This window comes from Enterococcus sp. DIV0712, from assembly GCF_050554855.1.
Taxonomy (GTDB): domain Bacteria; phylum Bacillota; class Bacilli; order Lactobacillales; family Enterococcaceae; genus Enterococcus; species Enterococcus faecalis.
Window position 1 is genome coordinate 1,577,230 of sequence record NZ_CP187333.1, and the last position, 57,671, is coordinate 1,634,900.

Here is a 57,671-nt window from a genome sequence, read left to right on the forward strand (position 1 = left end):
ACCCTAACTTCCGAAAATCAAAAGATAGTGAAACGCGAAGTTGCAGAAGGGCATTCAATAGGCTTTCATAGTTCAACTCATGATTATGCAACGTTATATCCAAACGGGATTGTCAACACTGAAGAAATACAAGCGGAAATAGCAACCATGGAGAACTCTCTAAAAAAAATACTGGGCGAAACATTTCAAACAACTCTCTGGCGATACCCAGGAGGTCATATGTCATGGGGAGGTACAGAAAAATCTGATGAATTATTCAAACAACTTGGCATCCATTGGATTGACTGGAATGCGATGGTTGGGGATGCGGAACCGTTAGACAGACAGCCTACTACAGTCGCAGAAATGCTCGCTTTCCATCAACATTCACTTGAGGTTTATCCAGATTATAATATTAGAGTAGTCTTAATGCATGATTCAGTAGATAAGGAATTAACAAAACAAGCATTGCCACAATTAATAGAGTTTTATCAAGCAAATGGTTATCAATTTGGTGTCTTATATTAGAGCAACTTGGAGCACTAAAGGAAGTATTTCTGGTCTTAGTCAATGTTGATTTTCTACTTAATTACACACAAAAACACCCTCTTGCTGAGCAAGAGGGTGTTCGTTTGTCGAATAGTAAAGATTAACGACGGATTTCTTTGTTCTAATGAAAAGTCACTTTTTTATTGGTATAAAGCCTTTTATTTTGTGTTGACTACACCGTGACGACAGTAAAACGGTGGTTTTTTCTAATTTTCCAACGCTTCAAATGCCTTTAATGGTTTCAATTTTTCATCCGACGTAAGATGGCGATAAATCTCCGAAGTTGACTTATCTGCGTGGCCCAGTCTTCCTTTCAAAACTTCCCAACTACAATGCTCGGCAACTAAACTCGCCATTGTATGTCTGGTAAGATGTGTATGAAAAGGTTTATTGATTCCACAACGTTCAACGCAACGTTTGATGTGATTATTTACGTAGTCTCTACGATATGGGATTCCTCTTTTAAACGGAGCTAGATAAACAAAAAGGTAGTTCTCTTTTGAGCGAAAAACAAACTGTGATCTCATACCATCAAGTGCTGTGATAAGCTGTTGAAGTTTCTCCATCACTAAATCGGTTACTACTACTCTTCTTACTGAACTGATTGATTTTGTCGTTTCAATTTTAAAATCCATTTGCTTCCCTCTTACAGATGTTTGCTTGTAAAAAAGAATTTCATTGTTTTCAAAATCGATGTCTTCGACTTGTAAAGCCAGTGCCTCACTTATCCGACATCCTGTATAAAACAGAACATGAAAAAGTGTCGATAGCGGTAACTCCTCATGGATAATAGAATAATTCAACAATGTCCTAAGCTCTTCAATCGTTAGATATTTCTGATCCAAAGTATTCAACGTCTCTTTCAATTCACTTACACTCTTTTGATACTTAGGCATGCGAATATTCGTCAATGGGTTAGCATTTAATATCTCTCGTTTCAAACAGTACTTGAAAATCATGTTCAATGTCTGTCTTAATGAATACAAAGAGTTTTTTGAATACCCTTGAGAAATACCATCAATTCCTTTTTCTTTCAAAGAAAACATCAACTCTTCTAAAAAATCAGGGGTTAATTCAACTAGTTTCTTTTCACCAATCCATCGTTTAAGAACAACAATCAAGTCCTGACGCTTGTCATATGTGCTGGCCTTTTGTTCTCTCAAAGATTTGTAGTACTTAAACCACTGATCTGCGACAACTGAAAACTTTTCATTTGAATTAACAAACTTCTTTTTATTTTGTCGATTTTTCTTTAGCTCAAGAAATGCTAATTGTGCCTCTCTTTTTGTTTTGAATCCTCTTCGTGTTGTTCTAAATGCTTGAAAGTACCAGGTAACAACACCAGTAGCACTAGTATGCTTTTTAAATCGATCTTTTGTTACCATTCTTACATTTCCTCCTCAATTTGAAGGAGGTTGGAAAGCCAAATCTGAATTACTATATTCTCTATACCTACCATTATAGTGCACTTCCTTTTAAATTTGAAGGTTATATTGAACGTAATAACTTCATTTTTTCTCTAAAGTTTTCATAGTCATTTTTTTTATACCAACTCATTATCTGATCTCTTGAATAATGACCTCGAATACCATACCAACAGCTCGGAAAATCGGTTAACTTGATTAATCGATTTAATGTACTATCACTAATTTGAAATTCTCTTTTCAAATCATCATTAGTTAAAACCAATGGTAACCTATTTATTTTTAATAGTGTTGTTGTGTAGCTCTCTAGAAAAGGAATTAATGTATTAATTAACTGTTTCTCGATAGATTCTAAATTAATTTCAATCCCTCCATGTCCATAAAAAAAACTTCATGACTTTTTGACATCGTATATTTTTCTACTAATTTACTAGTCAGTCAATCAGAAACACTTTAAATCTACTCACTTTTAAATCGCTCTAGGTAAAGCACATAGGAATTTCACCTCTCCTCAGTCTACGGGAGCCTTGCGGAAGTATCATTATATTCTGTTACCGTCATCACAACTTGATTACCTACATCAAGTTTGGTATTAACCATATATCGCTCACTAAGTGTCTTGGCGTGGTTATACTGTAGCTCTGGTCACAAGGAACGTAATTTAAAAGTACCTTATTAAATTTTCAAGGAACAAACGGCTTTTTTATGCCTTCACTAAATAAATAGTGAAAAACAGATACTTTGAAACCTAAAGTTTCAAAGTATCTGCTTATTATTTATTCATCTGTATATTTTTTAAGATCAAAAGAATTGACCGCAACAACAAATTGAACAGCTAATTCCTGATAACAATCTTCATCTACATACTTTGTATAACGACGTGCTTGTTTAATAATAAATGGTTCAAACATTAAAAATAATTCCAGCATGGCTGCTTCATCTCCATTTTGAGCTAGACGAATCAATGGAACTAGATTTTTTATCTCCATAATTATCTCCACCTTAAAAGTGATGTAGCTACTACTAATTAGCAGATGCTAAGATTAATAAGGAGGCGATCGTATACGTTTTTCTTTTATTGAAAAGAAAAAATCTTTCTTAATTTTGCATACGCTTTCCGCTTTTTTTTTGAGACCATTTGTCCACTAATGTGTAACGCTTTTCCAATATCAGCATCAGAACGCTGCTTTACATGTTTTTCCAGTAATATAAACCTTTCTATTTTAGTCAAAAGATGAAAGTTATCAAGTAATTCTTCTAATTGAAATTGAAAGTCTATTTTTTCAAAGGAATTAAAATTTTCAGTTGTTAAATCAATTTCTTCATCAATTAATTCTTTAGATTCGTAGGAATTTATTCTAAACTTTTTTTTATAAAATGCACTGGCTTGTCGTTGGAGAGTAACAGTGAGGTAGCTAATAAAGATATAGGTAATTTCTAATTCTGCCTTCAATTACGCTCCCCCTTATGAATTTTTCAAACGATATTGCCAATACCCACGATAAGCTCTTTCGATTGGAAGAGAATATTCGTTTAGCATTTTGGGTAGAATATTATTCGTCAAATTTGAGTATGTTACATGAAGCTCATACTCTGTATTAAGCCTTTTTAAAATCTGCTTATTACTTTGTGGTACAGAGCTTTGTTTTAAAATCGATAAAATATTTTTAGATATACGGTCAAATGGAATATGATTTGAAGACTTATTTTTTTTGTAGAATTCATCTTTGCTTCGTATTTTTTCTTTTTCTAAAAGTGTATTGTTTCTATTGAATTCTTTTTTTGAAGGCTCCACAGGAAGCTGATTAAGAGAATCTAAATACTGTTTCAATTCATAATACTGTTGGCTTAATGCTCTCCTTTCTACCATTAATTCTTTCATTAATTCATAAATAATCTTTTTCTCTTCTTGCTTATCTAACATAAAAAATCCCTCCTATAAGGTAAATAGGAAGGATTCAAAGTTTTGAAACCACTTTTCTTTAAAAATATGGTTAATTATTATTAAATATAAAACTGGTGCTACCAACTTTTTCCAAAGTGTATTTACCATCTTTATACTTGCTTGTAGTCCAAAAACAGATTATTTTACATCAAATATTCATTTCAATTTATACTTATAAGTTAATAAGCCACTCAAGCCTAAAATTAACACACCTAACATCATTAACGATGTATTGAATGTAGTATTTTCACCAGTTTGTGGTAATTTTACACTATCTTTAGCTGTTTCTTTAGAAGCGCTTGAAGGTGCTGTTGATGTTGTTGGTGTTGCCTTCTTCTCTTTTACATATACATACGTTACAGTTTGCTCTTCTTCTGTGAATATTCCTGAAGCATTAGTAGATGTTTGTTTTAACTTCCAACCTTTTATTGTAGCTGGTTGACTTTCATATTTTGTCCCATACTTTCCTTGAAGGATCACAGTTTTTGAAAGCTCATTTCCCTTTTCATCTACATATTTCACTGTTACGGATGCTCCATCTTTTTGTTCATACACATATGTTACAGTTTGTTCTTCTTCTGTGAATGTTCCCGAAGCATTAGTAGGTGTTTGTTTTAACTTCCAACCTTTTATTGTAGCTGGTTGACTTTCATACTCTGTCCCATACTTTCCTTGAAGGATCATAGCTTTTGAAAGCTCGTTTTCCTTTTCATCTACATATTTTACAGTTACTGCTGCACCATCTTCTCGTTCATATACATAAGTTACAACTTGCTCTTTCTCTGTCAACTGTCCTTTAGCATTATCAGGTATTTCTTTTAATTTCCAGTGTTCTATCTCAATAGGTTGGGTTTCATATGGATCTCCAACACTTCCAAGAGGATCATAAATTAATGGTTCGCTTATATCATTACCATCTTCATCAACATATCTTGTGATTATTGCTCCTGTTGACTTCATGTTAGACAATTCCCACTCATATGTTCCAGGTAATTTTCCATCATAATTTTCCTCAAATAACGCACTACTATTATATATGCTAAGTGGCTTTATTGGATTATTTTTAATCCATCTTCCCGTATAGTTCCCATTATTTTGATCTATTTCTGGTAAACTTGATACAGATTTAAATTTAAACTTTTCTCCTAATGTTATGTTTTTTAACTTGTAATCTTGATAAAAAATACTGTACATTTGTCCTGTATTTGATACATCAAAAGAACTTATATCTAAAACTTCAAGATTAGACATCATTTCAAACATACTAGTCATATTAAATACATTTGACGTATCAAATGTATTTAATATTAGGTTTGATATACCATAATCTCTCCTAAACATATAACTCATATCTCTCACTTTTGATGTATCGAAATTATCTAAATTTAAAGTCTGTAAGTTAGGAATAGTATCGAACATCATACTCATTTTTGTTACACTTGACGTGTCAAAGTTACTCACATCTAAATTACTTAGATTAGGCATATTTTGAAACATTGCAGTCATATCTGTTACATTAGATGTTTCAAAATCTTTCAAATTCAGCTCACTAACTCGCGATCCAGCAAACATATTGGACATATTAGTTACATTTGATGTATTAAAGTTATTTAACTCAATATTTGACAAAGTAGGATTAAAAAACATAGAATGCATATCATTTATGCCAGATGTATCTAGACTCCCCGTAATGCTTTCAAGTTTGATCCAATTATTTATTGCAGCAAATAGCACTCCACCAAAACCATGCGCTTGTACTCCATCTTCAAACACAACACTTTTTACATCACTCTTATTAATTTTTTGATCTTCGTCTACATAAGATGTGATATAGGTATAAGTTGAAATTATTCCTTTCTTTACAATAAGTCGTCCATCGGATTTATTAAATTCCACAGGAGAAGTCCCCCATGTAGAATTAATTATCCCCTCATTAACACCCGGAGAAACTGTATTTGCATTAGAGATAATTGTTTCTTGATTTGGCTCAGCAACAGTTCCATCTATTTCTTCAGCATTTACATTTGTACTACATATCAGTATCATTGAGAAGAATCCTAAAATAATACATATTTTTTTCATTTTTTGTAACCCCTATCTCTTACATTGTAAAAGTATTTGTCATATATTCACTTAATTTATCACCAAAATTTACCATTAGAATTACACGTTTTTACACTTTGAAAATTATTTAATATACAACCGATAGAGATTAACATAGTATCAGCATCTACTAACATAATTTGATAATGTACTTTAATGAGATTTCTCCATCACTTTGTTATGCGTCTATTTTCTTCGTTTTGAAAACCAAGTTATAGCAATAATGCCCATTATAATCACTCCCAAAATGACTAACCAAATACTATTTTTCTCACCAGTTTTAGGTAAACTTTTAAATGAATACGTATTTGGACTATATCCTGAGTTCGAAGAATCTCTCGAATTTTGATGATTTAAAAAATTACTTTCTTGAGCATTGAGCTTGGTTAGTTTAATTAGAGAAGAGTCCTTGTTAATTGTAAAGTTAATAGCTGCATTATCCAAAATATATCCTGTAGGAGCTTGCATTTCAATCAACTGATAATTTCCTACTTTTAATCCATCAATGGTTAATACTCCGTCTTCATTTGTAACTAAATCATCTTTAATGATTTTCCCTTCAAAATTTAGCAGTCTGAATCTTGCACCTGCTAACATTTCATTTGTACGTGAATCTCTTTTTTCAAGTCTCACTGAAGTGATTTTACCTTTATTTGTTTTAGTTACCTTTTTTTGTATAGATGTATTGCTTTTTATAGTAAATTCAACTGGTGTACCATCCAAAATATATCCATCTGGCGCTTTCGTTTCTACTAATTCATAAGTTCCTGGTTTCAAATCATTAATAGCGAGTTTTCCATTATTATCTGTTTTTAAATCTTCTAAAATTATATTTCCGTTGCTATCTCGTAATTCAAATACCGCTCCTGCTAATTTATCACCAGTTTCAGAATCAATTTTATTTAGTACTACAGAACCAACAGTAGGTTTGTTCGTCATTGATACTTGCACTGCTTCTGTTTGGCCTTTTTCAATAGCAAATTTCACTGGCGTTTGGTCTAAATCATAGCCTGTTGGTGCTTGGGTTTCTACAAATTGATAGTCTCCTGGCTCTAATCCTTCAACTGCTAGTTTTCCAGATATATCTGTTTTAAGTCCACTTTGTAACACTTTTCCATTCTTGTCTTTTAGTTCGAATACTGCCCCTTGTAATACTTCACCTGTTTTAGCGTCCGTTTTACTTAAAACCACACCTCCTGGTGTCAGCTTGTTTGTCATTGAAACCTGTACTGCTTCTGTTTGGCCTTTTTCAATTGCAAATTTCACTGGCGTTTGGTCTAAATCATAGCCTGTTGGTGCTTGGGTTTCTACAAATTGATAGTCTCCTGGCTCTAATCCTTCAACTGCTAGTTTTCCAGATATATCTGTTTTAAGTCCACTTTGTAACACTTTTCCATTCTTGTCTTTTAGTTCGAATACTGCCCCTTGTAATACTTCACCTGTTTTAGCGTCCGTTTTACTTAAAACCACACCTCCTGGTGTCAGCTTGTTTGTCATTGAAACCTGTACTGCTTCTGTTTGGCCTTTTTCAATTGCAAATTTCACTGGCGTTTGGTCTAAATCATAGCCTGTTGGTGCTTGGGTTTCTATAAATTGATAGTCCCCTGGTTCTAATTCTTCAACTGCTAGTTTTCCAGATGCATCCGTTTTAAGTCCACTTTGTAACACTTTTCCATTTTTGTCTTGCAGTTCGAATACTGCCCCTTGTAATGTTTCACCTGTTTTGGCATCCGATTTACTTAAAACCACACCTCCTGGTGTCAACTTGTTCGACATTGATACTTGTACTGCTTCTGTTTGATCTTTTTTAATCATAAATTTTATCGGAGTATTGTCTAGTACGTAACCTGTTGGTGCTTTAGTTTCTATAAAGGAGTATTCTCCTGCTTTTAATCCATCAACTACTATTTTTCCTTCTAAATTAGTTTGTAACGCTGAACGAACAATCTCACCGCTAGAATTTCTAATTTCAAAAACTGCTCCTTGAAGTCGCTCTTTGGTTTTTTCATCTGTTTTAATTAACTCTACACTTCCAGTTGTAGCAGTATTAGATTTTTCTAATTGAATTTTTTCATTTTCTGTTCCATGAACAATAAATGAAATTGGAGTATTATCTAATATATATCCTTCTGGGGCTTCAATCTCTGTAAGTGAGTAATTTCCAGGATTAAGATTATTAATTATTATAAGCCCGTCATTGTCACTACTGAAAGTTCCTATAATTTCATTAGTTGTTATATTAATCAGTTGAAATTTTGCTTTAGCTAAAGGTTCTCTTGTATCCTTATCCACTTTAAGTAAGTTAACTGTATTTAATGGTTCATAAACTGGTTTAACGGGTGGAACGGGTGGTACAGGTTCGTCAGGAACATTTGGTACTATTTCATACATTGGTGGTGTAGGTTCACTTGGGGGAGTTAAATTGGGTTCATAATTATCCTTGCTTTTTCCAAATGTATAATAACTGTTTGACCATGAACTAGCCGTCGCTACAACAATCACTTCTCCAGCCTGAGGTGTCAGTAAGTGAAAGTAACCATATGTTGCTTCACTAGCCATATTACTTAATAGTTTAAGATACCCATATTTATTAACCATATCAGAAACAGACAAATTTTTTAAATCATTATAGAAAGGAGCACTATTATTCTCATCTTCTAATGTAGCACCATTCATTCCCCCAATTAAATTCATTGCTTTTTTCTGAGTTTCAGTTGCTCCACTTATTTCATTCATGAAGTTATTGTAATCATCCGTCTCATAATTAGAACTATTATATTTCTTAAAAGCTTCAATGTATTGTTCGATTGCTGTCGAATATAAATTTAACCCTTGCGCTTTTGCCTCTTCTAATGCTGAAGACCATTTATCGACCATACTTTGGTCTACCATGAATGTATTTTTATCCATTGATTGATTCGCAGCATCAAATGCTGATCCACCAGTTTTGATGAATAAATCCGTCAAAGCCTGCTTAATATTATCTTCTGTTGGATGATCTAAAAAAACTGGAACATTATCTGATGTTTGCCCCGTATTACTAGTGAATGTATGATAAAACTCCACACCTTTGAATCCATCATAGTAAGCGCCATTAATTGCCCCAGGAAACACTCCACTAATATTCATAGATGGAGCATCTCCATAAATTGATTTTTCAAATTCTGCAAAAATATTCCATTGGTCAATTACTTTTTGAACATTTGATTCAACTTCAGAACTACCAGTGATTGGATCTGTCGCCATATTATTCTTAATTACAGAAATTAGAGTATCGCCACTTAAAGATAATCCTGAATTGGACATTTGTACCATAGCAGAATAGTTTACTAGATAAGATTGTAATTGAGAATATACTGAATAAATATTTGGTCCTATATACTGACCTTTCGAGCTATGATCATTGATTTCATCTTGTTTTTTCTTATATTCCTCTAAATCTTTTTGATACTGTTCTAATGCTTTTTCATATGCAGCTTTCTTTTCTGCATTTTCTTTTTCAATTCGATTGGCTTCCTCTTGTGCATCATCATGTTCTTGTTTTTTCTCATTGTATTCATCTAAATCTTTTTCATATTGGGCATACTCTTTATTGTACTCCTTTAATGCTTGTTGATAGTCTCCATAGTCATGGTAAATCCGATTTTCTTCTCTTGGTGAATTATCATTGCTAACGGTTTCAGCAAATACCTCTGCTATTCCTAATTGACCAATCACCATAATTAAACTTGTAAATATATAAAACAATTTAATCGCTCTTTTTTTCAATTAAATCTCTCCCTCTTTTTTTCTCAACCAGTAAACAGAAATGTTTTTGATAAATGTTTCATTTTTTGCCCTAACTGAGTTGAACTTGGTGTGCCTTCATTTAGCTTAGGCTCATTTTCTAATATCATAAGATAATTCTCTAACTTATTTAAGTGCATGCTATCTGTTTTCTTTGTTGAATTATCTTTTTTCCTCTGATTAGCTTTCGTAATAACAACTTGATCATTTTGATATTCAACTGTAGCAGATAATTTTCTGAATTCTGCAGTTTTATCCTTATCATTTTGATCTATTCTTCCTAACATTCCTGTGAAGAGGCTTGGTTGAACAATTAGATATGCGCCTAAAATACCTAAGTAACGTTTCATTTCATCTCTCCCTCTCCTTTATTAAAAGAAATATCCTCATATAACAACTTCCTTTTAGCTCTGATTACAGCATTCCCAAAATATTCCCAATCACTTGGCATAGGTGGGTTTTTCCAAACTATTTGTGTACCATTAAAGTTCTCCCATACACAATTTGATATTAATATATTGGTATGTGATGTTAATCTGTATTCAATAATAAGATTAAGATCCTTAAAACCTTCAATTTGTTTAATAATAAAATTGGTATACTCGATTCCTTGAGAAAAATCAACACAAACATATATAGGTCGTTCAACTTTAGCAGGAGGAATTACATCAATTAAAATAAACAAATAATCATAAAAGTATCTGCTCAAATCATCTTTTGATACATCAATGTATTCTTCTTCAATCACCTGCCAGACAATTTCAGAATAAATTGGATATAACTCCCTTACGGACTGTACTTGATTATTTGTAGCAAAACTAGAAGTTTCAAAACTAAAAATTGATTTTCTTCTATTTGCTTGTTTTAAACGTTGAGTATAAAATTTTTGAATTTCTATAGAAAATTTTGTATTGTAACTATCCTCAAGTTTATGGATAATTTTTTCACTTATTCTACCACTGTTATTATCTAATTCTTCAAAGTAACTGAGGTTAAATTTATCATTAAACTCTTTTTCCAATACGCCTTCAGTAAATAAGAACATTGAATTATAAGAAAACTCATTCATCAATGTGTTTTGATCCACAAAAATATAGTTTGAAATATGATAAATTTCGTTTTTTATATCACGAAAAAACTTATCTAAGTCAGTAATGAATGAGTTATTAATAGTATTGCCATTTTTACAACGTATTAAACTAATAGCTATTAATACTTCCATTTTTTTTACTTGCGTGGGTGTCAAACGAAGATTGTAAAAGTAAGTTAAAAGCTCTCTAATCTTCTTTACAAATATAGTTATTTCGTTCGAAAAGGGAGAATAATAGCCATTTAACGCTTCAAATATTAATGTGCCAAGTATATTCCGAATAGCAAATTCTTCTCCAACAAGTCGATTTTTTTTCACCTTTATTCCTAATGACTTTAAGAAATTTATTAACTGACGTCTTGTTGCATAAGCTTTTGATGTACTCAAAAAATTATCTGTTGCATATTTTTCAATGGTTCCTCCTTCTTCAAGCAGATAAATTAATAAAAGAAAAGTTTGACTTGTCTTAAAATAATCAATCTGCAAGAGCTTGATTATTGTCAAGTCTACGTTCTCTGTGATTATAAGGTCATCTTGTATAGCTATTTTACAATTCTCTTTAAACTTACGTATGTCATAATTTAATGCGTGAATAAAGTTAATAACTTTAAACTTAGACTGCCCAGTTATCTCCACTATCTTCGAAATTGTGATGTACTCGTCCTTCGTTACGTCTAAAAAACGAATTATAAATAATTGATAGCGTTGATCTTCATCAAGTAGCTTAAAAATATCCAATAACTTTCCTCCTATCTCATTAAATATTAAATTTTTCCAACGTAACCTGGACTATATAATAGCATATGACTAATAAGATACTTAAAGAATTGCTTTGATTAACAATAATTATAATAAAGTTAATTAGAAATAAAACTAGGAGTTCTGTCTAATTTTATTTGTTTTTCTTCAAATAGAAAAAAAACAAATAAAAATATCACGACTTAACTCTATTGAACCAGTATGGCTATTCAGTAGATTGTCTGCTAAACACCTTATCTGAAAAGACTTTAGAAACGCTCTGTAATGCTTCTAATTGCCTATCTAGATTTTGTTCTTTACTACTCACTCGTGCATAATCAATTTTACTCATAATATGTTTCTCAAAAGTATCCAATCTTCTCTTTCAAAAACGCTTTTCTCTCCTCCACCTCTAACAGTAAATTTAATATCCTTAAACCATTCTTTATCTTGATATTTTTCTTGTAGCTTTTTAACACCTATTTGTTCTGCTGAATTTAAGTTATTTGCTTTGATTCTAAATTGCCCCTTAAAAACTTTGATAGAAAATAAATTTGTTTGAGTAGTCCAATACAACTGGTAAACACCTCTAGTATTGAGATTGAGTTTTATTATAAAAAAAACTATTATAAAAACACTGATTCCCCCTATAACTGTACTACCAATAATTAAAAATACTTGTTCCAAATGCCACTCCTCCTATTTTTGCAAAGTTTAATGAGCCTTTTCAAATCCTATACTCTAAATTCTTTGTGCGTTACATAGTCCTCTAGGCCCCAGATTCCTTTTTTTCTTTGTTTTGCTTGCTCTTGTACTTCATTCAATTCGTTTAAATAGTCACTTTTGGTAAGATTTGTTTAAGCGACATGTGCTAGTCCTTCTTCTACTAATATTTTTTGCACTAATTGTCCGTCTGCAAAGATAAACGCCGCTTACATTTTTCAAAATGAAAAAGAATACCAAAGTTCTAAGTTTGAGGAGCTCTACATTTAGCTCTTCCTTCTCAATTAATAGGAAACAGGATACTTATATCGGCTATCTACTAAGTGCCCTGATTGATCTGATTCATAGATATGAGTGGAATCTGCAAAATCCCAATCTACTTTAAATAGTGTGCCAGGTGGGAAATTTTTGACGATTTCTTCAGGAAACGCTTCCTCTTTTAATTTGTTTTCCATTTGAGGCAAATTACCTATGACCGTGTCGTGAAGAACGGATACCGGCAAGTCTTCTGAACTAAATGATCTTCTCACATAAAAATAGCTATCATTATTTACTTGTTTTGTAAGCCACGCTAAACAATCAGCGTATGTCTGTTTGTTTAATTTATCATAATTTTTCAAAAAATTTTTCCAAAAGGATAGATCTGTCGAATAGAATGACACACTTGCCCCATTTGCCAGTCGATTTATCGTTCCAATATCCGTGGGATGCAATAAATCTTGTAATAGATCAGAAACAGGGCGGTTAAATTCTGAGAATGTGTTTGATTTTTCTAAAAGATGTGTTTCTTTTTTAGATAAACCGACAACATTCGCTTCTGGAGAGGTTGCCATGAATGAATAACTTTTCTTATCTTCTTGTGAGTTTATATACAGAGAAAACAGCTCATTTGTCTTTTGAGATTGTTTAAAATTTGCTGTAATATCAAAGTGTCCTGCTTCTGTCGTATACAAAAAAGAATGAGAAAATGTTACATCAATACCGAGTACCTTCTGATAATACTCTCTACCATCTTTTTCGTAGGGACCATAGATTTTATTAGGCACATGACAACTGGTAACGATAAGTCCTGTTAAAAATAGTATTACTGTTAAGCATCCAAAAGAACAGCTCGTCCCTACTGTCAACATAGCATTTTTTTTCATCTAAAATCCATCCTTACTGTGCAACTTGAGTCATTTCAAAATGAGAAAGCAGCCAACTATAATCTCCATTAGTCAATTCATCTAATTTTTTCATCTTTTCGCCGTTCAACTGATTGAAGTCATCTATTTTCGAAAAATCATCTAAGTAGACACTACTAATATTTGCAATCAGACCAACACCATCTGGGAATAACCAGTATTTCGTAAAGGAAAGATTTGTTTGTTTAATATTACCTAACTCATCTGACACCCCATGAGAAGGTGATGCATTAACAACTACACCAGTTTTCATCTCACCGATATCTTGTTGTTGAAAGAGCGACAAAAATGACCCTTTTTCTTTCATTTTTGAAAAATCTAAGCTATCCAATAAATTTCCTGATGCCTGCAAGGGAACAAAAGTCGAAATCTCGTACGGGTTATTTTTGTCGTAAAAATGAGTTTTCCCATCATTCGTGGTTTGATAACTTAGTCTTTCACCTTCACCTTGTAATAAAATGTTGACCGTATCATAGTTTTCAGCAGGCTTCACAGAATACTTATCAATATCATTTTCAATAGTGCTAAAACCATTTATTTCTAACTGGTAACCATTCCCAAAATTTAGTATATGACCATCAAATTTTAAGTTGTAAGGTTTCACTGTTTTATAATTTGGCGGATATTTTACAGTCATATTTTGTTTTAAAATTGGAACTTCTGTAAATTCATCTGATGCTTTGAGTTCATCTAATCGTTTTTGACTTTTGGCAATAATTCTCTCACTACTACGTATCACAATAATAGTTGACACATACGGAATAACTGCTGCTAAAGCAATCGAGATAATTCCTCCTAAAATAAGAATTTTTCTCTTTCGATCGTCTACCCCTTTTAACTTAGGTTTTTCAAATAATTGATCATATTTTTCATAAAACGTCACTTCTTTTTCTTCCATTACCATTCACCTCTATCCATTACTGCGTAATTTCATGTGCAATTTTGGTCTCTTCAAACTCTTCATTCATATATTGCCCATAATCTTCCAATATGTTCGCACTCAAATCAATTAAAAATCGAGTTACTTCTTCTTTATTCTGCTTGTACTCCATACTATTTAACTGCATCTCATTCATTTTGTTTGCTCGTTCCAAAGCACTCGTAAATGCTGGTAACGTCCGGTATAAAAAATCACCATACAAAATCAAATCTTTAGGTTTGACCATTAAATTACTAAAAATTTCTTTACTTGCCTGTAATGCTTGTGTCACTTCTTCCGGCATATCCTTTAATTGACTCGATGAATATTCTGCTTCGATGATTAACTTCTTTGCGTCACCCATCGTCTCTTTAAAAATTTGTAAATCACCGACACTCATTTCATTAGTTTCTTGAAATTGACGGATAGCAGTTGTTTGTGCTACTTTCAATTTGTAGCGTTTCATAATATCAAAGGCTGTTAATGCCAATGTAACAATAAGTAAAAATAACAAAATATAAAAATACATTAATATATCCTCCAACTTCTTTGCATAATGAACAAAAATCCATATGATTATTGTTATCCTATTTTTCACCTAACCAATGAAAAAAAGTTCATTGCTTTTTCATAACGTATTTGATTGTATTAGAAGTCAAAGCAAACATGGTTGCTAATATAATGACTAGTCCAAAAGTGAAAGTGCCAATTATAATATCCATAATATCATTTACCCACCATGCGGTTAACATAATACCCCATGCAAAAATAATTGACAAATGACGTATTCTTTTCAGCCAAGCTACACCGATATGTTTAACTAAAAAACTAAAAAAGTGATAAGAAATTGTCCAATAACCATACATGATTAGCACTCCTATAACAAATAAAATGGGGTGATTGTATTTAAACATAAATTTCTCCTATTCCGTATACTATTAATATAATGAAATTTCTCATACTTAATTCAACTGATCTAAATTTACTTTAGATTAAGAAACAGACACTTCTTTTTCTTTTGTTTCACTAAAAGTTGTTAACATTTTTTTGACTTGAGAAATTTGTTCTAAGAATTCTTGTTTATTTTCCCTTGATTGCATAACTTTATTTAACGGTACCATTACTTGCGCTACCAGAACAGATTCATTGAAACTCCCTTTAGCAGCTTCCATTTGATAAAATGTAGTTCTTATGGCATTGTTATCATCACCCATTTCTAGACCAATATGCCAATTTTCCCCTTCAATTTGAGTCATCCCAGTTTGGACAAATTTAGCACCATCATTTGCTAAAATATCATCCAAATCATCTTCTGACAATCTTTCACCACCCAAATTAGCAACATCTCCTGTATAGACTGGTAACATGTAGACTTCAACATAAGAATTCAAGTCATTCCTACCAATAATTTCCCAAACAGCATCTTTTTCTTTATCTTTAGTAAGAGAACTTTCCAACATCCAAGAATCTATTATTTTATATGTTTTATAACCCACTAACTCATTTTTGCCATCCAAACCTACTAATTTTTTTACACCATTATCGGAAGTTCTAAGTTCGTGCTCACTAGAATATTTATTCCACATTTTTTCGTCCTTATCAACAGCTACTTCTTTGATACTATTTAATAACTCTTTTTGATTTTTCACGGTGTTATATTTTACTTCTTTATTTTCTGTAGAAGAGCTTCTCTTATTTTCCATAGTGTTTATTGAATTTTTAGTACATCCTGAAAAAAAGATACTTACAATTAAAATACTTACAATTAAAAATTTTTTCATCGGTTACTCCATTCTTTGCCCGTTTTATAAAAATTGAAATAAACTATTCTGTTTTCCACATACCATAGACATAATGATATTTCTCATACTTAATTCAAAAGATCACTATTCAAATTAATATCTAACCTGTAGCATATAGTAGCTGTGAAAATACAAAGTTACTTCTTTGACCACTTTCGAGAAATCCAATATAAAAGTGCAATCTGCTTTTGCATGTAAAATCATCATGTTTCTTTTAATTTGACAGAATACATAAGTTATTTTTCATTTTCTAGAACTCTATTCAAAATTTTAAATTTAAATATTATTTCTTTAGAGCCTATCATAGAACCATGTTGAAATTAACAGATACTTAGTACAATAATTAAATTTCATTCTATTTATATCTCTAGTTCCTCAGCTAGTTTATTTATTATTTTTTTTGTAATAACACTTTTAATAATGCCATTCCATATAGTTGATAGTACTATCGAACATAAAAATGATAATAATATGAATTTCACGAAAAATTCAAAAAATGTTCCTTTCATATTATAAAGCCAAAACATTATCGGAATTACTACAACGCTTAAAAATAGAATAGACAAACCACTCACTAAATAGGGAGTTTTATATTTTCCAACCGCATCATTATTTTTCACCGAACGTTCATACAACTCTTCAAAATACGTATATTGATTATACTTTGCTGGAGCATCTATTACTTCCGAATACCTTCTTCTATAAAGCATAAGGTATTCAAGTATCAGAAACAATAAACCCCCTGTTAACAAAGGAGCAAACATTCCAAAACTCCCCAGCCTATCCAAAGGAGTTGCTTGCTTTTTTGTATAGTTTCCTAAGAAAACAGTGAAAGGTACAATGATAAATAGAGAAGTAAAAGGTAAAAAATAGAGAAGTTTTTTTACCTTATGATTTTGATTTTCCATATCCTGTTTAGAAAATTTTTTCCAGACAACTTTTTTTCCTAATATGTCATATTCTGCAAATATGTTAGTACCAGAGAGTTCTGATTTTCCCCAATAATCTGCTACAAACCACATTTTAGTTAAGGGTAGCACCATAATCATTTCCCTCCTTTCATTTTGGGTTTATCTGCCTCCTTTTCAATTATAACTAGCTGGTTTTTCAGCAAATATATCGACATAATAAAAAATAGGCTTCCCCCTATCAAAATCATAAGTGTAACGTAAATGGGAGTAAGCTGTTTCATCCCAGAATACGTATCTATGTTTGTTCTTAAAGGCAATGATAAAATTGTGGCCACTAATACCCCTAATATTGGTAAAGTTAGCACGAACCCTAATATCACTCCTTTTTTTGATATACTTTTTAGCAACATTACCATACCGACTATTGGTAATATCATTGGAACTAACGGAAGACCTAGACCAAATATACTAAAAAAAATGTACATCGGACCATTCCACAAGAATAGACCAATCATTGTTACTACGTAACTTAAAACATATATAAATTTCTGTTTATTTATTTCCAAGATAAGCCTACTTTCTTAATCATACTTTATTTTCTTTTTTTGATATTTTTCTACCGTATTTAACCAACGTACTGGATTATTTAACCATACTAGCAACACACTTAAAAACGGCATTACTCCAAGTAAACAGATGCCAATAATTTCAGAACCTACCTTAGTTCCAATAAAATCCCCTTGAATGTTTATCATATAAAGCATAGGAACAATGCTGATAGTTAAAAGACCTACCACAGTTGTTAAAACAAACATACTCAACTTTTTATATATCGTAACTTTTTTATTATTAAAGATATTCCATAAATCATTACTTTTAATAGCATAGCCAAATTCCTTGCTGTTAGTAGGTACTGCTTGTTCTACATTTTTGTATAAAACTTTATAAACAACTGCTGTAAGCGAGATAAATTCTAGTGTCCATAATAAACTTAAAAATAAAACTGTAGACATTGTATACCTCCCACTAAAGGAACTCCCAAACGGAGAAAGTATACTTAACTCTTTAATTAAGAATATGACGCTAACAATGACACAAATCTGTCTATAATTTTTTCTTGTCTTTTTAGTCTTTGAGCGTTTACTTTTGATAGCTTTCAGTGGTTTATTATTTTTTGTATCGTAATAAATAATTGCGTCTTTACATTCACCAATATAAATAATTTTTTTCATTAATAAATTTTTTGATCTCCTTTAAATAATTAAACATAGACCTTTTAACAAAGTTTTAATCATCTTACCTATCTAGTAAATAATCCATCAATCTATTTTCCTACAAAAACATTTGTTAGAACAACATTACTAAGATTAAGTATGTGAATCCCTAATATTTTAAGTGATTCTCCACCCATATCTCTTTTGAATTTAAGCGATAAAGAAAAAGGTAACTGGCTTAAATATCCTAATTTCACTTATTCCTTTAAAAAATATTCTATAAATGTTGTACTACCTGCTAATTATCATTTTTTGTAATTATAAAATCGTAATCTTTATAAGCAGGGGCTGCAATTGGACTCATTTTGGTTGAAACATATAGAATGAAAACTATAGCAGATACCACCATCAATAATATGCTTTCCCCTCCGTTATTTATTTTAAAATATAAATAAAGAGGTGTTCCTACCAGTACTATCATAAGTAGAAAGCCTAATCCATCTTTGAAAAAATTTCTTTTACAAATTTTATCTTTAGGCTTGTAAGTCCTCAAAGAAAAGTGGTTATTTGGTGTTACAATATGATTCGGTATTTTCTTTTTTAGTGGTTTCAAATAGATCTTACTAGACAGTAGAGTTATAAATATGGAAATAAACAACAACAGTGCTTTAATTGCTACGGAGTAACTAACCTCAAAGTTCTGAAATGTATACTTTCCTAAATTATATATTACCGCTACAAGCGACTGTGTTAAGAGTACTGCCGAAACGGAGCTCATTTTTTTATTATTTCCTGCTTCAAAATATGATACTGCTTGTTGGTCGAGCAAATAAGCATCAAAAACTACTTGTTCTGGCGACTTAGATAAGCTAAATAGAGACATATCAATAGTATTAACTAGATACACTTTCTCCTTGAAATAGAGAACCACATATCCTTGTACTGAAGAATGCTTTATGCCAAGCATATCTTATCACCAATCGAAATCGCTTTTAATCGAACCCCAATCAGACTCAATTGTATTTTCAATATCTTCAGATCTGTCTTCAATACAAAAAAATTTTCACTATATACTTCACTTCTCTCCAATTTTTTAAGTTTAATAATCAATAAAACTAATCAGATTTATCCAAATGTTCAACTAATTTTATAAAATCTAAATGATGATTTCGGTTTCCTACAATTCTGCTTGAAACTTTAAAGATAGCACTATTTCCTTTCAAATCTTTCATTGTAATAGTATATAGAAATAAATTTCTCTCAATACTTAAACTATCAAGATCCTTTTTGGAAATAACAGTAACTACTTCTTGTAATTTTCCTAGCTGATTAACAGGTAAAATCTTTACATCATTTTTGCTAACGGCTAACCATACACCTTCAACAATATAATTACGTAAATCAAGTTCATTCATTCGAGTATATAACGGCTGACTAGTTTTTAGCGTAGCATATATGATAAGCTCATCCTCATTATATATATCTAATTGCTTTAATACTGAAATGATTTCATCATGTTGTACGATTATTCCCATTTTACCACCTCTTTTACTACTTATTATTTATCACCATAGCTACTAAACAAATAACAATCATTACGAAAAACAAATGTTTATTTCTTATATTTGAAGACAGGCCGATTATTTTCTTTCCATGCGATTTCCAAGTTAAATACCCGTCTAAATAGAACTTGATAGCCTTTCCAAATACCAAAAACCGCCAATAAAATTAATACAAAAATTATCAATGATAAAAAATTATTAGCTGAGCTAAGTGTCGTAAACAAACCTAGTGAACCAATTAAAAAAATACTCAAAATTGCTGCACATGTCATTGAAAATATTAAACGAATTCTTTTTTCTTTTCTTGTAAGGTTTCTTCTTCGAATGAGATACTCTTGATCATTCTTTACAAAATCTGGAAACTGTAAACGACCTCCACGACCATTTGATATTGTTTTCCCTTCTGGTGTTGAATGATATCCTAATTTAAACGCAAGATAATATCCTGTCTCAGTTAAAATCTGCCAAATAACAAAAGTAAACAGGAAACATACTGTATATTTGCCAAAAAAATTCATATACAAAAACCACAGAATAAACTGAAAAGCACACCATAAAAATACTACAAATTTAAATTTCCATTGGCTCATTACATAAACCTCTGAGCTATCTTCCAATTAAGCTACCTCCAATAATTCATCTCTAAAATAACTTTACTTATTCTTTAGTTTCTACTTACACCCTCTGTTGGTTCAATCAAAATAACGGTATAAGTTAATAAATAATATACTTAGCATCCTTTGCCATCATCTCTTATATGAGTAACCCAACTTACTTATTTCTAAATTTGATTCTAAGCTAGTAAATAAACCCTTGCCCTTATTTTTCAGATGCTGCTTATAATAGATGCAGAGAATAACCTTTTCATTTTCAAAATCATGCTTTATTTTTATATTGCCTGTTGTCTTTGATAGACCATCAGAAAATCTAGAAGGTTTCTCTTTTCGAATAACTTCTTTAATTGAAAAAAATTTTTGATAGTTATCTATAGCATATTGATTTGTAACAGTTATACCAATTACATCATGATCTGAAAAACTTTTTGGCACAAGAATAAAATCATCAAAAATTGTCACTATTTCTGTCCAAGGAATAAAAATAGTTTTCCGTGAATAATTTCTTCTAACGCCTTCAGGAGATATTTCAATCACTGGTTTCCCCCTCATGAATAAATTTAATAAAAAATTACCATAATAGTTCTCATTTTGAATTTTAAAAATTTTCCTATTTTTCGCTTCTCCCATGACGCAAGTTCTCCTTTTCTAATGATATATATAATGCACTTTACTAAACTTTTTTCATAAATCCTAAAAAAAATAGTAATTCCATACATTCTATTTAAGATATTTTTTCAAACTATTTATTATCAACGGAACAATGAATGCTAAATGTACAGAAAGTGGGAACCAAAAGAGCAGTACACTAAATCTATTCATTTCAGATATCTCTATTGGAGATAAAATTTTAATTAGTAATAAATACATGGAAAAGTACAGAAAATAACGAATTATATTTACCCAGCGATTACGAATAGACAATAAATTAGATATACTCATTAGCAAAACAATGAATGTAATCCCCAAAAAGAATGGTAAACTATCCGTAAGTATCACTTCTAACTTCCAACCAATAAAAACTAACAGCATAGGAAAAAGTGCAGTAACAATCACAATTAAACTACTAAACCAACTTTTTTTGAATACAAAATATATACTCTTAAATAAAGATAGGATATATTTCTTCATTTTATTCAATACAGTAACTTCTGGAATTATTGGCGTTGATTTTTTAGTTACTTCATGCCGAATAAGTAGCGTTTGGAGGACTGTTAAGCAAAGATACAATCCTATACCTAAAATAACAGATAGTATTTTTAGGTATATATTCGCTTCTCGATATGAAACTCCTCCTTCATCTAAATAAATAATTGGCTCTGCCTTTAAAATCAAAATAGTCCATATGCTAAGAAATCCCACACCTATTTTTGATATAAATGTAGTAGGTTTCCAAAAAATAAGTAAACTTAAATAAGGACATAAAAAATAGAGAAGATAGAGTCCAAAGCTAAGTAAAGCCAACCAAAAGAACCCTCCATTTAAAAGATAAAACTGAACTGCTTGGCTAACCACGACTGTTATTAAACCAACTGTAATAAGAACACCTATATTTCGACGATTTGCATTTAACCATGAAACTTTTATTTCTTTTAAAACGTAAGATAACACTATTTCAATCCCTAGCTGAATAAGCCCAACTACAAATGGAATTAGAATAGGTAATATACGTAATAAAAGATGAATAACCAGAAATTTAACAAACATTTCTGGACTCCTTTCTCAATTCAAACGATACTATATCTATTAAATTTTCCTAACATAATCGCTACCTATACACTACCAATATTATTCACTGATTTATCAGATCATATAAGTTTGATTTACTATGAACTCTGTTTGATGTTAAATACTGTTCTTGTTCATTTTTAACTTTTTTTCCTATTTTATGCTAGGCTTCAACCAAATTGAAAGCCTTCTCTCCATAATCCACCTCTAACTGCTGGTTTCATTCTCAGCAGACATTACATTAAATCCGGGTTATCCAACTTGTCTTCTAAAAGAATATCTAGAGAATCCACTCTTTTTGTAAATAAAGGACTCCTCCAAATATTGCTTCGCTTGATTCTCAATAGTGAGAACAAATTCAATTTCTTTCCAATTTAAAACATCAATATTTCCTAACATATCGACTATATTTCTACATTTAGTATCGATTAGTAATAGCTTAGGAAATTGATAGTTAAATGTTTCTGTGGCTAAATCCTTCAATATCAATTTTGCAGAACCTTGTAAATATTGGAAGTATTCTGCAATGATTTTCCAATCATTCAAATTAATAGATTCGATGTTCCCTAGTGCTTTAGATAATATTTCTATAATATTTAATTCCCATAGTGGCCTTTTAGGAAATGAATTGTCAATTAAATATATGAATGATAATTTATCATTTTCATTTTGTAACTCTATTGTTTCTTCTAAAAATGTCTGTTTGTATTCACTTTGTATAAGTTCAAGAATCATCTCAGCATCACAAATAGAGCCAACATCTTCAAAGCAATAAAAGAAAAATAGTCGTAATTGTTCATCAATGACATTGAGTTTAGCTACTACTTCAGTAAGTGGCATCCTACAAACATCTTTAATAATTGATTCAGCTTCAGATTTTTTCCTGCTAAAATATTCTAAAAGATTTTTATTCATTGTTCTATTTTCAATATCTTGTAACTCAAAATCCCAGTAATACTTTGCGTTCATTAAATCCCTCCAAGTATATTTTTCATATTAACGATTGTACTCGTTCTGTTATCCTAAATGTTAATGAAATCACAAATTTTTTTTTAATATTTTTTAATGACGTAAAATAATCAATAATTTTTCCAGTTAATTCCTTATACGATTTTTCACCAACAATTAGAATTCGATATGTTAATTAATTCAGAAAAAAATCTAGACAACATAAAAATATTTACATAAACTTGACTCATAATCAGTGAAAAATGAATGATACTTTCACATGAATACAACATTTGGATTATGATATGCTTTTTTGATTCTTTTGTTGAACAATTTTTTTGCTACTGTTGATACTATTCGAGAAATATTATCTGCGATAAATACCGTGCGTGGAAAGTGTACATTTCATCTTTAGAATAATTGCCAAAAGAGGAGTGTTCCTCAATAAGGGTACACTCCTTAAATTTTTTCTATTTATGTGCGAGAAGATTATATACGAAATGATCAGCCGAATTCTATCCAAAACTGGTATATACTGACTCCTCGATATTTTGAAATGAAAAAAGTTAACAGGGTTACTGTTAAATAAGCTTTTGAGTCTTTAATCTATTACAAATAACCACCTATTCTAAGGACTTTTCAAAATCATATTTTGAATAAGTTTTCTCTTTAGTAACACTCCTTCCTTTTTTATTATTATTTATTTCTAATAATTTATTTCCACTTAGTGATTTTATTTTCCAAAATTTTAGTCTTCTTTAAGTGAGCAAATAGCGGATCCAAGCCAACAGAAAAGTTTACGATATTCAAATCATCAATAAACTGTATCCCCTTAATTTTATTTCTTTCATTCAACACTGGTTTTCCTTTAGACACATTAGCAAAATAAAAATGTGCTGTCCATTTTATGTCATCAAAAATTAAAACGTTACTATAAACTTCTTCAAGATTTGAAATTTCTAACGCTGTTTCTTCTTTCACCTCACGAATAGCACAATCTATTGGGCTTTCCCACGCCTCTTGCTTGCCTCCTGGTAGATTCCAGCCCCCTTTTCTATCTCTTAACACAAGTATGTCTCCTGAATCATCTTTAATAAATACTCTAGAAAAACATTTTTTCATTTAATCATTCCTTTCTCTTTTCTCTAACAGCTTTTCCTACTTATTGAGATAGCAATTTAAAAACATTCTTAGTAATACTTTGCGTTCATTAAATCCCTCCAAGTATATTTTTCATATTAACGATTGTACTTGTTCTGCTATCTTTAATGTTAATGAAATTACAATTTTTTTATTATTATTTTTTAATGACGTAAAATAATCAATAATTTTTCCAGTTAATTCCTTATACGATTTTTCACCAACAATTAGAATCCGATTTGTTAATTAATTTAGAAAAAAATTCTAGATAGCATAAAATTGACTCACGATCAGTGGAAAATGAATGATACTTTCACATAAATACAACTTAATACAACATATGGATTATGATACGCTTTTTTTGATTCTTTTGTTGAACAATTTTTTTCTACTGTTGATACTATTCGAGAAATGTTATCTGCGATAAATACCGTGCGCGGAAAGTGATCATTCCATCTTTAGAATAATTTCCAAAAAAAGAGTGTTACTCAATAAATTTTAAGTCATTTATTGCATCTTTTAAATAAGGATGGAGAACAACAACATCTGATAAAGCCCATTTAATATATACCCTACAGGCTGCGTCTAAAGACTCCTTAAGATTAACAGTTAACTCGTTTAGATATGGTGGAGTATAGCCTCTGTCCCACTTTATTTTATCCGCAAGGTATACTACTTTATCCAATTCAGATGCATTCTTCTTTAAAGTTGTATGGCACCCTATAGCACATAGAACATCACAATCTTTTACATAAAAAAACTCCTTTGCAATCCAAACAGACTGTTTTTGATGAAGCAACATAGGCAACTGCTTTTCTTCAGGATAAATTTGTTCTCCTAACTTCTTGTGTATTTCTATTCGTTCACCGTTAGGAATCACAGCACTTATATCATGCAACAAACCAGCGATATATGCTTTCTTTGTAGATACTTTATAAATTTCAGCTATTTTTTTTGCTTCATTGGCAACTTCAAAAGAATGAACAGCAATTTGTGGCATGTCATAATATTGAAAGAATTCTTGGACCTGAATATCTAAACTAGTAGATGAAAAGTCAATATTATATTCTTCAATTTGTTTCATTCTGCAACACTCCTGACTTCTAAAATGAATTAAAAATACACAAAAAATTTCAAGGCGCTATTCTTTATCTTTTTATTCTTCTTATAATTTATTTGTTATAACTAATTTTTTTAATTTTTAAAACACTATCATCTCTAATCATCCTAATATTAAGACTAAAGAATTTAAAACTATTTTATCATAAAAAAATTACAAATCTATTTTATGATAACGTTTAACTATAGTATTCCATATCCTAAAATATAGGGAGTATTCATTTCATAATTTCTTTTTGCAATAATATCTCCAGAATTTCCTTCAATGGTATGGACAGTGTTATTTTCAAACTTCTCCACAATCCCCACATGATCACTAACCCCATCACCATCCCAATCAAAGAAAACAATTGCCCCACTTTTTGGCTCAACACCTCTGTCTTGCCACTGATTATTCGCTTTAAAATTATTTATTCCAGTGGGACAATAAGCAAATCGCTCCATCTTTACATTCGCTTTTTCTGCTACATATGAAACAAACGTTGCACACCATTCTACACGACTATTAAAGCCATACCAACGCCAATATTTTTCGCCACCTTCATGTATACCTTCCGACAATTCGTTTAATGCTCCTTTGGCAAGCGCAGAATTTCCACCACTACTATTGTTGTCAGAGGTTGAAGAAATATACTGCTTCACAATTTGACTATAAAACATGTTGCCATACGCATAGCGATAATCATAGCCCAAGCTAATTGCTACTGGATTTTTGTAGGTAATGGTCTGTCCATTTGCCTGACTCTTGGAAAACTGAATAGCACTCTCTAGTGAGTAGCTTTTACCAGAATGACTCAAAAAGTCACCTCCAAAATTGTAAGCCTGTACAATGTTTAAAATCTCATACTCTCGATGCCCTTTCCACATATTCGCAAAGTATTTTACCCCGACTTCTATTGATTCATCGGGATCTGTTATGGAATTCGGTGGTCTTCCTTGGCTTTCACTACACTGCATAATATCGGGATATTTTTCAGAATTCCCACCTGACTCTACCATGATAATTCCTAATAGATAAGGCACCGCTTCGGATATCTCATTTTTAACCGCTTCTTTTGTTACTTTTTCTTTCCAACGAAGCACCACTTCTGGAAGATTTTGTTCCTCTTCCGTACCAGTAACATTAGTCGATGAACTTGCGCCCCCAATCAGTAAAATGAAGATAAAAAAGAACCCTAGTAAAGGCATACTCTTAAATAGCTTCATAGGCTGATTCCTCAATAGTTTCTATTTCCTCATAGGTTTCTTGTCTGAGTTCACCCATTTCTTTTGCTAATTCTTTGGCTTCTTCTAGTTCTACAGGTATTGGTTGATGCTGGGGTTCAGAAGTAAAACGAGGTGTTTCCATTTGATCGTCACTATTCTCTTCATTTTGGTATACCAGCTGCTGTTCATCTTGCTCAGAAACAGCTTGCTGTTGACGGAAACTATCATCCATTTCTTCTACTGTTAGGATTGTTTCTTGCTCTTCACTTGGCGATATTGACACCGTATCCAATTCGGATTCGCTGTAAGAAAGCACCTCATCTTCGCTATCAAGATTACTTGATTCTTCTGTCTTAACTGAGTCGTTCACTGATTCAGTTGTAGGTTTTGCTGCTTCTGTATCGAATGAAACTGATCCAGGAGAGGAAGCTTCATTTCCAGCTTGAACCAATAGATTATCCTTGAAATCATTCTGTTGATAGGCACGATCTAACTCTACCCCAGAACGAAGATAATCATTTTCTGCGGTTTGGGTCTTATAAGCTTGCTCAGCCAATCGATTCTGGTGATCTTCTCGTTGTTCTCTCTTTTGTTGTCGTTTACTAGTTGGACTTTTAGGAAAAGTAAAATCTCGTAACTCTGTTTTCCCTTTTGTCAGAGAACGAACAATCTGTCCTTTATTTTTCCAGATAAATAGACCCAATAAAACTTTGACAAATAGCCCCACTAACATAGTAACAATATTTGTGACGACAAAGAAAGAATCCAATAGATTGATAGTAGAAAAAAGTAACCCAAAGCCAAAGCCTATCCCAACTTTTGAGGCAAACAACGTCCCCAGCATCATAAAGCCATTTTTTATTAAATGGTGCATATTGGGAATTAGTGCTAAAAATAGTAGGGATGGAAAGAGAAAAACAATCCCGTAAATCAACAGCTGAATCAAAATGTTGGCAACACCTATTAGTAACACTGCAACCCCTATCACAAGTAACATCACAAAAGTATTCAGTAATACAGCGACTTTTTCTGTCATACGATCCGAAGTCAGGTAAGAATTTTTTTCGGAATCTTGCTTGATTTTTTTCTCAATTTCTTTCGTTTTTTCTTTGTCAAAAGAATCTCCTTTTTTGACTAAATATAGCTCAAATTGTTTCTTTGTAATATCTGTTTTTCCAAAATTGAGTAATGCATATGGCTTAATGATAAATTCATCAAAAATCAGGTTACGAATATTACTCGTGCCATCTAGCTGCTGCCCACCACCAACCAGTTTTTCTGTTGTGCTTTGATTACTGCTGTTTAGGCTACCGCTCGTTAAATCTACTAGTTGCCCTTGAACGTTCTGTGAAATCGTATTAACCTCTTGGACTTTGGCTGCACCATCTGAAAAAAACACCAAGCTCCCAGCATAAATCAATGTAAAGATACCAAAACGAATCAAAGCTTTTGTAATTCCTTTTTCAAAGAAGTCCTTCACTGATATGACAATCACAAAAGTAAAAAGTAAGATCCCTAACACGCTAAACAGCTGATTATAGATAGAACTAGCTGTAGAGAATAAATCTGGCAATACTCCCTCCAAAAGATTTAAACTAAATAATTGTTCAATGACATAATCAAGCGCAAGAACCACATACTTAATCAGTCCGAAGGCAAGGTTAATTAAGGCGTTTAGAACACCTTGCAAATTCTCATTAATACTAAACCAGCCTCCCTTTTCAAAGAAAGACTGGAAGGAATCAATATCGAAGACATCTTTTAACAATAGGCTCACTCCCTTCTATGCACTAAAGGCAGTTTCCACATCTGCACTTGAATTTTTCTTCACAGTTTGTAACATTTGATGTAATTCTTCATAGGGGCAATAGACCAACATTTTCCCAACACGTCCTCTTAAATCTAAATAAAGGCAATGATATTTAGGTAAATTCTTTAACCACTCGATGTTCTCTTCACTCACTTCTAACCCTAAATGGCGAAGAATTTCTTCTCGTTCATCTTTATCATCATAGGCAAAAATACGACCAAAATTCCCTGTATCATCTTCTTCTGCGGTATCTTTCACAGACTGTGTCACAATTATTAAAGTATTGTTAAAGCTTCGACCGACTCGACGCATGGATTTAATAATCGCTCGCCCATTTTTTGATGTGTTAAAAATCCAGCTTTCATCAAAAAGTACCACAGTGCTTTCTTCTCGATCTCGCAAACCAAACAATTCACAGAACTTTCCAATACACATCATTAACATGATCGATTTTCTTTGGGTAGCACTATAATCACTACTTGGTGTTTCTGCTCTAGGCATTTCTAATCCTAACACTTCCAGTACAGTCACTTTGTTATGAAGATTTAAGCCTTCATTTTCACCATAACTAAATGCCAATTCCAAAATAGACCCTTGAACGGATTTTTTGATTAAATTAGCAGTATCTCGGACTTCCTCATTGTCATTTTCTAACATGAAATCAACCACATTAAGAAGACCCACTCGTTCTCCATGATCTCGTTTCTTCAAAACAACTTCAATGCCTTCTAACATGGCTAGACGAGATTTCTTCTCTCTAGCACTAGTAAAGTCGTACAGTTCTTCAAATAAATCTTGTGCCATATCTTTTGCGGCAACTCGGTTCGGAATAAAACAAATAGGATCAAGAACTCCCTTATTACTCTCTTTATCTGGATCAAGGCGGACTTGGTGAAAATGTTGCTGAACGAATGCACACGTCTCAGGGTATTTTTTCTGATAAATTGGGTCATTGATCACTTCCATAATCCAATCAAAGAATTCTGATTTTGGATCAACATATAGTCCTTTTCCTTTCATCAATACGGAGAGAAAGAACACAAACTTAGCCAAATAAGATTTCCCATTTCCTGTGGGTCCTGTAATAGCAATGTGTGGACTATTCGCCTTTTTATCAGCGATATCGCTTTGATTGCCAATAGATGGATTAAAGAATACTGGCTTTCGACTGGTTTTTGCAATTTCTTTAGGCGTTAAATTCCGTGTATTTTTCAATTCTGAAACCATACCAATTGGAATGCCTACATTGTCCCCAATTCTATTTTCTACCCCTAGCATTAATTCACTGATTCCCTCTACTGTGGTGTAATGAATCCAATTTTTTTCGGGTCCTAACTTATTCCCAGACAAGAATTGATGAAACAGAAAAACTTGATCTGCTAACCCTTTGACAACATCCACATTGCGAGACTGGCAAAGAGAGAGTACCGTACGAATTCGACTGCGACACTCTTCTGGCGTTTGCCCAAAGACACCAAAAAGTCCCAACCATTTAATGACCGGGACTCGTAAATCAATTTTATTATTTAAATCAGTCAGAGCATACCGATTAAACCGACTGGATTTCATTTCAGCATCACCCATGGATAGGGTTTCTTTTGCACTATTCTTTAAGCGTTTGGATGCTCTAGAAGATTTTCCTTTTAATCCTTTGCCTCCTTTCAAGGGCTCAAAATGTGCCTTCAACCGAAACTCTACTGGAAAAGGCAGGCTTTGAATTAGCTCTGCCACATGATTAAATGCCAAATTCGGCGCAAATTTATGAATTGGTAATAGCGCAATGTAGCTAGTTCCTTCTAAACTTCGTAACTTCAACAAGCCTTGTTCCTCTGTAGGATCAAGAATCGTATCAGTTAGTGAATACCCCTCTTTTTCAATAAAATCACTATCAAAAGAGGTATTCATCCCACGAACATAGGGATAGCGACAAACTTGTAATACTTCTTTTTCAGTTAATCTCCGACCATTAATCGCCCCAACTAACTGAAAGACTTCTGTTTCAATGATACGATAGCGTGCCAAAAAATCCTCGTCAATGGTCATATGATACTGCATAATTGCTAAAAGTTTGCCTGCATAATAATCCACCAATTCCATTATTTTGCCTTTAAGGGAAGTGGCAGACGACAGACTAGACAGCTTCACACCTATATAAAATTTCTCTGTTGTAATCACTCGTAACTGACTTTCTAATTCAGACAAAGTGCGATCAATTAAGGCATTCCCCATGTCTTGAGCTTGTTCATCAAAGCTTTTAGAAAAAGCAGATAATCGCTCATTAAGATTATACGAATGGGGATTAAGAAATAACTCAAAATCTTCAAAACGCCACAGACTTTGAAGAAACTGGCTCCACTTCCGTTTATGTTTTTCTTGTACTTCTTTATTCTGACCAATGACATACTCACTAGGACACGTAAAATATGCCCATACCTCATTTTCTGTCGTAATTAACACATTCTGATAAACTTTATGAAAAGGCTGTTTTAATTTCATACTTTTCCTCCTCTTACAATAATCGAGTGATTCGTTTACGTATGGATTGCTTGATTACTGATTGATATTGCTCTTTCAACTTGGGTACCTCTGTCAGTGGAAGCAATCCATCCACATATTGTCGATGAAGGGTCTTTTTCATAAGTAATACCTCATCATCTGTTTCAAATAATTCATAGAATCCTTCTTCTCTTGCCTGTATCGACTCAAATTCATGGATGAGTTCTGGAACAATGACTTCTTTTATTTCTTGTTTCACTTGATCAACGGTTACCGTACTCATAGTTTTTGCTTCCTCCTTTATCATTAATTGACTCACCGTACAACGGTGATAAATAATTTTATCTTGTTTCATTGTTTGGAGCTGCTCATGGTATAACACCTGATGTTTCAGGACATATATCACAAAATAGCTCAGGTAATCTTTTAAGAAAATGTCGGCTCGTTTACCATCTGGTTCTACACGATTAAACAATTGAACCAACCCATAAGGAATCGCAATAGAGACCATAATCACTAGCTGATTCATTCCAAATAAAAGCAATAAGCAGCTGAAAACCAGCCCAAAGCTCACAGTAGCGACAGTAAAATCTTGCGCATAGACCACAAATGGTAAATTGACATTTTTTGCAATTTCTCGAATCATATAAGGGGCATTAAACGGTTCACGATAATCTAAAATCTGTTTCTCTCTGTACATGGTTATAACCCAAAATAGCTTTTTAGATTAGACAATGAGTTTAGAATACTTGCAGGGTCTTTAATCACGGCATAAATAATGCCACCAAAAAACAGAATCGCAAAGCCTTGTATCCATTTTGAATTCATAAATTCTTTAATGACTAAATAAACAACAACGACACCGAAAATGGGAGCAATCCAATCATTTAAAATGTAGTTGCTGGCTTCTTTTGCGTTCGCATCGGCATAAGCCGAAGATGCAGTTGAAAAGAATAAGAAAACTGCATTACAAATAGCAGTGAGTTTCATTTTCAAAATCTGTTTTTTAGAATAAAGTTGATTCATTTAAATTCCTCCTAAATAGTGTCGTAATTTTTCAATAAAATACGTATTGTCTCGGTGTTTTAGTCCTAATGTCATCGTTTCTATATGATTACTTTTGGTCTGTCCATCCACTAGTTTGAACGTAACAAAGACGACAATCTGTTTCTCTTTTATCAAGGGTTCAATCGCTGCATCTGTAATTTGATAATCACTAGTCAATAACTCTGGCTCTTTCATCAAAAAGCTCATGTCTTCTATCGAATCTGAAACATATTTTTCAAGAAAAGCTTGCACAAAACTGGTAATTGCTTTTTCTTCTTTATTCTCTAGTCGTTGGTACTGAGATCGATCAATTATTGCTTGAAGTGCCTTTCCAGATGTTAACGAAGGTTCCTTTGAAAAATAAGGATACGCAGTAACTTTAAACGATTGATTGTCTAATTGAACAAAAGGAATATTGAGTAACGTTTTTACTTCACTTTTCTCGTAATCGATGTATTTTTCTTTGACTGTTACTTCTTTGTCACCTTCTTTTTTCTTCACTTCTCGTTCTTTTGTGATGGGTGTTATAATTTCATAAGCAATCTTATATTTTGCAATCGTTTGTCCCTGCTCACTTACCAAATCATAAAAATCAGCAGAAAGTAATTTTCTCTCAAGCCCTGTATTTTTCTCTTCTTCCTGCTCAAAGTTAAAATAGGTATCCTGTAACGTATTAAGTCTTTCTTCAAATGCTTTTTGATCAGCTGGAATCGAGATATAAGTAGTAATAAAAGGATGTAAGAACTGCTTATATAATTCAGATACAACAGGCGTACTCGTATTTTTCGACAGTTCTTCTTGGATAGTTTTGGTTAATGCTGTTTGTTCACTTTTTATCCTTCCTTGGATCTTGAAAGACTGAAACAACGCAATTGGACCACTTACTACTAAAAAAAGTGTCAGGATCAGAACACTCAGACGAACAGTTCGGATATTTGCCGCTTTTTCTTCTTTTGGAACAACTGGCTTTGGTTGTTTTTTCTCTTTTATAAAGTTCATGGAGTCACTCCTTTTTTAATGTAAAAAAGAGAACCCCTTTAATAAATAAAGAAGTTCTCTTGTAGAAAGCTGAATCCCGTAAATTTTCAAACGACTAGGTTGGGAGCTAAACAGATAGGTTGCTTTGTAAAAATCGTAGGAAAAGCCACGATATAAACCAGTCTCACTAAAGCGCTCCAATCCTTCAATATAAAGACTCGTATTCTTTGACAACATTCGTTCAAAACACAGTTCCCTTTTAGGCTGAAACACTAAATTCTCTTGTTGTGTCATTTTCTTAACGGTAAGAAATTGTCGGGCTTGTCGCTCAGGGATTTTCCCTTCCAAGCAAATAAATCCATAATGTTTCAATTCCTCGGCTAATTGTTTCTGGTTCATGTCATAACCTCAATAATGGTATTGTCACTTGCTTGATAGAGCCTGCCATCTTGACGTAAATCTTCTCCAATCCCTTCATAGTCAATATTCCATTTGATAATATCGGGTACGCCAGAGAGATAACCAAGATCATCCATTAATTGTTCCGCATAATCCTTGTAAGAATAACAATCAGAATAGACTTGAATTTCATCAATCTGTTCAAAAGCATTTAAAATATCATTGAAAAACCCATAATCAACCAGTTCACCTAAATAGTTAATCGCAGGGTGTCCATTGTGTTCATCCAATTGTTCAGCAACTTCATTCATTTCATTAAAATTTTCATAATGAGGAATTGTAAAAGGTGCCATATAGTCCGTTATCAAATGTTCTTGCCCATCATCTAAGCCGATTTTTTCTTTCACTTCTTCCCAGTCAATGGGTAATTCAAACCATCGTCCTTTATTAGCGTGGAGATTTTCAATATATAATTCAATCATTTCATTCACCTCTTATTCAAATAAAAATTGAGCTAGCAATTGTTCCACTTCTTGTTGTGTAACAGATACAGTTTTAGAGGATACAACTTCTTCCTCTTCTTGTATTAACAACTCTTTAATCGTTGTGGTTAGCTTTGCCAACTCCTCTTGATCTTTTTCTTTCAATTCTGCTTGTTTAATCCGAGTCATTAATTCATCTGTACCAAAGGTTTGGTCCATAATCCAAATTTTCTTTAACGTTGGGGCAAGATAATTGGAGAGCCAACGTAATGACTTTTCATAACTCGGTTTCTCTCCTTTCATGGTCAGCTTCAGTTCTTGCATACTTTCAATGACCATTCGCCAGTTGGCGCTGTATTGAGTACGCAACCCAGCTTCATCACAGTCGTAAACTTTGATTGCAGTATCAATTAGTTCTTTGCCAACCCATTCCAGTGTTTCACCAGTAGATAATAAATATTCAACAAAGAGATAGGCTTTTTCATCCGCTAATCGGATCTCATAACGATTCTTAATGCCATACTTTTGACGAGCCATTTCTACAGATATTTCTTCTTTTTTCGCTAATTCGTAATCTTTTTGATAGAAATTCAAATAGAATGGTGATTGACGTGAGCCAAAATATAGAGACAGACCTTTATTTGAACGTTGCCCATTTTTCACAACAATTCCCCCAGTAAAATCGAAGTTACGAAACGTTGTGTCCACTAATCCTTGTTCGTATTTTGCTTTCAGTTCAAATAAATCATAGCTTGGATATAGCAATGAAACCTGCTCATCCAGTGCCAAATCTATTCTAGTGATTTTTGTATCAATCATCCGATGATTATCAAAAAGATTCGTCTCATATAGTCGCCAAAAGAACTCTGTCCATGTTTCTTGTTGCTCTTCCAACACTAGCTCATACTCACGACACCCTCGACCTCGTAATTCAATCATGACACCCATGTCTAAGTTTTCAGGATTAGCGAACACAAATATTTCACTAAAACAATAGGTTTCTGTATAGTGGTTAAACCCATAATTTTTATAAATAAATACCTCTGGATTCATTCGTAATACCTTTTCAATGACTTGATCTGGGGCATGAATCTTAAATCGAATCCGAAGAAAATCAATTTTCGCCTGCATTGGAAGAATCCCACCTTCTAAACAAAATGTTTGGTTGATTCGTTCAATAGCAGTTTTGTTTATGGTGCGTTTCCCTGTTTCAATCATGGATAAATAAGATTTACTCCAGTGAAGCTTGTCTGCAAATTGCTGTTGGGATAACCCTAGTCGATTGCGTAATTGTCTGATTTCTTGATTGGTCATTTTTAGCCTCTTACCTTTCTTGTAGTTCACAAAATCAATCCAAATCGTTCACAAGTTTAACTATCCATTCAAGCTAGGTTACATAAGGATTTCTGATGATTTTGTATCCATATTTTTAAAAAGTTACCCCCATGTTATTAAGCGGGGGTAACAGGTTAGAGCGAGCGTTGCTCGCCCTAACCACTACACAGTCACAGACAGGACACCTGCCTGTTCCTTTTCGTTCTACCGCCACCCGTTAAGACGAGTGGCTTTCACAAGGAAACCTTGTTCATAGACGAAGTAGTCCATATCAGCTCCTTCCATCCGCTGAGGCAACGAAAAAAGGAAAACGAAACACACTTCTTTTCCTTTCCCTTTTTTCATTGAAATGTGTTGGTTTCCCATATACTTTATTGGTTACTGTTTCTCAATATACTTTTAGGTAGTTACTCTGAGTTCTTTACCTCAAAGGCTTCTTGCGCTTCTTCAATTTCCTCCTCAGTCGGATCAACCTCTCTGGTATCTAATAGTTTCATCGATTCAATCTTTTCAAATTCTTTTAAAAAGTTATAGCCTTTAGGAACAAATGGCGCATAGAATTCTCTCGGTACAGCTGAACCATCATCCACATACCCTCTTCCTTTTATTGGTTTATTGATGAACGCTTTATTTTTTTGATCCGATCCAAAAGTCATGTAATATCCCTGTTCTTGAAGCTTTCCAACACTCACTCGAAACAGAATATTATCTCGAATCCCTCCACCAAAGTTCTCTGCATCAGGGCGTTGTGTTGCAAGAATTAAGAAAACACCTGCTTGACGAGCCTTCAATACCAATTCTTTGATATACCCTAAAATTTCATCCTGCTCTTTATAATTTAGGGTTCCAAAAAACGCCGCCCACTCATCAACGATGATGAAATAAGGTGGAATATCGTAATAAGCAAAATTCTTACCTGTTGTATAGGTTGGAAGAAGCTTCATGTAAACATAACGGCGATTCATTTCTGCCACAGCATTTTTTAAACAACGAGTGATCCATTTTGTGCCAGTAAAGATATGCCCCTTGAATAATTTAAGGTCTTGTAAATCCTTTAAATCAGCTTCTTTTGGATCACAAATATCAACAGTTCCCACCTTCACTAACGCTTGAATCAATGTCAAAATCAGGTAGGTCTTGCCTCCACCGGTGCCTCCTGTAATCAACATATGCGGCACTTCTGCATAATCCCAAACCACACCATCCATCAATTTGAGTTGACCATTTGTGACAACACAATCCGAAATGGTAATTCGTTTACTAATGACATCAATCATCAAGGAATAGGTTGTAAAGCCCATTTCTTTCTGTACATTGATAAAATCAGCAATGTACATTTCTTCAAAGGTTTTCGCAATCTTTTCAAACCGATCATGCCATTTCATTCCATCTGTCGGAACCGTTAAATAAAGAATTTCCTTGGTATTCCGATAGTAGACTTTAGGGAAAATCATCTTTTCTGTGGTTTTTTCATTTGATTTTCGTTCTTTTTTGTCATACAAGCCATTGCTTTTTAGCATCCGCGCTAACATCTGACGTTGATAGGCTCGATAAAAGAACCCACCTTTGAGAAAAGATTGTCTTCTCCCCCATAAACAAATGAACAACGGAAGTAAGAGCAATAAAAAAAGCCCTCCAACTGGAAGAAGGAGAGCAGCATAATCTATTGGTTGTTTTTCAGAAAATTTAGTTACAAATGGATATAGTCTGAAATAGCCATATGCAGAACTAGCAAAAAGCGCTGGAGACCACATACCCAACAAGTAATAACAGTACAGATTCAAGTGATACGGACGGATTCTGATGCCTCTGTAGTTTAGAAATTTCATCTCTTATTACCCTTGTGCCGTTCCAGCTGGCTTTTGTTTTTCAGGTTTCTGATGTAGTGCTGCTACCTTTTTAATTCCACCAGCTCGAATTTTAAAGGCTTGTTCTGATTGAATTGAATCATTGTACCCTGCATAAGAAGATAACCAAGCTAAAGCAGTCACCTCACCTGTTAGTTCAATTTCATCATCATAAGAGAATGATGTTAAGTCGGCAGCTTCTGGTAGTGCAATATCAATTTGGTCATTTTTTGCTTCTGAATAGACCGTTACACGCTGTTCCCTCACCATTTCTGTTCGGTTGCCTTCACTATCATTTTCATAGATGGACTGAGCGCTTAAATAATAACAGGTTCCAAATGTTTTACTGATATCAAAATCCTTAATCGTATTTTCTTCAAATTTTAAACTCATTTGTTTTTCCTCTTTTCTAGTTTAGTGTAATTAACTGTTTGGCAAAGACTTGTAATTCTAACGTTCGACTGGCAGTTCCAATGTTATTTCTTTTGGCACTAGGAACCAGTGTTGCATCCTTTAATTCCACTTCTTTTCTTCCATCAAACCGCTGTGAGTTTCTTAAATTTGGTATAATAATCTCAAAATCTGGATGCAGTGCAGATGAAGCAGTGAAAATGCGACAAGGGATTCGTTTTCCTTCGACATAAATTTCTCGTTCTTCTTTCACTGTAGCTTTGATTTTAGTACCAAGTTGTTGATCCTTTAATGCAATACTCGTGACACGATTGGACATAATTGATTCCTTCTTTCATTCTTATTTTGTTTTATTTCCCTGTTTTTTCTTTTCATAAAAGTAATAGCTAGCAACACCAAGCAGTAGCAAGCTTCCTAGCACAATTCCTAAAATAGACGTTGTTTCACCTGTTTGCGGTAAACTTCCTTTTTCGTTTTGAATGAGTTGATTGGTCATGGTACATTTGACGATCTCACCTTCTTCCTTTATTTCAAATTGAATCGGTGTTTCGTCTAATTGATAACCTGATGGGGCATCAAATTCTTGGAAATAGTACACACCTTTTGGTAATTTTTCAAAGGTAAATTGACCTTGGTTGTCTGTTTTCCCTTCAATCACTACTTTTTTATCTTTATCGAGAATACGAATACCAGTATTTGGTAGAGTTTTTCCATCCGATACGTCTGTTTTTGTTAATTCTGCATTCCCTTTAACCAAGTGGTTTTTAAGCTCCAGTAACACGATTGGCTCATCTTTTGTAGGTTTCTTAGAATCTGGCTCTTCGGTCTGCTCAATACTTTCCTCTTCTTCACTTGTTTCTTCATTCATTGTTTCACCAAAAAGTTTACCTTTACTATCATAGGCTTGAACGCCTTTTAGTGTAGAGATAATTTGATAGGTTTCAGAAGAACCTACATAATCCTCAGAAGATGGTCGCTTCTCTTTCAAATAGAACGTTCCTACAGGTACATTCGTGAACGTAGCTAAAGAATCCTTATTGACTGTGACTGTTTGAATCACTTCCTTGTCTTCCGTTTCCAGAGTAAAAATAGCACCCTTGCCATTTCCAGTGAAGGTAAAATTATAGCCATTTTTTTCTTCTAACATTGCTTCTTCATTTACTTTCTTTAATGAAAACTGATTAAAATGAAGTTTATTTAACAGTGGTAGTGATTCATCCTCCTGATTGTCTTTCGATGCATAAATATCAATCACTTTTTCTGTTTCATGATCCGCTGCCGTAAACTCAAATTCATGATGCGTGGTATCAATCTCATGGGTTTCTCCAGCATCCAATTCTTGAATATAATACTTGCCTTCCATCAGTTGACGATTAGAAAAAACAAGCTCCCCTCCATTAACCGTTCCAAATGCTAATAAAGCATTAGCTGGCACAGTGGTGTTGTCAGTCATGGTATATTCTTGGTTCGTAAATAAGCCAAATACTTTGTCATTCGCTTTCACTTCCTCTAATACTGGCTTACTTCCCTCCCACTCCTGAATCTGTTCTTCATTTTTATGAACAGTGATTTTTAACTGTTGAAAGTCATTCTTTGCTTCAAGTGATTGAGAAACGAGCTCAACATTTTGCCCTTCATAGGTAAATTCAAAAGGTAACGGTGCTTTATTGATCAGATAGCCAGCAGGCGCTTCGGTTTCAATAGCTTCATATTTTCCTAAATATAGCTTAGGCATATTGATTAATTCACCATTTGTATCTGTTTTGACAGTTGCAACAACACTTCCTTTTTTAGCATGAACATAATCACCTACTTTAATGTCTTCACGAGCTTTAATCATAAACGTTACATCGGCTAGAGGAACATAATTAAAGGTAATATCATGTAGCTGTCCATAGTCAGAATCCTTAGTAGTAACAGTGGTTGCTTTCTGACCTGTCTTTTTCAATTTTAATAATCCTTGTTGAGCTTTGTTTCCAAACACCACTTCGATTGTTTTATTCGGTTCAATTGTGATTTCTTTTGATTCCCCCTTATTCACGAACCCATTACTAGCAGTAACCTCCGTAATTTTTACTTTCGTACCTGCTTTTAATCCATCAATTTGAGCAAGACCATCCATATCAGTCACCAATTCTTTTGTCTGTCCATTATACTCAAATTTCATTTTCGTATTAGGCACAGCTTTCCCAGTATCTTCATCCACTTTTTTTAATTTTATATTCCCATTTAAGTTCACTTTGATTGCTAGATTCATTTCTCCAGCATTGGATAATTTAAATGTGGCTACAGTCTGTTCACCGGGTTTCTTATAGATGAAGCTTTGCCCCACTTGATCTTTTGGCACCATACTGTACTGAAGCTTCCCAGACTCTCTAGAACTAGCCGTAGCAGTTAATTTTAACGTATTTCCACTCTTTTCAACTTGTAGATTTGCTGAATTTTCTAAAAGATTCCCATATTTTGATAAAACATTATTTGTATCTTTTAGCGTAATAGACTCACCAACATTTAAGGTGAGGTTCTGATTCGCAAAACTTGGCTTAATTTTATGGTTGACTACCTTTTTTAGAATTTCATTTTTTCGATTGGCATAGTTTGGAAGCTGAGTGCTCAATAATGTATCACCAAACTCTTCCCAAATGATGTTTTGAGTAATCCCATAATTTTCCATTGTAGGGCTAATTTGATAGCCATAATAGGAAATCAAAGATAGCCGTTCTTTTTCTGCACTATTTAGCTCAGAAGGTTCAAATCCTGATCCACCATTCAGTAGAACACCGTGTTCAATACAAAAAGCAGATTGATTATCTACCTTAATCATGTGCACACCATTATCTGTCCAGTGCTGACCACCTAAAGATGCAATATGCCAAGTTGAAACGTAATTTCCAATCTTCTCATAATTAACAGTAGCTGCAAAAGCCGTAATAGGGGTAATAAAAAAAGCAATCATCACTGTGAGAACACCCACTAGCGAGATTGCTTGACGTTTTTTCTTATTCATTTGTTTTCCTCCTAATTAATATATAGCATTGTTTTTGTTTTCGGTGGTGATCTTATTTTATTTTTCATTCTCTCCTTTTCCAATCTAGAAATGACTAGGATAATATATTTTTATTTATCATAAAAATCCTTATTGTTTAACGAATATCTATTCAGTATACTGTTATCATAGAGTTAGAAATATAACGAGGTGACTTAAACTGAATAATTTAAAATATAAAATTGGCAAATTAAAAAGACAGATATTGATTAAATACTACGCTAAAGAAGCCAAAATGAAATATCCACTACTGTTAATACGATATAGATTAGGTCTATTACTAGAAATTGCTTTCGTAATGATACTAGTCTTAGTTTTTTTTAATATTATTGACGTTTTTGATTATCCTCTACTAGACAAATTTACTAAGTTAATCGATTTGAAAGACGAACAATTAGCAAGACAGATTGTCTTTTCTCAAGTAAGCCTATCATTCTTAATTTTATCTTTATTATCTTTCCTAACTAATTTAAAAAAAGACAAAATTTTAGGCACTTCTATCTATCGTATCATTTTTTCTTATTCAATATTTGGAAATCTAACAATGTTATCTGGAGCAGTTTTCAGCTTATTATTTGCAAACATTTTAATCTATTTTAACGATCCTAAATCTGCTGTGATTCCTTACAATTTTTTAGTAACTATGATCTTATTATCTGTATACATCTTAAAAATTATTATTTTCACGAATAATCAGAAAAAATCTATTAACAAAATAAGTACGCTTTACTACACGAAAAACATTCGTATAGTTAAGCATAACTTCATCGAACATAATAAGACTTACCAAACACCTCAAATTATCTTTGACCTAATCGAAGATACTGAACGAAAGATTCGGAAAAATGACATTGAGTATATTATTAATTTTCAAATTTATTCACAGTTGAGTAACCTAACTTTAAGAAACTACAGAAAGAAAGTCCAAGAAAATTATACAGAGAAGTATAGAAAAAAGGACGACATTACCACTATTTGGATCAGACAAATTTCAGTTCTAATTGATTGTAATCTTTTGGCTCCAGCTATAAAACAGTATTGCGAAATTCTAATTATCCTTATAAATAACAGTGTATTTTTAGAGAGCCATGAGCTGAATGGAATACTCAGTAGAATTTTAAAACACTTCAAGAATAATTCTAATATAGAGGAGTTTGTGCACCTTGAAGATCAACTCTACAGAGCAATGAATTTAACTATTCGGTACACATACTTTAAATTGAATAATGATTTTTCTTACACTAGACTCGGAAAACATAATCTCATCCATATGTTCGGAACGAATGCAAATTTTTATAAAGAATACTATCAAATTATATGGGAAAGCAGCGAGCTTTCAAAAACTAAAAAAAGAAAAATGACATATGAACTAATCGAAAATATTAGAATGTTCTCATATGAAATTGACAGCCCTTTCCACTATAACTTTCATAGTATAAATTCTCACTACTACAGTATATTGGAAAAAGAAAGAGAAAATTTAGATGGAGATTTAGAGTTAGTTGGTATCCCTTTAGGCTTACTTCTTCATGAAGCTATTTTAAGAAAAGACTATGTGACAATCTACCATCTGCTATTTGATTTTAATATAAACTCTATATATTATTCATGTTTGACGGTTGTCCCAAGACTCATTTCACAATACTTAAATAGCTCTAAAGATAATAAGTATCTAGAAGATGTAATCAAAATTTTATTGATAAAACTTGAAGGTTGGGATAGTTATAAACTAAAAATCAACAAAAACAAAGTTATTCAAAATGAAACTAAGGATAAACTTTATTCAACATTTTTTTTCCATCCATCCGATGTAAAGAGTTTAAATATTGTGTATCAATCGATTCAAATGAAGAAACATAATATAGATATAAAAAGCGTTAATAATAAAAATTTGAAAAAAATTTATGGGATTGTTATTAATGACAGTGAAAATGCATCACTGAAACATAGATGGTCCGAAAATCAACAAGAAATTATTGAGCTTTATCATCCCAAAATACCAGAATAGAAGTCAATTAGCTCAAATAGAAAAGCATCCTCATTTGAGAATGCTTTTTTGTCATTGAAAATTCTTTACTTGAAATTCCTAATTAATTTCTCAATCTTGATTTCTCTATAATCAAAACCAATCTCTTTCATCAATTCTTCCCAAGACTTCCCAGTTTTCCTCATAATTGTATCCACTGATGGTAAATATTCTGAATTCGCTCTGTTTCTAAACTCGTTCATTGATAAACTCTCTTCCAAACCTAATCGAATAATCTCATTTCTTAACTCAAAAAGAAGTTCAAAATTTGAGAATGATTCTTCTGCTTCTCTTTTAAAGAAAGGTTTAATATCATCAAATCGTTTTTTCAAAGTATCTAGAGAAGGAACAGCTTTATTTCCAACAGTGCTTCTCTCGTAAGATCTTTGAGAACGTACTCCTTCTTCTTTAATAAATGTTACAACAATTTCTTTCAATTCATCATTGGGTATTTTCGACCAACAATATCTCTCTAATCTATTTTCACCTAATTGAATCAGTAATTTATCCCAAGATCCAAAGCGTTCTTTGATAAACCACAAACTAGGAACTTCTTTAGGAAATTCTTTTAATTTTTGCTGATATTTTCTTACGGAATCAATGTGATGTTTTTCAATAAATTCCGAAATAACCTGCATTAGTTTCAAATCACTTTCATGCTTCCAAATTACTCTCTTATCATCATTTTTCATAATAGATGTCTCCTTAACTATATTATAGAGAATATAGTTCTATCATCCTTTTTAGCAACCGCTAGGTACGCGTCGGCTTATGTCTCCCTTCTTAGCAAGTCAACCTCAACCTTGCTAAATTCGGAGGTTCGTATTGGTATTTTCGGATGACTTTTGTCGTCAGCGTAATCGTTAAATTTAGCCCACTTTTGACTACCTATGTCGTCAAAATGGGACAATCTAGGACAATTACAGACTAAAACACCTTTTTTTACGAAATTTAGGAATAAAGACAAATAGAAAAAGCCCTTGATAGACAAGGACTTTTCACATTCGAAATTTGATAGACAGTCAGAGACTTTCTTATCTTCTGATTTCTTTGATACGAGCTGCTTTTCCGTGTAATGCGCGTAAGTAGTAAAGTTTTGCACGACGTACTTTACCGTAGCGAACCACTTCAATTTGAGCAACACGTGGTGTGTGTAATGGGAATGTACGTTCCACACCAACACCATTTGAAACTTTACGTACTGTGTAAGTTTCGCTGATTCCAGCACCACGGCGTTTAATTACAACACCTTCGAATAACTGGATACGTTCACGAGTACCTTCGACTACTTTCGCATGAACGCGAACAGTGTCACCAGGGCGGAACGCAGGAATATCCGTACGTAATTGTTCTTGTGTTAATTCTTGAATTAATGGATTCATTTTATCCTTCTCCTTATTCCCAAATATTCTTATGGTCACTTCTGCCACAGCGGAATATTGTAATAGTTAGAGCGCATTGCACTCACCAAATTAGTTTACCACAGACAAAATAAGCTGTAAAGAGAATTTTCTTGAAAGTTCCCTTATTTTTGCTCTTCTTGTTTAATTTCCTCTAATAACTTCAACATTTCAGGCGTCATTTCTACTGATTCCAACATGTCAGGTCGACGTAAAAAGGTCCGTCGTAATGATTCTTTTAGTTGCCATTCTGCAATTAATTTATGGTTACCATTCGTTAGCACGGCAGGGACTTCCATATCGTTGAAAATAGCAGGTCTGGTATATTGTGGATGCTCTAATAGGCCAGTGGAATGTGAATCCGTTTGTGCAGAAAGATTGTTACCTAAGACATCAGGTAATAAACGGACTGTCGCATCAATCATGACCATTGCGCCTAATTCGCCCCCTGTTAAAACGTAATCCCCCAATGAAACTTCATCTGTGACCATCGTGCGAATTCGCTCATCATAGCCTTCATAATGTCCACAAATAAAAACTAAATGTTCTTCTTGTGAAAATTCCTCGGCCATTTTCTGATTAAACGGTTTTCCTGCTGGATCTAATAAGATGACCCGTTTTGGTTGCTGGTTTGTCTCTTCTTCAATTGCCTTTAGGTTATCATAGATCGGTTGTACTTTTAAAAGCATCCCCGCGCCACCGCCATACGGATAATCATCGACCGTTTGGTGTTTGTTATCTGAAAAATCGCGAAAATTAGAGACATTCAATTCTAATAACTGCTTTTCCCGAGCTTTCCCAATAATTGATTCCCCCATTGGTCCTTCAAACATTCTAGGAAAAAGAGTTAATACATCAATTCTCATCGTCAATCAATCCTTCTGGAATGTCCACATCAATCCGTTGATTTTCGACGTCGACTTTTGTAACAACGCCTTCAATATACGGTAAAAGTAAATCTTTTTTCTTTGGTCGTTGGACGACCCACACATCATTCGCACCAGGAGATAAAATTTCTTTAATTTTTCCCAGTTCACTGCCGGTTTCATCGTAAACAGTAGCACCAATGATTTGGTGATAATAAAATTCGTCCTCTGCCAATTCAGCGAGATTGTCTTTTGCAACTTTTAAAATACCGTCACGATATTTTTCAACATCATTGATATTTGGATGTCCTTCAAAGCTTAAAATGTCAAAATTCTTATGCTTGCGGTGGGACTTCACGACCAATTCAATTGGTGCTTTTTTCTCTTGAAATAGCAGTAAGGTTGCTCCTTTTTGATAACGTTCTTCTGGAAAATCCGTTTTCGAAATGACCCGAACTTCTCCTTTGATTCCTTGTGTGTTCACAATTTTTCCTACATTTAAATAATCTGTCACGTGAAAGCCTCTCTTCCTTGTATTTCATCTTTCCTATTCTACCATTTCTTACGCGCAAATTCTATGAAAAAACAAAGGCCAACTTTTCCAGTCAGCCTTTGTTTTTATTAATTCGTTAAACCAGTTAATGTGCCATAAATTAAAAATAAATTCAATAACGTCAAGGCAATAGCAATAATCCAAGCTAAAAATTTCACCCACGCTGGATTCGCAAATTGGCCCATTAATTTTTTATCACTTGTATACATCGTTAAAGGAATAATCGACACTGGCAAAGCAATACTTAGGAAAACTTGCGTATAAAGTAACAAGTCTTCAACAGCCGTTTCGCTACCGCCATAAATAATGACACAGATAATGACTGGCACAATTGCTAACAAACGAGTTAACACTCGTCTTGCCCACAACGGCATTTTTAAATGGATAAAGCCTTCCATTACAATTTGTCCTGACAGCGTACCTGTAATCGTTGAATTTTGACCCGAAGCCAGTAAAGCAATTGCAAAAAGAATACTTAACACGGGGCTAGCAATATTACCAACAATATCTGGATTTTTCAGAGCATCAAATAAATCAACAAATTTACCTAATTCACTGTTGGTTCCATAAAATAATGCTCCTCCTAAAATTAACAACAAACAATTTACGACAAAAGCGACAGTTAATTGAATATTTGAATCCCAAGTAGTGAAACGAATTGCTTTGGCTTTCTCAGCATCATCGTTACGATCAAATTTCCGTGCTTGCGCAATGGAAGAATGCAAATATAAGTTATGAGGCATGACTGTCGCTCCAACGATCCCCAAGGCTAAAAATAACATGGATTTATCTGTCGCTATTTTTGTGTCTGGAATAAAACCTCGTAATACTTCACCAACATTTGGATCTGCTAATGCCACTTCATAAGCAAAAACAAAAAAGATGACTGCAATTAAACAAGAAACAATTGCTTCGATTTTGCGAAAGCCTAACTTTGTCAGTAGCAAAAGTAATAAAACATCAAACGTTGTTATCAACACACCAATTAATAATGGAAAACCAAATAATAATTGCAAAGCAACGGCACCACCAATTACCTCAGCGATATCTGTTGCCATTATGGCTAACTCCGTCACCACCCACAAGGCAACGCCCGTTCGTTTACTTGTATGCTCTCTAGTTGCTTGCGCTAAATCCATTCCTGTCACGATTCCTAAGCGTGCAGCCATACTTTGTAGTAACATGGCAACTAAACTAGAAAGTAAAATCACACTAAGTAACGTGTACTTATATTCCGCTCCGCCAGCAATTGACGTAATCCAATTTCCTGGATCCATATAACCAACAGCCACTAAAGCGCCAGGTCCGCTATAGGCTAACAAAGTTCGCCAAAAGCTTGCGTTTTTAGGTACCTCGACGGTATTATTTATCTCTTCTAAACTAGGTCCATTTGCATAATTAAGCATTTTTTCCGTTTTCTTTTCTTTCATCCAACATCCCTCAATCTATCTTGTTCACACATTTCACTTTTAGGTATACCTAAAACTAGTTAACATAATTATAGTCTTCTTATTCTTCGTTGTAAACTGTTACATTCTAATTTTTTAAGCACTTTCGCTATAAATCGTTTGGTTTTTACCAAAAAATCCCTTACACTTATTTTATCATAGATCGGAGGTTATGAGGATGAAGTTAGATATGGTCGGTATTATCGTCAACGATATGACACAAGCACTCTCTTTTTACCAAACGCTAGGTTTTAACGTGCTGGGAGAAGCTTCGCCTGATTACACAGAATTACAAAACAATGGCGTCAGGATTTCTTTAAATTCACTACAAATGATTACTGGTGTCTATGGGTTTGCGCCTAGCCAGCAAGGCGATAAAATCGAACTTGCTTTTCTTTGTGAAACGGCCGCAGAAGTTGATAACACCGTGAAAAAAATGAGCCAAGCTGGTTACATTGTTTTTAAAGAACCTTGGAATGCACCTTGGGGCCAACGATACGCAATCATTAAAGACGTGGATGCAAATTTAATTTCACTCTTTGCCCCTCTATAATATTACTAAAAAATGCGCCACTTTCGTTTCTTTTACTCTCTTTCGAAAGATCAGTGCAGAATGGGTCTTAAGTAGGATGTCTTTTCTGTCTCTTTTTTTGTATAATAAACTTATCAAATGATGTGTATCTTACAACTTTGTTCGTTTGCAGAAAGAACAAACGATGTTTTTTATTGATAAAAAGTTATATACTAAAAGTACGATGAGTATAACTAAAGGAGATGAGAAATGTGAGTGTTACCCTATCTAGAAAAATTGTTAATATTATTTCCATTTTGGGCATTGTTGCAACCATAATTGCAACCATCTATTTTATCCGATTAGGTGTCTTCAAGGACATCAATGCACTAAGAGGACTAGTAGGGCAATCTGTCATTCTCGGTCCGATTATTTTCATGTTAATTCAGATTATTCAAGTGGTTATTCCGATTATTCCTGGTGGTGTTAGCTGTGCTGCAGGGGTCTTGATTTTCGGGCCAACAATGGGCTTCGTCTATAATTACGTTGGTATTGCACTTGGCTCTATTATCATTTTCTTATTAGGTCGTAATTATGGGAAACCATTCATTATGAGCCTTGTCAGTGATAAAACATATAACAAGTATATCGGTTGGTTAGACAATGAAAAACGTTTTGAACGATTGTTTGCTTTAGCAATTTTCTTCCCGATTGCACCGGATGATGCGCTTTGTTTAATGGCCGGTTTAACAAAAATGTCTGTGAAAAAATTTACTCTGATTATTTTATTAGCAAAACCTGCTTCTATCTATTTATATAGTCTTGCGTTAATTTATGGCGGTACATTTTTAACTAGCTTACTGGGAATGTAAAATAAATAAAAAAGCGAACGGACTAAATCAAAACTCTGCCTGTGTCAGTTTGATTTAGTCCTTTTATTATGGAATTTTGGTAGAAACTGGGGGACTTTTGATGTTTAGTTATTTTAAAAATAGTATTGTGAATACGCTAGATTTTCTTAAAGGGACAACGGCGTATTTTCGCGATGTGCTCTTGATGCACGGATTTATGTTATTCGTTCTATTGCCTTTATTGACAAGTTTGTCCAAATTGGTACTCAAAGAAGGTGGGATTGATTATATTTCCTACGATAACTTAGGGGCAATTGCTACGCAACATCCCTATGTCCTTTTGACTTTTCTACTAATTGGGCTGTTAATTTTACTGGCGCTCTTTTTTGAATTTACCTTTTTATTGCTTAGTGTTTATTTTATTAAGAAAAAGCAACCAATTACTCTAACGCAATTATTGCACGGCACCTTGCTTCAGATCAAAAAAGTTCGAGGAATTACCTTTCTGTTTTTCCTGGCATATTTCTTTTTGATTTTACCATTAAGTGGGTTAACCTTCCGCTCTTATTTATTAACAAGAGTTAAGATTCCAGCCTTTATCTTAGATTTTATTTTTGCAAATCGCGTCATTATTATTATTGGTTTCGTATTGTTAGAGCTGATTATCTTATATTTAGCGATTCGACTTGCTTTTGCCCTCCCAGAGTTGATTTTACGTGATGTTGGTTTTCGTGAGTCTTTAAAACGTAGTTGGCAAATTACAAAGCGGCGCTTTTTCCAGATTTTAGGGCAATTTATTATCATTGGAGGAACTGTTTTAGGGATTTTTACGGCTGGCTATTTCTTGATATTTTTAGGTCAAACCGCCGTCGAAACGTTTAAACCTGAGTGGTCTTTACCTAGCGCTGTCATCGCTATGACACTCCTTCAGGTTATGATGCTCTTAAACTTGGTGTTGTCTAGTGTTGCTATTTTTTACATTATTGTTGATGATATGGAAGATGAAGGGATTTTGCCTGACACGCCAGAATGGTTCACCCCGAAATCAGAGGTTCGGGTAGAATGGACCACCTTCAGAGTCGTTCTTTTTTGTTTGATTGCAATCATCTTCGGAATTGGTGTAGGCACCTATAATACGAATTACCTAAGTCATACACCTGACCGAAAACCGGTTACCATCTCCCATCGTGGTGTTAATGGTAACAATGGCGTTCAAAACACCTTGGACTCTTTAATCGAGACCAATAAGGCAAAACCTGATTATGTTGAAATGGATATTCAAGAAACCAAAGACCATCAATTTATTGTCATGCACGATTTTAATTTACGGGCGTTAACGGGCGTTAATAAACGACCGAATCAATTAACACTTAAAGAATTAACGAATATGAATGTCACAGAAAATGGTCAAACTGCTAAAATGGTTTCTTTCGATGATTATTTAGCCAAAGCCAATCAATTAAAACAACGTTTATTAATTGAAATCAAAACCACGCCTCAAGATAGCCCTGATTTAGTACAGCGCTTTGTCAAACAATACCGTGAAAATATTTTAGAAAACGGCCATATCCTTCATACCTTAACCTATGATACGGCGATGGCCTTAAAGAAAGAAGAACCACGCTTTTATGTAGGCTACGTTATTCCTTTCAACATTGTGGGACCGCCTAAAATGCCAGTTGACTTTTTTACTATGGAATACAGTACAATGAATCGTAACTTTGTAAATGCCGCTCATCATGACGGGAAAAAGGTTTATGCTTGGACAGCAAATGATGAAGATGTTATGACGCGAATGATTTTTTATGGCGTCGATGGCATCATTACCGATCAACTCAGTCTACTGAACGAAACAATGAAAACCGATTTAGAAAATCCAACATACTCCGATAAACTGTTGAATTTCGCTATTGGAATGGGTTAAAAAAAGAGCCAATCTGCTGAGCAGATTGGCTCTTTTACGTTCATGTTAGTTGTTTTTACCAAAAATTCTTAAGAAAGCTAAGAATAAGTTGATGAAGTCAAGGTATAATTGTAATGCGAAGAAAACGGCCATCCCAGTACCTGCTTGATCACCTGTTTGCGCATAGACTTGGCGAATACGTTGGTTATCATAAGCAGTAATCCCTGAGAAAATTAGGACCATTAAAATGGAAATAAAGAATTCTACAGCATTACTGTGTAAAAGGAACATATTTAGCAACATCGCAATGATGATTCCGATTAAGGCACTATAAGCGGCATGACCAACTGCTGATAGGTCTTTCTTCGTAAAGACACCTACTAATGACATCGCGCCAAAGGTAGCTGCTGCACTTAAAAATGCGCCGGCCACTGTTCCACCAGTATACATTAATAACGTCACGGATAAAGTGACACCATTTAATAATGCATACGCAACAAATCCTGCAATCGCAATGGTTGGATTCTTCTGTGCTTTTGCGCCTAGATATAAAACTAAGCCAATTTCAACAAGCCAAATCATCCAAAAAGCTAAGCTTGATTGGAATAAAGTAGCTAGAACAGGTAAAAAGACAGTTGTCATTGCATAAGCCATGATTGCGCTAATACCAATTCCTAACGCTAAAAATCCGTAAATTTTGGCATAAAATTTATTCAAACCTGTGCCAGTTTGGATATACTCTTGATTATTCATAAGTTAAAGTCCCTTCTTTCTCTGTTAGTTCATCAATCGTCACTTGGGGTGGTTGAACCATCACCACTGCATCTAACACGCGATTTTCTTGCTCATTAACAGCCTCAACTGAAATGGTAATCACATCTTTCATTTTGTCGACTTTGATTACTTCTAATTGGAAAGTCAATGTTTCGTAATGAAAAACGGGTTCCACAAAGTTCACAGAGAAATTCACAACATGTGAACCTGGTCCTGGTAAATGTTTTGAAATCGCACTAGTGATAATTCCCATCAGCATAATTGATGGTACGATTGGTTTTTCATATTCTGTTTTTTGGGCATAATCATGTTGGATATATAAAGGATTCGCATCATTGGTCAAGCCCAAGTAAAGTAATAAGTCCTTGTCTTCAATTGACTCTGTCAAGGACAACGAATCTCCCTCTTCGATATCTTCGATGGTTTTGCCTAATTTTCTCGGTTTTCCGATATTCAAATTAGTACACCTCCGTTATTGATAAGATAATTGTACCAAAATGTACTTAAAAGGCAAGCTAAAAAGTAGTCTTTAAAGGATGTTTAAACAAAACCAACTTATCTGCCATGCTAGATTTTAAAAACAAACAACGGAACAGGAGCAGCTTCTTATTTTTTGAAGCCAGATACCCCTGTCCCGATTTTGTTTATGTTCTCTTATAAAACGTTTCTAGTTGTGTTACTTAGTAATGTTTCGTAAGCTTGTTCAAATTTCTGAACGTCGCCAGCACCCATAAAGACCACCACTGCATTTTCAAAATCTAGTAAAGGTGACACATTATCTTCGGTAATTACTTGTCCACCTTTTTGAATTTTTTCACCTAAATCTTCAATGCGTACCTCGCCTTGTGTTTCACGCGCAGAGCCAAAAATATTACATAAGAATACTTCATCTGCCAAATCCAGTGCTTCAGCAAATTCATCCATTAAGGCAATTGTTCGTGTAAATGTATGTGGCTGGAAGACAGCAATAATTTCTTTGTCAGGATATTTTTGGCGGGCGCCATCAATCGTTGCTTTAATTTCAGCTGGATGGTGCGCATAATCATCAACAATAATCATGTCACTGACTTTTTTCTCGCTAAAACGACGTTTTACACCTTTAAAACTTAGCATTTCTTCTGCGACTTTTTGCATATCAAGTTTTTCAAAATAAGCCACAGCAATCACACCTAGCGCATTCATGATATTGTGATGGCCAAATGCTGGTAAGACAAAATGACCTACAAAATCATCCTTGTGATAAACATCAAAAGATGAGCCTTCCGTTGTTCGTTGAATATTTCGGGCTTGGATATCATCCTCTTCGCTGACGCCATAATAATAAACTGGCACTTCTGATTCTAACTGGCGAAGATACTTATCATCACCATAAGCAAAAATTCCTTTTTTGACTTGATGAGCCATTGTTTGGAACGCTGAAAAAACGTCCTCAATGCTCTTGTAGTAATCTGGATGATCAAAATCGATATTCGTCATAATCGCATAATCTGGTGAATAAGCCAAGAAATGACGGCGATACTCACACGCTTCAAATGCAAAGAAATCAGCATCTGGTTCGCCGTGGCCAGTGCCATCCCCTATTAAATAACTAGTTGGATTGATACCACTTAATACATGTGCTAGCAAACCAGTCGTACTTGTTTTCCCGTGTGACCCTGTTACAGCAATGCTTGTATACGGTTCGATAAAACGAGCAATGAAATCGTGGTAACGAATTACTTCTGCGCCTAATTCGATGGCGCGGGCGATTTCCTCATGGGTATCTGGAAAAGCATTTCCAGCAATAACAATCATGTCTTTATCAATATTATCTGCATTAAATGGTAAAATAGGGACACCTGATTTTTCAAGATCCCGTTGTGTAAAGAAATACTCTTCTACGTCTGATCCTTGAACGTTGTAGCCTTTTTGGTGTAAGACCAACGCTAATGAGCTCATGCCAGAACCTTTAATTCCGACAAAATGGTATAATTTGTTCTCTTGATTTCCCATTATAATCCTCTTCTCTGTCACTATATAAAACATACCTTTTTTAAAAAATTTTCAATCATACGAGATTCATTATCGTATAAAACAAAAAAATAATCAACTATTAAAACAGAATAAAAAACTTACATGTTTCAAATCCACATGCAAGTTTCATCTCTTAACTAAAATATTTACTGTTTTCTAATACAGAACTTGAATCTTCTAGCATCCCACTTAATGGTTTATCCAAGATGCCCTTTTTCTTCTCTTCTGTCACAGGTGCTTCAGGCTCCACTTGAGCATTCGCTTTAGCTAATTTTTTCCCATAAGCAGTTTGACTTTTAGCATTTTTCTTTGCAGCATTCAAACGGGAACGCGAACGTAAATCCAACGCATCTTCGCCAAAACGTTCTAAGTCTGGTTTGATTTGTTGATATTGTCGTCTAGTTAAAGGAATCTCAGGTTCTGAGGTTGGAATATTAAACTTCCGCACCGTTGGATCTTCTTCCGTATCTTTCACTTGAAAAGCCGTTGGTTCATCATCAAGAATGACATATGAACGCCGATCTTTTTTCATTGCTTTTAGCAACTCTTCTTCAGTAAAACTAGGTTCCTGTTCCTCAGGAATCACAGAAGCCGGGATATATTTAGGAACAAAATAAGAAGGTGTCGTTTTCTGCACTAATGGTGATGCGGCAGGTCTACTTGGTTTCGCTACGACTTCTTTTTTTTTATACGTTTGTGTCCAGCCATTTCCTTTTGGCGTCCCAAAAAGGCTATTATTTTTTTTCGTTGCTTGTTTATTTTTCGTTGCTTTACTAGCATGTTTTGTGTAGTCTGGCAAATTAGAACGATGACGTGCTAATTGCTCTTGTTGTGCTGCCGTTAATTGTTGTGTTTGTTTATTTGTAGTTGATTGATTCGTTGTTGGTTGTTGGACGGATGGTGTGCTTTGTCTAGTATCTTCGGCAGATGTTGCAGTTCTTCTGCTACCAGACATTGCTTTACCAATCAGATCATCTTGAAATAAGTTACGTTCATTATCTGTTGGTAATTTTACGCCCTGTTCATCATCATATGCTGGAAAACGGAAATGTTTTCTCTTCACTTGAGCATTATCCATTGCGGTCATTCCTTTTATTTTTCTTTCTCATTAGTTTAACACATTCTCAATGAATACTAAAGAACTTGCCTGAATTTTTAAGAGAACAAAAAAAGAAACCTCCGTTTAAAAAGGTTTCTTTTTTGTTTATTTATCTAGTTGTAATTTGGCAAAGTCCGCTTTGACTTGAATGAATGACTGAAACAATTGTAAAAACTGAAAGAGTCGCGCCCGATTTTCAAATTCACTTCTTGTTTGCGGTAATGGTTTTGTGCGATAGGTTTCATAAACGGTCTTAATTCGATTCATAATTTCTTGTCCATCATTATTCTCTGCAAATGTTTCTGCCGTATATTCCAATAATTGTTGAATATAGCGAACTTGTTGCGCATCAACAGTAATATCTTCTAATAATTCCAACATGTTTTTTAGAATATTACTTTGCATTTTTCTCATCGCAAAGTACTCTAAATAGTACGTATTGGTAGACAGCAATTGATTCTCGGCATGATTTTTGGCCCACGTCTCGCCTGTGCGAATAAAGGTTTTTAAATCTGCACAATGCATGACCAAATTTCGCTCTCCTGCAGCGTTGTTTAAATGTAACGCCATTTCCCTTAAAATTTTACGAAACATTGTTTCAATGACTTCTTGGTCTTCTCTTAAACGTTTTTCTGTATCAGGCATATAAGAATTAGCTAATAACGCTAGTCCCACACCAATACTCATTAATAAAAACTCATTTCCAATAATCGCCCAAGAAAGATTTTTTTCGACTAAATAATGAGTTACCAAAACGGAACTCACAACAATCCCATCAGATAATTGAAAATACACAGCTGCTGGAATAAATAATAACAAAAAAATACCAAAAGCAATCGCTGTAAAACCTAAAAAAGTAAAACAAATATACGCTAAAATAGTTGCTAAAGCTAAGGATAACAAACGATAAATTCCTGTCATGACAGATGTTTTTTTCGTGCTAGTAACACTTAAAACTGAAATAATCCCTGCCGAAGGGGCATAAAGTAATCCCAGTTTTTCCGCAATAATCATTGCTAATGCAGCGCTAATGGCTGTCTTGACTGTTCGTAAACCAATTTTCATGCATACTCCCCTTAAAAAATAATAATTCTTCACTTTTCTCTAGTAATTTTACCTCTATTTCGGTTATCATTAAAGAGAAAAGTTATTTAGGAGCGAATATTTATGATAGTGGGTCGATTTCGTTTAGGCATGCGAACGTTAAAAACAGCAATTGCTGTCATGCTGTGTATTCTTTTATTTCAATTTTTCCATCGTGGCTCACCTATGATTGCCTGTTTAGCAGCTGTTTTTTCGCTAAGACAAGATTTAAATACCAGTTTGTCTTTTGGAAAATCGCGCATTATTGGAAACACATTGGGTGGCTTTTTAGCTTTGCTTTATGTATTAGCACAAGATTATTTTCCTAATCAACACTTAGTAGAATTACTGCTACTACCACTTTTAGTCATTATCGTCATCGTTGTTTCTGATGGGATTAATAACAATGCTGGGATCATTTCTGCAACTGCGACACTTTTAATGATTTCTTTAAGTATTCCGCAAAGCGATTCCTTTCAATATGCAATGGAACGTGTGTTGGATACATTCATTGGGACCTTTATAGCGATTGGTTTAAACGTCTTTTTACAACCTAAGCCAGCAGAAGAAGCCCATGAAATTTCTGAAGATTTAGCTGAATTAGAAAAGAAAGAAAAAGAACTAGAAACTTTACGCCAACAAGTTCAAGCGCGGATTGCTGCAGAAGAAAATACTGACGACAAGGCAAATAAATAAAGAAACAGCCGATTGAAGAGAACAACAATCGGCTGTTTCTTTATAGTTCCCAATTCGTTTTTGCTTGAAAGTTGGCGGCTGCGCCAATCAAGTTGGCATCATTTTGATAATGGCAGGTCACGATTTCTGGAACAAAATCTTTTAATTCAAAGGTTTGTAAATGCGTTAGCATCCGGCGATTAATCTCTGCTAATAAGCCTTCTTTAGCAGAAACACCGCCTCCGAGTACAATCATTTCAGGATCATAAGAAAACTGTAAGCCGAATAATCCTTGTGTTAAATAATCATAAAAATTATTGACTTCTTCGCGAGCAATCTCATCCCCTCGTTGTGCCAGTTCAAAAACTTCTTCTCCTGTCACCGCCTGTTTTTCGACTCCAATTCGTTCACAATAGCGCTGAGCCATTTTGACAGCTGTGCCAATTTCACTGAATGTTTGGCCATTACTTAAAAAGTTCAGTCCAAACTCGCCTCCATATAAATGAGCGCCTTTGTACAATTCACCATTGCGAAAAATCGCTCCGCCAATTCCTGTCCCAATAACGACAAAAAGCACTTCTTTTTTCCCTTTCGCCGCGCCTTCATATATCTCAGCTAAACCAGCACAATTCGCATCATTTTCGATAGTCACTGGTAAGCCAAACAACGCTTCTAATTCTTCATAAATGTTAAAATGATGAATATATGGAATGGCGGAAATCCCTAAAATCTGTTGACTTTTTTCGTCAACTACTCCAGGTGAACTAAAAGCAACACCACTAATCGACTCATTTCTTTTGTCTGCATAAACCGAATATAAATGCGCTTTCATTTCTTCCCAAGAGCCAGGTGTTGGAAAGCTCCCTTGATTTGTTAATTCTTTGCCTGTCCAAACGCCGTATTTCACGGAAGAACCGCCAAGATCAAATGCTAAAATTGCCATATTTATCCATCCTTTTCTAATTCTGTTTTCTTATTTCTTCGATACGTATACGGTCCATGATAGGTCTCATCAGGATTTTTCGTCAAGCGAAATTTCAACGGAACATAGTCAATGCCGCCTTTAACAAAAGGATGACATCGTAAAATCCGTGCTACCCCCATCGTTGTTCCTTTGACACTTCCATGTGTATGAATTGCATCAATCATATATTGTGAACACGTTGGGTAATAGCGACAACGTGCAGGCAATCCTGGAGAAATAAATCGTTGATAAAAACGAACACCGCCGATTAACGGATTTTTCATAAAGTGCCTTCTTTCTAACTAATTCTTACTAAAGAATAGCTTGTTTTTTCATGTTTGGCAAGTCTTAGTTACGAGAAATTACACCAGGTGCACCTATGACGAATTCTTACATTTCTGTTGCTATCCAAATGAAAAAAAACGTGCTACACTATAAAAAAAGGAATGGAGGCTTAGTAAATGGGATTAAAATTTGAACGTTCCAATGACTTAGATAAACTCTTCGATTCTTTCGCCGTTGATCCATTAAAGAAAGAAGTACCTCTTGAAGAACTGGCAAAACAACGACAAGAAGTAAAAAAAGAAGAAGCAAAAAAACAAGCAAAAGAGTAATTTTGCTTGTTTTTTTCTATAGAAACTTTTCAATTGCTGTCCAAGCTGCTTCTTTTCCTTCTTTTGTTTCAGAAGAGAAAATAATAAAGTCATCTTGTTTATCAAAATTCAAGGCTTTTTTGATGACACTCTCGTGTTTGTTCCATTTGCCCCGCGGAATTTTGTCTGCCTTAGTTGCCACAATAATAACTGGCAAATCATAGTATTTCAAAAATTCATACATTTGGATATCATCTTGGGTCGGCGGATGACGTAAATCAATTAAAGAAACGACTGCACGTAATTGCTCACGTTGCGTGATATACGTTTCAATCATTTTTCCCCACTTCGCACGTTCTGTTTTAGAAACTTTGGCA

The 57,671-nt window shown here is 33.7% G+C and carries 58 protein-coding genes and 1 pseudogene (2 of these 59 only partly in view); 7 read left to right on the top strand and 52 right to left on the bottom strand.

Annotated features, from left to right (window positions below; translation table 11 throughout):
- Nucleotides 1–507, top strand: partial view of a polysaccharide deacetylase family protein gene (locus IGL42_RS07575; RefSeq protein WP_002379548.1) — the 3' portion only. Its footprint begins 399 nt before the window's first position; only the last 507 of its 906 coding nucleotides appear in the window; its start codon lies off the left edge, out of view; the stop codon is at nucleotides 505–507.
- Between the two features lie 227 nt (nucleotides 508–734).
- On the opposite strand, the gene IGL42_RS07580 is transcribed toward IGL42_RS07575, so the two are convergent.
- From IGL42_RS07580 to IGL42_RS07770, 39 genes and pseudogenes are all read right to left on the bottom strand, one after another.
- Nucleotides 735–1,913: a tyrosine-type recombinase/integrase gene (locus IGL42_RS07580; protein ID WP_104671151.1), complete on the bottom strand. Its 1,179-nt coding sequence runs from the start codon at nucleotides 1,911–1,913 to the stop codon at nucleotides 735–737.
- 103 nt (nucleotides 1,914–2,016) lie between these two features.
- Entirely contained in the window at nucleotides 2,017–2,319 is a 303-nt protein-coding gene (locus tag IGL42_RS07585; protein ID WP_104671150.1) for a DNA-binding protein, read from the bottom strand.
- 409 nt (nucleotides 2,320–2,728) lie between these two features.
- The gene (locus IGL42_RS07590) at nucleotides 2,729–2,941 is read right to left on the bottom strand and encodes a helix-turn-helix domain-containing protein (protein WP_104671149.1); all 213 of its coding nucleotides are present in this window, start codon (nucleotides 2,939–2,941) and stop codon (nucleotides 2,729–2,731) included.
- An 86-nt stretch (nucleotides 2,942–3,027) separates the two neighbouring features.
- Entirely contained in the window at nucleotides 3,028–3,405 is a 378-nt protein-coding gene (locus IGL42_RS07595) for a sigma-70 family RNA polymerase sigma factor (protein ID WP_104671148.1), read from the bottom strand.
- Between the two features lie 12 nt (nucleotides 3,406–3,417).
- Entirely contained in the window at nucleotides 3,418–3,876 is a 459-nt protein-coding gene (locus IGL42_RS07600; RefSeq protein ID WP_104671147.1) for a hypothetical protein, read from the bottom strand.
- 177 nt (nucleotides 3,877–4,053) lie between these two features.
- Nucleotides 4,054–5,979 carry a MucBP domain-containing protein gene (locus IGL42_RS07605; RefSeq protein WP_104671146.1) on the bottom strand — a complete coding sequence of 642 codons (1,926 nt, stop codon included), beginning with the start codon at nucleotides 5,977–5,979 and terminating at the stop codon, nucleotides 4,054–4,056.
- Nucleotides 5,980–6,186: 207 nt separating this feature from the next.
- Complete coding sequence (locus IGL42_RS07610; protein ID WP_231607600.1) at nucleotides 6,187–9,768, bottom strand: SpaA isopeptide-forming pilin-related protein; 3,582 nt, start codon at nucleotides 9,766–9,768, stop codon at nucleotides 6,187–6,189.
- Nucleotides 9,769–9,791: 23 nt separating this feature from the next.
- Nucleotides 9,792–10,136: a hypothetical protein gene (locus IGL42_RS07615; RefSeq protein WP_104842596.1), complete on the bottom strand. Its 345-nt coding sequence runs from the start codon at nucleotides 10,134–10,136 to the stop codon at nucleotides 9,792–9,794.
- Entirely contained in the window at nucleotides 10,133–11,614 is a 1,482-nt protein-coding gene (locus IGL42_RS07620; protein WP_104671144.1) for a helix-turn-helix domain-containing protein, read from the bottom strand. Before IGL42_RS07620 ends, IGL42_RS07615 begins: the two co-directional genes overlap by 4 nt.
- A gap of 229 nt (nucleotides 11,615–11,843) precedes the next feature.
- Nucleotides 11,844–11,966 (bottom strand): annotated as a pseudogene (locus IGL42_RS07625) (recombinase family protein); the annotation flags it as partial.
- Nucleotides 11,963–12,301 (bottom strand): hypothetical protein, encoded by a 339-nt coding sequence (locus IGL42_RS07630; RefSeq protein ID WP_104671143.1) that lies wholly within the window; start codon nucleotides 12,299–12,301, stop codon nucleotides 11,963–11,965. The gene IGL42_RS07630 and the pseudogene IGL42_RS07625, both read right to left, overlap by 4 nt.
- 320 nt (nucleotides 12,302–12,621) lie before the next feature.
- A complete protein-coding gene (locus IGL42_RS07635) occupies nucleotides 12,622–13,482 on the bottom strand; it encodes a hypothetical protein (RefSeq protein WP_104842595.1) in 861 nt (286 codons plus the stop codon).
- A 13-nt stretch (nucleotides 13,483–13,495) separates the two neighbouring features.
- Nucleotides 13,496–14,419, bottom strand: coding sequence for a hypothetical protein (locus IGL42_RS07640; protein ID WP_228070338.1), 924 nt, complete (start codon nucleotides 14,417–14,419; stop codon nucleotides 13,496–13,498).
- A gap of 19 nt (nucleotides 14,420–14,438) precedes the next feature.
- The gene (locus tag IGL42_RS07645) at nucleotides 14,439–15,038 is read right to left on the bottom strand and encodes a 5-bromo-4-chloroindolyl phosphate hydrolysis family protein (RefSeq protein WP_104671140.1); all 600 of its coding nucleotides are present in this window, start codon (nucleotides 15,036–15,038) and stop codon (nucleotides 14,439–14,441) included.
- A 19-nt stretch (nucleotides 15,039–15,057) separates the two neighbouring features.
- A complete protein-coding gene (locus tag IGL42_RS07650; protein WP_104842594.1) occupies nucleotides 15,058–15,306 on the bottom strand; it encodes a hypothetical protein in 249 nt (82 codons plus the stop codon).
- A 126-nt stretch (nucleotides 15,307–15,432) separates the two neighbouring features.
- Nucleotides 15,433–16,221, bottom strand: coding sequence for a hypothetical protein (locus tag IGL42_RS07655; RefSeq protein ID WP_104671138.1), 789 nt, complete (start codon nucleotides 16,219–16,221; stop codon nucleotides 15,433–15,435).
- A 380-nt stretch (nucleotides 16,222–16,601) separates the two neighbouring features.
- A complete protein-coding gene (locus IGL42_RS07660; protein ID WP_104671137.1) occupies nucleotides 16,602–17,285 on the bottom strand; it encodes a hypothetical protein in 684 nt (227 codons plus the stop codon).
- Nucleotides 17,286–17,734: 449 nt separating this feature from the next.
- Nucleotides 17,735–18,166, bottom strand: a complete 432-nt coding sequence (locus IGL42_RS07665; protein ID WP_159157008.1) for a hypothetical protein — start codon at nucleotides 18,164–18,166, stop codon at nucleotides 17,735–17,737.
- 499 nt (nucleotides 18,167–18,665) lie between these two features.
- Nucleotides 18,666–19,334, bottom strand: coding sequence for a hypothetical protein (locus IGL42_RS07670; protein ID WP_016626523.1), 669 nt, complete (start codon nucleotides 19,332–19,334; stop codon nucleotides 18,666–18,668).
- Nucleotides 19,335–19,482: 148 nt separating this feature from the next.
- Nucleotides 19,483–19,902 (bottom strand): hypothetical protein, encoded by a 420-nt coding sequence (locus IGL42_RS07675; RefSeq protein ID WP_104671134.1) that lies wholly within the window; start codon nucleotides 19,900–19,902, stop codon nucleotides 19,483–19,485.
- Between the two features lie 77 nt (nucleotides 19,903–19,979).
- Nucleotides 19,980–20,546, bottom strand: coding sequence for a hypothetical protein (locus tag IGL42_RS07680; RefSeq protein WP_025193774.1), 567 nt, complete (start codon nucleotides 20,544–20,546; stop codon nucleotides 19,980–19,982).
- A 129-nt stretch (nucleotides 20,547–20,675) separates the two neighbouring features.
- On the bottom strand, nucleotides 20,676–21,173 hold the full coding sequence (locus tag IGL42_RS07685; protein ID WP_104671133.1) for a hypothetical protein: 498 nt from the start codon (nucleotides 21,171–21,173) through the stop codon (nucleotides 20,676–20,678).
- Between the two features lie 90 nt (nucleotides 21,174–21,263).
- A complete protein-coding gene (locus IGL42_RS07690; RefSeq protein WP_104671132.1) occupies nucleotides 21,264–22,250 on the bottom strand; it encodes a hypothetical protein in 987 nt (328 codons plus the stop codon).
- Nucleotides 22,251–22,523: 273 nt separating this feature from the next.
- Entirely contained in the window at nucleotides 22,524–23,240 is a 717-nt protein-coding gene (locus tag IGL42_RS07695; protein WP_104671131.1) for a DUF7006 family protein, read from the bottom strand.
- Between the two features lie 693 nt (nucleotides 23,241–23,933).
- The gene (locus IGL42_RS07700; protein ID WP_104671130.1) at nucleotides 23,934–24,341 is read right to left on the bottom strand and encodes an NUDIX hydrolase; all 408 of its coding nucleotides are present in this window, start codon (nucleotides 24,339–24,341) and stop codon (nucleotides 23,934–23,936) included.
- 502 nt (nucleotides 24,342–24,843) lie between these two features.
- On the bottom strand, nucleotides 24,844–25,443 hold the full coding sequence (yqeK, locus tag IGL42_RS07705; RefSeq protein ID WP_104671129.1) for a bis(5'-nucleosyl)-tetraphosphatase (symmetrical) YqeK: 600 nt from the start codon (nucleotides 25,441–25,443) through the stop codon (nucleotides 24,844–24,846).
- Between the two features lie 218 nt (nucleotides 25,444–25,661).
- Nucleotides 25,662–26,684, bottom strand: a complete 1,023-nt coding sequence (locus IGL42_RS07710) for a lysozyme family protein (protein WP_104842593.1) — start codon at nucleotides 26,682–26,684, stop codon at nucleotides 25,662–25,664.
- The gene (locus IGL42_RS07715) at nucleotides 26,671–28,461 is read right to left on the bottom strand and encodes a CD3337/EF1877 family mobilome membrane protein (RefSeq protein ID WP_104671127.1); all 1,791 of its coding nucleotides are present in this window, start codon (nucleotides 28,459–28,461) and stop codon (nucleotides 26,671–26,673) included. The genes IGL42_RS07710 and IGL42_RS07715 overlap by 14 nt, the downstream gene beginning before the upstream one ends.
- A 6-nt stretch (nucleotides 28,462–28,467) precedes the next feature.
- A complete protein-coding gene (locus IGL42_RS07720; protein WP_104842592.1) occupies nucleotides 28,468–30,990 on the bottom strand; it encodes an ATP-binding protein in 2,523 nt (840 codons plus the stop codon).
- A 13-nt stretch (nucleotides 30,991–31,003) separates the two neighbouring features.
- The gene (locus IGL42_RS07725) at nucleotides 31,004–31,690 is read right to left on the bottom strand and encodes a TcpE family conjugal transfer membrane protein (RefSeq protein ID WP_104842591.1); all 687 of its coding nucleotides are present in this window, start codon (nucleotides 31,688–31,690) and stop codon (nucleotides 31,004–31,006) included.
- A gap of 2 nt (nucleotides 31,691–31,692) precedes the next feature.
- A complete protein-coding gene (locus IGL42_RS07730; RefSeq protein ID WP_104671124.1) occupies nucleotides 31,693–32,016 on the bottom strand; it encodes a TcpD family membrane protein in 324 nt (107 codons plus the stop codon).
- Entirely contained in the window at nucleotides 32,017–33,036 is a 1,020-nt protein-coding gene (locus IGL42_RS07735) for a conjugal transfer protein (RefSeq protein WP_104671123.1), read from the bottom strand.
- 15 nt (nucleotides 33,037–33,051) lie between these two features.
- Entirely contained in the window at nucleotides 33,052–33,414 is a 363-nt protein-coding gene (locus IGL42_RS07740; RefSeq protein ID WP_104671122.1) for a hypothetical protein, read from the bottom strand.
- Complete coding sequence (locus IGL42_RS07745; protein ID WP_104671121.1) at nucleotides 33,411–33,896, bottom strand: antirestriction protein ArdA; 486 nt, start codon at nucleotides 33,894–33,896, stop codon at nucleotides 33,411–33,413. Before IGL42_RS07745 ends, IGL42_RS07740 begins: the two co-directional genes overlap by 4 nt.
- Nucleotides 33,897–33,908: 12 nt before the next feature.
- Nucleotides 33,909–35,210 (bottom strand): XRE family transcriptional regulator, encoded by a 1,302-nt coding sequence (locus IGL42_RS07750; protein ID WP_104671120.1) that lies wholly within the window; start codon nucleotides 35,208–35,210, stop codon nucleotides 33,909–33,911.
- A gap of 428 nt (nucleotides 35,211–35,638) precedes the next feature.
- The gene (locus IGL42_RS07755) at nucleotides 35,639–36,853 is read right to left on the bottom strand and encodes an FtsK/SpoIIIE domain-containing protein (protein WP_414736164.1); all 1,215 of its coding nucleotides are present in this window, start codon (nucleotides 36,851–36,853) and stop codon (nucleotides 35,639–35,641) included.
- 213 nt (nucleotides 36,854–37,066) lie between these two features.
- Entirely contained in the window at nucleotides 37,067–37,471 is a 405-nt protein-coding gene (locus IGL42_RS07760; RefSeq protein ID WP_104671118.1) for a DUF961 family protein, read from the bottom strand.
- Between the two features lie 16 nt (nucleotides 37,472–37,487).
- On the bottom strand, nucleotides 37,488–37,808 hold the full coding sequence (locus IGL42_RS07765) for a hypothetical protein (protein WP_104671117.1): 321 nt from the start codon (nucleotides 37,806–37,808) through the stop codon (nucleotides 37,488–37,490).
- A gap of 21 nt (nucleotides 37,809–37,829) precedes the next feature.
- Nucleotides 37,830–40,496: a SpaA isopeptide-forming pilin-related protein gene (locus IGL42_RS07770; protein WP_104671116.1), complete on the bottom strand. Its 2,667-nt coding sequence runs from the start codon at nucleotides 40,494–40,496 to the stop codon at nucleotides 37,830–37,832.
- Nucleotides 40,497–40,770: 274 nt separating this feature from the next.
- On the opposite strand from IGL42_RS07770, the gene IGL42_RS07775 reads away from it, so the two are divergent.
- Nucleotides 40,771–42,543 (top strand): hypothetical protein, encoded by a 1,773-nt coding sequence (locus IGL42_RS07775; protein WP_104671115.1) that lies wholly within the window; start codon nucleotides 40,771–40,773, stop codon nucleotides 42,541–42,543.
- A 65-nt stretch (nucleotides 42,544–42,608) separates the two neighbouring features.
- Here the strand turns inward: IGL42_RS07775 and IGL42_RS07780 are convergent, their stop codons facing one another.
- The 5 genes from IGL42_RS07780 to IGL42_RS07800 form a co-directional block, all read right to left on the bottom strand.
- Nucleotides 42,609–43,253, bottom strand: coding sequence for a hypothetical protein (locus tag IGL42_RS07780; protein WP_104671114.1), 645 nt, complete (start codon nucleotides 43,251–43,253; stop codon nucleotides 42,609–42,611).
- 342 nt (nucleotides 43,254–43,595) lie between these two features.
- The gene (gene rplS, locus IGL42_RS07785; RefSeq protein WP_002357176.1) at nucleotides 43,596–43,943 is read right to left on the bottom strand and encodes a 50S ribosomal protein L19; all 348 of its coding nucleotides are present in this window, start codon (nucleotides 43,941–43,943) and stop codon (nucleotides 43,596–43,598) included.
- A 143-nt stretch (nucleotides 43,944–44,086) separates the two neighbouring features.
- Entirely contained in the window at nucleotides 44,087–44,827 is a 741-nt protein-coding gene (trmD, locus tag IGL42_RS07790; protein WP_002381776.1) for a tRNA (guanosine(37)-N1)-methyltransferase TrmD, read from the bottom strand.
- Nucleotides 44,817–45,341 carry a ribosome maturation factor RimM gene (gene rimM / locus IGL42_RS07795; RefSeq protein WP_002360070.1) on the bottom strand — a complete coding sequence of 175 codons (525 nt, stop codon included), beginning with the start codon at nucleotides 45,339–45,341 and terminating at the stop codon, nucleotides 44,817–44,819. Before rimM ends, trmD begins: the two co-directional genes overlap by 11 nt.
- A gap of 107 nt (nucleotides 45,342–45,448) precedes the next feature.
- Entirely contained in the window at nucleotides 45,449–46,810 is a 1,362-nt protein-coding gene (locus tag IGL42_RS07800; protein ID WP_002360069.1) for an Nramp family divalent metal transporter, read from the bottom strand.
- Nucleotides 46,811–47,006: 196 nt separating this feature from the next.
- Here IGL42_RS07800 and IGL42_RS07805 point away from each other — a divergent pair, with 196 nt between their 5' ends.
- The 3 genes from IGL42_RS07805 to IGL42_RS07815 all read left to right on the top strand — a co-directional run bounded on the left by IGL42_RS07805 (nucleotide 47,007) and on the right by IGL42_RS07815 (nucleotide 50,114).
- On the top strand, nucleotides 47,007–47,381 hold the full coding sequence (locus tag IGL42_RS07805) for a VOC family protein (RefSeq protein ID WP_002381774.1): 375 nt from the start codon (nucleotides 47,007–47,009) through the stop codon (nucleotides 47,379–47,381).
- A 221-nt stretch (nucleotides 47,382–47,602) separates the two neighbouring features.
- Entirely contained in the window at nucleotides 47,603–48,211 is a 609-nt protein-coding gene (locus tag IGL42_RS07810; protein ID WP_002383106.1) for a TVP38/TMEM64 family protein, read from the top strand.
- A 100-nt stretch (nucleotides 48,212–48,311) separates the two neighbouring features.
- Nucleotides 48,312–50,114: a glycerophosphoryl diester phosphodiesterase membrane domain-containing protein gene (locus IGL42_RS07815; protein ID WP_002364138.1), complete on the top strand. Its 1,803-nt coding sequence runs from the start codon at nucleotides 48,312–48,314 to the stop codon at nucleotides 50,112–50,114.
- Between the two features lie 45 nt (nucleotides 50,115–50,159).
- Here IGL42_RS07815 and IGL42_RS07820 read toward each other — a convergent pair whose 3' ends face one another.
- The 5 genes from IGL42_RS07820 to IGL42_RS07840 form a co-directional block, all read right to left on the bottom strand.
- Nucleotides 50,160–50,846, bottom strand: a complete 687-nt coding sequence (locus IGL42_RS07820; RefSeq protein ID WP_002357165.1) for a Bax inhibitor-1/YccA family protein — start codon at nucleotides 50,844–50,846, stop codon at nucleotides 50,160–50,162.
- Nucleotides 50,839–51,324 carry a MaoC/PaaZ C-terminal domain-containing protein gene (locus IGL42_RS07825; protein ID WP_002357164.1) on the bottom strand — a complete coding sequence of 162 codons (486 nt, stop codon included), beginning with the start codon at nucleotides 51,322–51,324 and terminating at the stop codon, nucleotides 50,839–50,841. Before IGL42_RS07825 ends, IGL42_RS07820 begins: the two co-directional genes overlap by 8 nt.
- Nucleotides 51,325–51,521: 197 nt before the next feature.
- Complete coding sequence (murC, locus tag IGL42_RS07830; RefSeq protein ID WP_002357163.1) at nucleotides 51,522–52,859, bottom strand: UDP-N-acetylmuramate--L-alanine ligase; 1,338 nt, start codon at nucleotides 52,857–52,859, stop codon at nucleotides 51,522–51,524.
- 154 nt (nucleotides 52,860–53,013) lie between these two features.
- On the bottom strand, nucleotides 53,014–53,967 hold the full coding sequence (locus IGL42_RS07835; protein WP_002360064.1) for a hypothetical protein: 954 nt from the start codon (nucleotides 53,965–53,967) through the stop codon (nucleotides 53,014–53,016).
- Between the two features lie 117 nt (nucleotides 53,968–54,084).
- Nucleotides 54,085–55,044 carry an aromatic acid exporter family protein gene (locus IGL42_RS07840; protein ID WP_002360063.1) on the bottom strand — a complete coding sequence of 320 codons (960 nt, stop codon included), beginning with the start codon at nucleotides 55,042–55,044 and terminating at the stop codon, nucleotides 54,085–54,087.
- Nucleotides 55,045–55,146: 102 nt separating this feature from the next.
- On the opposite strand from IGL42_RS07840, the gene IGL42_RS07845 reads away from it, so the two are divergent.
- On the top strand, nucleotides 55,147–55,758 hold the full coding sequence (locus IGL42_RS07845; RefSeq protein WP_002374566.1) for an FUSC family protein: 612 nt from the start codon (nucleotides 55,147–55,149) through the stop codon (nucleotides 55,756–55,758).
- A 40-nt stretch (nucleotides 55,759–55,798) separates the two neighbouring features.
- Here IGL42_RS07845 and IGL42_RS07850 read toward each other — a convergent pair whose 3' ends face one another.
- The gene (locus IGL42_RS07850) at nucleotides 55,799–56,680 is read right to left on the bottom strand and encodes an ROK family protein (RefSeq protein WP_002360061.1); all 882 of its coding nucleotides are present in this window, start codon (nucleotides 56,678–56,680) and stop codon (nucleotides 55,799–55,801) included.
- Between the two features lie 2 nt (nucleotides 56,681–56,682).
- Complete coding sequence (gene yidD / locus IGL42_RS07855) at nucleotides 56,683–56,985, bottom strand: membrane protein insertion efficiency factor YidD (RefSeq protein ID WP_010710563.1); 303 nt, start codon at nucleotides 56,983–56,985, stop codon at nucleotides 56,683–56,685.
- Between the two features lie 177 nt (nucleotides 56,986–57,162).
- On the opposite strand from yidD, the gene IGL42_RS07860 reads away from it, so the two are divergent.
- Nucleotides 57,163–57,315: an SPJ_0845 family protein gene (locus IGL42_RS07860; RefSeq protein WP_002357156.1), complete on the top strand. Its 153-nt coding sequence runs from the start codon at nucleotides 57,163–57,165 to the stop codon at nucleotides 57,313–57,315.
- A 16-nt stretch (nucleotides 57,316–57,331) separates the two neighbouring features.
- Here the strand turns inward: IGL42_RS07860 and yihA are convergent, their stop codons facing one another.
- Nucleotides 57,332–57,671, bottom strand: partial view of a ribosome biogenesis GTP-binding protein YihA/YsxC gene (gene yihA / locus IGL42_RS07865; protein WP_002357155.1) — the 3' portion only. 242 nt of this gene lie beyond the right edge of the window; 340 of the gene's 582 nt are visible here — the last part of the coding sequence; its start codon lies beyond the right edge, outside the window — the gene reads right to left on this strand; its stop codon occupies nucleotides 57,332–57,334.

What these genes read in the sequence shown, in the direction of transcription:
- IGL42_RS07580 (WP_104671151.1), bottom strand. Translation starts at nt 1,913, where the DNA reads ATGGTAACAAAAGATCGATTTAAAAAGCATACTAGTGCTACTGGTGTT.
- IGL42_RS07590 (WP_104671149.1), bottom strand. Translation starts at nt 2,941, where the DNA reads ATGGAGATAAAAAATCTAGTTCCATTGATTCGTCTAGCTCAAAATGGA.
- IGL42_RS07600 (WP_104671147.1), bottom strand. Translation starts at nt 3,876, where the DNA reads ATGTTAGATAAGCAAGAAGAGAAAAAGATTATTTATGAATTAATGAAA.
- IGL42_RS07605 (WP_104671146.1), bottom strand. Translation starts at nt 5,979, where the DNA reads ATGAAAAAAATATGTATTATTTTAGGATTCTTCTCAATGATACTGATA.
- IGL42_RS07615 (WP_104842596.1), bottom strand. Translation starts at nt 10,136, where the DNA reads ATGAAACGTTACTTAGGTATTTTAGGCGCATATCTAATTGTTCAACCA.
- IGL42_RS07635 (WP_104842595.1), bottom strand. Translation starts at nt 13,482, where the DNA reads ATGAAAAAAAATGCTATGTTGACAGTAGGGACGAGCTGTTCTTTTGGA.
- IGL42_RS07640 (WP_228070338.1), bottom strand. Translation starts at nt 14,419, where the DNA reads ATGGAAGAAAAAGAAGTGACGTTTTATGAAAAATATGATCAATTATTT.
- IGL42_RS07650 (WP_104842594.1), bottom strand. Translation starts at nt 15,306, where the DNA reads ATGTATGGTTATTGGACAATTTCTTATCACTTTTTTAGTTTTTTAGTT.
- IGL42_RS07655 (WP_104671138.1), bottom strand. Translation starts at nt 16,221, where the DNA reads ATGAAAAAATTTTTAATTGTAAGTATTTTAATTGTAAGTATCTTTTTT.
- IGL42_RS07660 (WP_104671137.1), bottom strand. Translation starts at nt 17,285, where the DNA reads ATGGTGCTACCCTTAACTAAAATGTGGTTTGTAGCAGATTATTGGGGA.
- IGL42_RS07665 (WP_159157008.1), bottom strand. Translation starts at nt 18,166, where the DNA reads ATGTCTACAGTTTTATTTTTAAGTTTATTATGGACACTAGAATTTATC.
- IGL42_RS07670 (WP_016626523.1), bottom strand. Translation starts at nt 19,334, where the DNA reads ATGCTTGGCATAAAGCATTCTTCAGTACAAGGATATGTGGTTCTCTAT.
- IGL42_RS07675 (WP_104671134.1), bottom strand. Translation starts at nt 19,902, where the DNA reads ATGGGAATAATCGTACAACATGATGAAATCATTTCAGTATTAAAGCAA.
- IGL42_RS07685 (WP_104671133.1), bottom strand. Translation starts at nt 21,173, where the DNA reads ATGGGAGAAGCGAAAAATAGGAAAATTTTTAAAATTCAAAATGAGAAC.
- IGL42_RS07690 (WP_104671132.1), bottom strand. Translation starts at nt 22,250, where the DNA reads ATGTTTGTTAAATTTCTGGTTATTCATCTTTTATTACGTATATTACCT.
- IGL42_RS07695 (WP_104671131.1), bottom strand. Translation starts at nt 23,240, where the DNA reads ATGAACGCAAAGTATTACTGGGATTTTGAGTTACAAGATATTGAAAAT.
- IGL42_RS07700 (WP_104671130.1), bottom strand. Translation starts at nt 24,341, where the DNA reads ATGAAAAAATGTTTTTCTAGAGTATTTATTAAAGATGATTCAGGAGAC.
- yqeK (WP_104671129.1), bottom strand. Translation starts at nt 25,443, where the DNA reads ATGAAACAAATTGAAGAATATAATATTGACTTTTCATCTACTAGTTTA.
- IGL42_RS07710 (WP_104842593.1), bottom strand. Translation starts at nt 26,684, where the DNA reads ATGAAGCTATTTAAGAGTATGCCTTTACTAGGGTTCTTTTTTATCTTC.
- IGL42_RS07720 (WP_104842592.1), bottom strand. Translation starts at nt 30,990, where the DNA reads ATGAAATTAAAACAGCCTTTTCATAAAGTTTATCAGAATGTGTTAATT.
- IGL42_RS07725 (WP_104842591.1), bottom strand. Translation starts at nt 31,690, where the DNA reads ATGTACAGAGAGAAACAGATTTTAGATTATCGTGAACCGTTTAATGCC.
- IGL42_RS07730 (WP_104671124.1), bottom strand. Translation starts at nt 32,016, where the DNA reads ATGAATCAACTTTATTCTAAAAAACAGATTTTGAAAATGAAACTCACT.
- IGL42_RS07735 (WP_104671123.1), bottom strand. Translation starts at nt 33,036, where the DNA reads ATGAACTTTATAAAAGAGAAAAAACAACCAAAGCCAGTTGTTCCAAAA.
- IGL42_RS07740 (WP_104671122.1), bottom strand. Translation starts at nt 33,414, where the DNA reads ATGAACCAGAAACAATTAGCCGAGGAATTGAAACATTATGGATTTATT.
- IGL42_RS07745 (WP_104671121.1), bottom strand. Translation starts at nt 33,896, where the DNA reads ATGATTGAATTATATATTGAAAATCTCCACGCTAATAAAGGACGATGG.
- IGL42_RS07750 (WP_104671120.1), bottom strand. Translation starts at nt 35,210, where the DNA reads ATGACCAATCAAGAAATCAGACAATTACGCAATCGACTAGGGTTATCC.
- IGL42_RS07760 (WP_104671118.1), bottom strand. Translation starts at nt 37,471, where the DNA reads ATGAGTTTAAAATTTGAAGAAAATACGATTAAGGATTTTGATATCAGT.
- IGL42_RS07765 (WP_104671117.1), bottom strand. Translation starts at nt 37,808, where the DNA reads ATGTCCAATCGTGTCACGAGTATTGCATTAAAGGATCAACAACTTGGT.
- IGL42_RS07770 (WP_104671116.1), bottom strand. Translation starts at nt 40,496, where the DNA reads ATGAATAAGAAAAAACGTCAAGCAATCTCGCTAGTGGGTGTTCTCACA.
- IGL42_RS07775 (WP_104671115.1), top strand. Translation starts at nt 40,771, where the DNA reads ATGAAATATCCACTACTGTTAATACGATATAGATTAGGTCTATTACTA.
- IGL42_RS07780 (WP_104671114.1), bottom strand. Translation starts at nt 43,253, where the DNA reads ATGAAAAATGATGATAAGAGAGTAATTTGGAAGCATGAAAGTGATTTG.
- rplS (WP_002357176.1), bottom strand. Translation starts at nt 43,943, where the DNA reads ATGAATCCATTAATTCAAGAATTAACACAAGAACAATTACGTACGGAT.
- trmD (WP_002381776.1), bottom strand. Translation starts at nt 44,827, where the DNA reads ATGAGAATTGATGTATTAACTCTTTTTCCTAGAATGTTTGAAGGACCA.
- IGL42_RS07800 (WP_002360069.1), bottom strand. Translation starts at nt 46,810, where the DNA reads ATGAAAGAAAAGAAAACGGAAAAAATGCTTAATTATGCAAATGGACCT.
- IGL42_RS07805 (WP_002381774.1), top strand. Translation starts at nt 47,007, where the DNA reads ATGAAGTTAGATATGGTCGGTATTATCGTCAACGATATGACACAAGCA.
- IGL42_RS07810 (WP_002383106.1), top strand. Translation starts at nt 47,603, where the DNA reads ATGAGAAATGTGAGTGTTACCCTATCTAGAAAAATTGTTAATATTATT.
- IGL42_RS07815 (WP_002364138.1), top strand. Translation starts at nt 48,312, where the DNA reads ATGTTTAGTTATTTTAAAAATAGTATTGTGAATACGCTAGATTTTCTT.
- IGL42_RS07820 (WP_002357165.1), bottom strand. Translation starts at nt 50,846, where the DNA reads ATGAATAATCAAGAGTATATCCAAACTGGCACAGGTTTGAATAAATTT.
- murC (WP_002357163.1), bottom strand. Translation starts at nt 52,859, where the DNA reads ATGGGAAATCAAGAGAACAAATTATACCATTTTGTCGGAATTAAAGGT.
- IGL42_RS07835 (WP_002360064.1), bottom strand. Translation starts at nt 53,967, where the DNA reads ATGACCGCAATGGATAATGCTCAAGTGAAGAGAAAACATTTCCGTTTT.
- IGL42_RS07840 (WP_002360063.1), bottom strand. Translation starts at nt 55,044, where the DNA reads ATGAAAATTGGTTTACGAACAGTCAAGACAGCCATTAGCGCTGCATTA.
- IGL42_RS07845 (WP_002374566.1), top strand. Translation starts at nt 55,147, where the DNA reads ATGATAGTGGGTCGATTTCGTTTAGGCATGCGAACGTTAAAAACAGCA.
- IGL42_RS07850 (WP_002360061.1), bottom strand. Translation starts at nt 56,680, where the DNA reads ATGGCAATTTTAGCATTTGATCTTGGCGGTTCTTCCGTGAAATACGGC.
- yidD (WP_010710563.1), bottom strand. Translation starts at nt 56,985, where the DNA reads ATGAAAAATCCGTTAATCGGCGGTGTTCGTTTTTATCAACGATTTATT.
- IGL42_RS07860 (WP_002357156.1), top strand. Translation starts at nt 57,163, where the DNA reads ATGGGATTAAAATTTGAACGTTCCAATGACTTAGATAAACTCTTCGAT.